This window comes from Pseudoxanthobacter sp. M-2, from assembly GCF_046156265.1.
Lineage (GTDB): Bacteria > Pseudomonadota > Alphaproteobacteria > Rhizobiales > Segnochrobactraceae > CAMDHY01.
The window spans coordinates 112998-168175 of the sequence record NZ_JAWDIR010000044.1; the positions used below are offsets into that span (position 1 = coordinate 112998).

At 71.3% G+C, this 55178-nt stretch carries 57 protein-coding genes and 1 pseudogene (2 of these 58 cut by a window edge); 30 read left to right on the top strand and 28 right to left on the bottom strand.

What is annotated here, in order from left to right:
• Both RUR49_RS20315 and RUR49_RS20320 read right to left on the bottom strand, forming a co-directional pair.
• Positions 1–856 carry the 5' portion of an aldo/keto reductase gene (locus tag RUR49_RS20315; protein WP_409148256.1) on the bottom strand. It extends 2 nt beyond the left edge of the window, so 856 of the gene's 858 nt are visible here — the first part of the coding sequence; it begins with the start codon at positions 854–856; only part of the stop codon is in view: it crosses the left edge, with 1 base visible at position 1.
• 40 nt (positions 857–896) lie between these two features.
• The gene (locus RUR49_RS20320) at positions 897–1490 is read right to left on the bottom strand and encodes an SAM-dependent methyltransferase (RefSeq protein WP_409148257.1); all 594 of its coding nucleotides are present in this window, start codon (positions 1488–1490) and stop codon (positions 897–899) included.
• Positions 1491–1901: 411 nt separating this feature from the next.
• On the opposite strand from RUR49_RS20320, the gene RUR49_RS20325 reads away from it, so the two are divergent.
• Positions 1902–2429 carry a single-stranded DNA-binding protein gene (locus RUR49_RS20325; RefSeq protein WP_409148258.1) on the top strand — a complete coding sequence of 176 codons (528 nt, stop codon included), beginning with the start codon at positions 1902–1904 and terminating at the stop codon, positions 2427–2429.
• Between the two features lie 66 nt (positions 2430–2495).
• Positions 2496–2894: a DUF2306 domain-containing protein gene (locus RUR49_RS20330; RefSeq protein WP_409148259.1), complete on the top strand. Its 399-nt coding sequence runs from the start codon at positions 2496–2498 to the stop codon at positions 2892–2894.
• A gap of 41 nt (positions 2895–2935) precedes the next feature.
• On the opposite strand, the gene RUR49_RS20335 is transcribed toward RUR49_RS20330, so the two are convergent.
• Both RUR49_RS20335 and RUR49_RS20340 read right to left on the bottom strand, forming a co-directional pair.
• Positions 2936–4369, bottom strand: coding sequence for a hypothetical protein (locus RUR49_RS20335; RefSeq protein ID WP_409148260.1), 1434 nt, complete (start codon positions 4367–4369; stop codon positions 2936–2938).
• Positions 4370–4479: 110 nt separating this feature from the next.
• The gene (locus RUR49_RS20340) at positions 4480–5115 is read right to left on the bottom strand and encodes a MarC family protein (protein ID WP_409148261.1); all 636 of its coding nucleotides are present in this window, start codon (positions 5113–5115) and stop codon (positions 4480–4482) included.
• Positions 5116–5433: 318 nt separating this feature from the next.
• Between RUR49_RS20340 and gyrA the strand changes: the two genes are divergently transcribed.
• Positions 5434–8100: a DNA gyrase subunit A gene (gyrA, locus tag RUR49_RS20345; protein WP_409148453.1), complete on the top strand. Its 2667-nt coding sequence runs from the start codon at positions 5434–5436 to the stop codon at positions 8098–8100.
• Between the two features lie 199 nt (positions 8101–8299).
• Here gyrA and RUR49_RS20350 read toward each other — a convergent pair whose 3' ends face one another.
• Positions 8300–8599, bottom strand: coding sequence for a hypothetical protein (locus tag RUR49_RS20350; protein WP_409148262.1), 300 nt, complete (start codon positions 8597–8599; stop codon positions 8300–8302).
• Positions 8600–8823: 224 nt separating this feature from the next.
• Between RUR49_RS20350 and coaD the strand changes: the two genes are divergently transcribed.
• The 5 genes from coaD to tgt all read left to right on the top strand — a co-directional run bounded on the left by coaD (position 8824) and on the right by tgt (position 12938).
• A complete protein-coding gene (coaD, locus tag RUR49_RS20355) occupies positions 8824–9333 on the top strand; it encodes a pantetheine-phosphate adenylyltransferase (protein WP_409148263.1) in 510 nt (169 codons plus the stop codon).
• Positions 9334–9378: 45 nt separating this feature from the next.
• Positions 9379–9894 (top strand): peptidylprolyl isomerase, encoded by a 516-nt coding sequence (locus RUR49_RS20360; protein ID WP_409148264.1) that lies wholly within the window; start codon positions 9379–9381, stop codon positions 9892–9894.
• A gap of 62 nt (positions 9895–9956) precedes the next feature.
• Positions 9957–10424, top strand: coding sequence for a peptidylprolyl isomerase (locus RUR49_RS20365; protein WP_409148265.1), 468 nt, complete (start codon positions 9957–9959; stop codon positions 10422–10424).
• A 40-nt stretch (positions 10425–10464) separates the two neighbouring features.
• Positions 10465–11808 carry a tRNA preQ1(34) S-adenosylmethionine ribosyltransferase-isomerase QueA gene (queA, locus tag RUR49_RS20370; RefSeq protein WP_409148266.1) on the top strand — a complete coding sequence of 448 codons (1344 nt, stop codon included), beginning with the start codon at positions 10465–10467 and terminating at the stop codon, positions 11806–11808.
• A complete protein-coding gene (tgt, locus tag RUR49_RS20375; RefSeq protein ID WP_409148267.1) occupies positions 11805–12938 on the top strand; it encodes a tRNA guanosine(34) transglycosylase Tgt in 1134 nt (377 codons plus the stop codon). Before queA ends, tgt begins: the two co-directional genes overlap by 4 nt.
• Positions 12939–12972: 34 nt before the next feature.
• Here the strand turns inward: tgt and RUR49_RS20380 are convergent, their stop codons facing one another.
• The 3 genes from RUR49_RS20380 to RUR49_RS20390 are packed head-to-tail and all read right to left on the bottom strand — an operon-like array spanning position 12973 to position 15048.
• Positions 12973–13494, bottom strand: a complete 522-nt coding sequence (locus RUR49_RS20380; protein ID WP_409148268.1) for a CoA-binding protein — start codon at positions 13492–13494, stop codon at positions 12973–12975.
• 10 nt (positions 13495–13504) lie between these two features.
• Positions 13505–14362 (bottom strand): enoyl-CoA hydratase, encoded by an 858-nt coding sequence (locus RUR49_RS20385; RefSeq protein WP_409148454.1) that lies wholly within the window; start codon positions 14360–14362, stop codon positions 13505–13507.
• 8 nt (positions 14363–14370) lie between these two features.
• Entirely contained in the window at positions 14371–15048 is a 678-nt protein-coding gene (locus RUR49_RS20390; RefSeq protein ID WP_409148269.1) for a hypothetical protein, read from the bottom strand.
• Positions 15049–15240: 192 nt separating this feature from the next.
• Here RUR49_RS20390 and RUR49_RS20395 point away from each other — a divergent pair, with 192 nt between their 5' ends.
• The 5 genes from RUR49_RS20395 (at position 15241) to argC (ending at position 19091) form a co-directional block, all read left to right on the top strand.
• A complete protein-coding gene (locus RUR49_RS20395; protein WP_409148455.1) occupies positions 15241–15663 on the top strand; it encodes a PaaI family thioesterase in 423 nt (140 codons plus the stop codon).
• 202 nt (positions 15664–15865) lie between these two features.
• Complete coding sequence (gene rplM, locus RUR49_RS20400) at positions 15866–16330, top strand: 50S ribosomal protein L13 (RefSeq protein ID WP_409148270.1); 465 nt, start codon at positions 15866–15868, stop codon at positions 16328–16330.
• Between the two features lie 2 nt (positions 16331–16332).
• Positions 16333–16821 carry a 30S ribosomal protein S9 gene (rpsI, locus tag RUR49_RS20405; protein ID WP_409148271.1) on the top strand — a complete coding sequence of 163 codons (489 nt, stop codon included), beginning with the start codon at positions 16333–16335 and terminating at the stop codon, positions 16819–16821.
• Positions 16822–17019: 198 nt separating this feature from the next.
• A complete protein-coding gene (gene speB / locus RUR49_RS20410; protein ID WP_409148272.1) occupies positions 17020–17988 on the top strand; it encodes an agmatinase in 969 nt (322 codons plus the stop codon).
• A 56-nt stretch (positions 17989–18044) separates the two neighbouring features.
• Positions 18045–19091, top strand: coding sequence for an N-acetyl-gamma-glutamyl-phosphate reductase (argC, locus tag RUR49_RS20415; RefSeq protein ID WP_409148273.1), 1047 nt, complete (start codon positions 18045–18047; stop codon positions 19089–19091).
• 6 nt (positions 19092–19097) lie between these two features.
• On the opposite strand, the gene RUR49_RS20420 is transcribed toward argC, so the two are convergent.
• The 3 genes from RUR49_RS20420 to phaC all read right to left on the bottom strand — a co-directional run bounded on the left by RUR49_RS20420 (position 19098) and on the right by phaC (position 21603).
• On the bottom strand, positions 19098–19472 hold the full coding sequence (locus RUR49_RS20420; protein ID WP_409148274.1) for a type II toxin-antitoxin system HigA family antitoxin: 375 nt from the start codon (positions 19470–19472) through the stop codon (positions 19098–19100).
• Positions 19472–19768, bottom strand: coding sequence for a type II toxin-antitoxin system HigB family toxin (locus RUR49_RS20425; protein WP_409148275.1), 297 nt, complete (start codon positions 19766–19768; stop codon positions 19472–19474). The genes RUR49_RS20420 and RUR49_RS20425 overlap by 1 nt, the downstream gene beginning before the upstream one ends.
• A gap of 65 nt (positions 19769–19833) precedes the next feature.
• On the bottom strand, positions 19834–21603 hold the full coding sequence (gene phaC, locus RUR49_RS20430; protein WP_409148456.1) for a class I poly(R)-hydroxyalkanoic acid synthase: 1770 nt from the start codon (positions 21601–21603) through the stop codon (positions 19834–19836).
• 329 nt (positions 21604–21932) lie between these two features.
• On the opposite strand from phaC, the gene RUR49_RS20435 reads away from it, so the two are divergent.
• The 6 genes from RUR49_RS20435 to RUR49_RS20460 all read left to right on the top strand — a co-directional run bounded on the left by RUR49_RS20435 (position 21933) and on the right by RUR49_RS20460 (position 29551).
• Complete coding sequence (locus tag RUR49_RS20435; protein WP_409148276.1) at positions 21933–22283, top strand: hypothetical protein; 351 nt, start codon at positions 21933–21935, stop codon at positions 22281–22283.
• Positions 22284–22393: 110 nt separating this feature from the next.
• Positions 22394–23611 (top strand): LL-diaminopimelate aminotransferase, encoded by a 1218-nt coding sequence (locus RUR49_RS20440; protein ID WP_409148277.1) that lies wholly within the window; start codon positions 22394–22396, stop codon positions 23609–23611.
• A gap of 129 nt (positions 23612–23740) precedes the next feature.
• Positions 23741–25066, top strand: coding sequence for a homoserine dehydrogenase (locus tag RUR49_RS20445; protein ID WP_409148278.1), 1326 nt, complete (start codon positions 23741–23743; stop codon positions 25064–25066).
• 55 nt (positions 25067–25121) lie between these two features.
• A complete protein-coding gene (gene glpX / locus RUR49_RS20450) occupies positions 25122–26120 on the top strand; it encodes a class II fructose-bisphosphatase (RefSeq protein ID WP_409148279.1) in 999 nt (332 codons plus the stop codon).
• A gap of 31 nt (positions 26121–26151) precedes the next feature.
• A complete protein-coding gene (gene recJ, locus RUR49_RS20455; RefSeq protein ID WP_409148280.1) occupies positions 26152–27990 on the top strand; it encodes a single-stranded-DNA-specific exonuclease RecJ in 1839 nt (612 codons plus the stop codon).
• Between the two features lie 364 nt (positions 27991–28354).
• Complete coding sequence (locus tag RUR49_RS20460) at positions 28355–29551, top strand: site-specific DNA-methyltransferase (RefSeq protein WP_409148281.1); 1197 nt, start codon at positions 28355–28357, stop codon at positions 29549–29551.
• Positions 29552–29569: 18 nt separating this feature from the next.
• Here RUR49_RS20460 and RUR49_RS20465 read toward each other — a convergent pair whose 3' ends face one another.
• Positions 29570–30010, bottom strand: a complete 441-nt coding sequence (locus tag RUR49_RS20465; RefSeq protein ID WP_409148282.1) for a c-type cytochrome — start codon at positions 30008–30010, stop codon at positions 29570–29572.
• Between the two features lie 153 nt (positions 30011–30163).
• Between RUR49_RS20465 and RUR49_RS20470 the strand changes: the two genes are divergently transcribed.
• A complete protein-coding gene (locus RUR49_RS20470) occupies positions 30164–30847 on the top strand; it encodes a hypothetical protein (protein WP_409148283.1) in 684 nt (227 codons plus the stop codon).
• Between the two features lie 33 nt (positions 30848–30880).
• Here the strand turns inward: RUR49_RS20470 and mutY are convergent, their stop codons facing one another.
• Positions 30881–32002 carry an A/G-specific adenine glycosylase gene (mutY, locus tag RUR49_RS20475; RefSeq protein WP_409148284.1) on the bottom strand — a complete coding sequence of 374 codons (1122 nt, stop codon included), beginning with the start codon at positions 32000–32002 and terminating at the stop codon, positions 30881–30883.
• A gap of 18 nt (positions 32003–32020) precedes the next feature.
• Between mutY and RUR49_RS20480 the strand changes: the two genes are divergently transcribed.
• From RUR49_RS20480 to RUR49_RS20525, 10 genes are all read left to right on the top strand, one after another.
• Positions 32021–32155 carry a hypothetical protein gene (locus RUR49_RS20480; RefSeq protein ID WP_409148285.1) on the top strand — a complete coding sequence of 45 codons (135 nt, stop codon included), beginning with the start codon at positions 32021–32023 and terminating at the stop codon, positions 32153–32155.
• Between the two features lie 153 nt (positions 32156–32308).
• Positions 32309–32893: a DUF721 domain-containing protein gene (locus RUR49_RS20485; RefSeq protein ID WP_409148286.1), complete on the top strand. Its 585-nt coding sequence runs from the start codon at positions 32309–32311 to the stop codon at positions 32891–32893.
• A complete protein-coding gene (locus RUR49_RS20490; RefSeq protein ID WP_409148287.1) occupies positions 32890–33528 on the top strand; it encodes a DsbA family protein in 639 nt (212 codons plus the stop codon). The genes RUR49_RS20485 and RUR49_RS20490 overlap by 4 nt, the downstream gene beginning before the upstream one ends.
• 87 nt (positions 33529–33615) lie before the next feature.
• Positions 33616–37068 carry a chromosome segregation SMC family protein gene (locus RUR49_RS20495; protein WP_409148288.1) on the top strand — a complete coding sequence of 1151 codons (3453 nt, stop codon included), beginning with the start codon at positions 33616–33618 and terminating at the stop codon, positions 37066–37068.
• Positions 37069–37305: 237 nt separating this feature from the next.
• Complete coding sequence (locus RUR49_RS20500; RefSeq protein WP_409148289.1) at positions 37306–37689, top strand: AtpZ/AtpI family protein; 384 nt, start codon at positions 37306–37308, stop codon at positions 37687–37689.
• A 114-nt stretch (positions 37690–37803) separates the two neighbouring features.
• Positions 37804–38553 carry a F0F1 ATP synthase subunit A gene (locus RUR49_RS20505; protein WP_409148290.1) on the top strand — a complete coding sequence of 250 codons (750 nt, stop codon included), beginning with the start codon at positions 37804–37806 and terminating at the stop codon, positions 38551–38553.
• Positions 38554–38623: 70 nt separating this feature from the next.
• Positions 38624–38848 carry a F0F1 ATP synthase subunit C gene (locus RUR49_RS20510; RefSeq protein WP_409148291.1) on the top strand — a complete coding sequence of 75 codons (225 nt, stop codon included), beginning with the start codon at positions 38624–38626 and terminating at the stop codon, positions 38846–38848.
• A gap of 219 nt (positions 38849–39067) precedes the next feature.
• Positions 39068–39646, top strand: coding sequence for a F0F1 ATP synthase subunit B (locus tag RUR49_RS20515; protein WP_409148292.1), 579 nt, complete (start codon positions 39068–39070; stop codon positions 39644–39646).
• A gap of 2 nt (positions 39647–39648) precedes the next feature.
• A complete protein-coding gene (locus tag RUR49_RS20520) occupies positions 39649–40128 on the top strand; it encodes a F0F1 ATP synthase subunit B (protein WP_409148293.1) in 480 nt (159 codons plus the stop codon).
• Between the two features lie 298 nt (positions 40129–40426).
• Positions 40427–40993 (top strand): hypothetical protein, encoded by a 567-nt coding sequence (locus tag RUR49_RS20525; RefSeq protein ID WP_409148294.1) that lies wholly within the window; start codon positions 40427–40429, stop codon positions 40991–40993.
• Positions 40994–41066: 73 nt separating this feature from the next.
• Here RUR49_RS20525 and RUR49_RS20530 read toward each other — a convergent pair whose 3' ends face one another.
• The 15 genes and pseudogenes from RUR49_RS20530 to RUR49_RS20600 form a co-directional block, all read right to left on the bottom strand.
• Positions 41067–41717 (bottom strand): ribonuclease HII, encoded by a 651-nt coding sequence (locus RUR49_RS20530; RefSeq protein ID WP_409148295.1) that lies wholly within the window; start codon positions 41715–41717, stop codon positions 41067–41069.
• A 103-nt stretch (positions 41718–41820) separates the two neighbouring features.
• Positions 41821–42264 carry a GNAT family N-acetyltransferase gene (locus RUR49_RS20535; RefSeq protein ID WP_409148296.1) on the bottom strand — a complete coding sequence of 148 codons (444 nt, stop codon included), beginning with the start codon at positions 42262–42264 and terminating at the stop codon, positions 41821–41823.
• 14 nt (positions 42265–42278) lie between these two features.
• Positions 42279–43144: pseudogene (locus RUR49_RS20540) on the bottom strand (SDR family NAD(P)-dependent oxidoreductase).
• Between the two features lie 109 nt (positions 43145–43253).
• Positions 43254–44786 (bottom strand): acyl-CoA carboxylase subunit beta, encoded by a 1533-nt coding sequence (locus RUR49_RS20545; RefSeq protein ID WP_409148297.1) that lies wholly within the window; start codon positions 44784–44786, stop codon positions 43254–43256.
• 345 nt (positions 44787–45131) lie between these two features.
• Positions 45132–45815 carry a sulfotransferase family 2 domain-containing protein gene (locus RUR49_RS20550; RefSeq protein WP_409148298.1) on the bottom strand — a complete coding sequence of 228 codons (684 nt, stop codon included), beginning with the start codon at positions 45813–45815 and terminating at the stop codon, positions 45132–45134.
• 43 nt (positions 45816–45858) lie between these two features.
• Positions 45859–46572 (bottom strand): sulfotransferase family 2 domain-containing protein, encoded by a 714-nt coding sequence (locus RUR49_RS20555; protein ID WP_409148299.1) that lies wholly within the window; start codon positions 46570–46572, stop codon positions 45859–45861.
• Positions 46569–47384, bottom strand: a complete 816-nt coding sequence (locus RUR49_RS20560) for an ATP12 family chaperone protein (protein ID WP_409148300.1) — start codon at positions 47382–47384, stop codon at positions 46569–46571. Before RUR49_RS20560 ends, RUR49_RS20555 begins: the two co-directional genes overlap by 4 nt.
• Positions 47381–48073, bottom strand: coding sequence for an HAD-IA family hydrolase (locus RUR49_RS20565; protein WP_409148301.1), 693 nt, complete (start codon positions 48071–48073; stop codon positions 47381–47383). Before RUR49_RS20565 ends, RUR49_RS20560 begins: the two co-directional genes overlap by 4 nt.
• 135 nt (positions 48074–48208) lie before the next feature.
• Positions 48209–49498 (bottom strand): class I SAM-dependent RNA methyltransferase, encoded by a 1290-nt coding sequence (locus tag RUR49_RS20570; RefSeq protein ID WP_409148302.1) that lies wholly within the window; start codon positions 49496–49498, stop codon positions 48209–48211.
• On the bottom strand, positions 49495–50307 hold the full coding sequence (locus tag RUR49_RS20575) for a TlyA family RNA methyltransferase (protein ID WP_409148303.1): 813 nt from the start codon (positions 50305–50307) through the stop codon (positions 49495–49497). The genes RUR49_RS20570 and RUR49_RS20575 overlap by 4 nt, the downstream gene beginning before the upstream one ends.
• On the bottom strand, positions 50304–50441 hold the full coding sequence (locus tag RUR49_RS20580) for a hypothetical protein (RefSeq protein WP_409148304.1): 138 nt from the start codon (positions 50439–50441) through the stop codon (positions 50304–50306). The genes RUR49_RS20575 and RUR49_RS20580 overlap by 4 nt, the downstream gene beginning before the upstream one ends.
• A gap of 95 nt (positions 50442–50536) precedes the next feature.
• On the bottom strand, positions 50537–51361 hold the full coding sequence (locus tag RUR49_RS20585; RefSeq protein ID WP_409148305.1) for an XdhC family protein: 825 nt from the start codon (positions 51359–51361) through the stop codon (positions 50537–50539).
• Positions 51362–51375: 14 nt separating this feature from the next.
• Positions 51376–52581, bottom strand: a complete 1206-nt coding sequence (locus tag RUR49_RS20590; RefSeq protein WP_409148306.1) for a vWA domain-containing protein — start codon at positions 52579–52581, stop codon at positions 51376–51378.
• Complete coding sequence (locus RUR49_RS20595) at positions 52581–53450, bottom strand: AAA family ATPase (protein WP_409148307.1); 870 nt, start codon at positions 53448–53450, stop codon at positions 52581–52583. The genes RUR49_RS20590 and RUR49_RS20595 overlap by 1 nt, the downstream gene beginning before the upstream one ends.
• Positions 53451–53826: 376 nt before the next feature.
• A protein-coding gene (locus RUR49_RS20600; protein ID WP_409148308.1) for an aerobic carbon-monoxide dehydrogenase large subunit crosses the window boundary here: on the bottom strand, positions 53827–55178 show its 3' portion. The gene runs 1069 nt beyond the window's last position; only the last 1352 of its 2421 coding nucleotides appear in the window; the start codon falls outside the window, past its right edge — the gene reads right to left on this strand; it ends in the stop codon at positions 53827–53829.

The following is a 55178-nucleotide window of genomic DNA, read 5'->3' on the forward strand; positions in this document are numbered from 1 at the left end:
AGGCCGCCCAGTCCGGAGCGCGGCCAGCCGGGCTGACGAGGCGGCCGTCGGGCCGCGCAAGGGCAGCGATGCGGGCCATCTCGTCCTCGCTCAGGGTGAACGTCGCGGCGGCGAGGTTCTCGGCGATCCGCTCCGGGTTGCCGGAGCCGGGAATGGCCGCGACGCCCTCGTGCTGGATGATGTAGCGCAGCGCCACCTGCGACGGCGTCCGCCCGTGTGCCGCGGCGATTTCGGCGAGGACCGGCGCGTCGAGCACCCGTCCGCGAGCGAGTGGGCAGTAGGAGACGAAGACGAGGCCGAGCTTCCGGCAGAGCGCCTGCATGCGCGACTGGTCGAGGAAGGGATGGAACTCCACCTGCAGCGCCGACAGCGGCTCCGGGCAGAACCGCACCGCCTCCTCCAGCAGCGTGGCGTTGAAGTTGGCGACGCCGATGTAGCGGGCAAAGCCGCGCCGCTTCATCTCGGCGAGCGCCCCCATCGTCGCCTGGAGGTCCATCGTCGGCAGCGGCCAGTGCACCATCAGCAGGTCGACATAGTCGGTGCCCAGCGTCTCGAGGCTCTCCATCGTCGATCGCTCGAAGTCGGCGGGCGCGAGGTTCTCGTGGGAGACCTTGGTGGTCAGGAAGATTTCGTCGCGCGGCACGCCGCCCGCCTTCAGGCCGGCGCCGACTTGCGGCTCCGTGCCGTACTTCCGCGCCGTGTCGATGTGGCGATAGCCGCAGGCGAGCGCGGCGGCGACCGTCTCGGCCGTGACGCGCCCGCCGCCGCCGGTGCCGTAGCCGATCACGGGAATGCGGGCACCGGTGGCGGCGACGGCGATCGGAACGTCTGCGGTGCGTAGGGCGGTGGTCGTCATCGGTGGTCGCCTCCCGGCGTGGTTGTTGTTGTCGGTCGCGTCAGGACGCGGTTCGCTCCAGCACGTCGAGACGATAGTCCGCGGTGCGCGTGCGGTGAACCTCCCGCACGGCAGTGCCGAGCCCCGCCTCGAACACCGCCACCGCGACGTCGCCGGCGCTGCGGCCGGCGTCGGCCCCCGTCCAGTGGACGAGCAGCAGCGTGCCGCCGGGTGCGAGCGAGGTCTCCACCCGCCGCGCCAGGGCCGCGAGGTCGTCGTCGGAGAGGTAGTAGAGGATCTCTGACAGCACGATCAGGGCGAAGCGGCCGTCGGGCCACTGCTGCGGCACCTGCATCGCTGCAATGGCGACGTGGGGAAGGTCGCGGCAGCGTGCCACCGCCGCCTCGACCGCCGTCGGGCTGACATCGAGCCCGAGGACGCGGTCGCACCGCCCGGCCAGCGCCCGTGTGAACACGCCGATCGCGCAACCGACGTCGAGCGCGGATGCATAGCGGGCGGCCGGCAGCGCGGCGAGGCTCGCGGCGTACTTGCCCGCCTCGTACTCGCTGCTCGCGACCCGCCACGGGTCCGGGTGGGCTGAGTAACGCGTCTCGAAGTAGTCGGGGCCGCGGAGGGTGGTGCGGCGGTCGTGCATGCTGGCTTCCACGGGAGTCGGTCCGGCCCGGAGGGCGACGGGGCGGGATGCATACGACTCCCGACTCCTGCCGCGCGCAAGAGGCCGGATGAGGGCGGTCACGAGCCCCTTGTCACGGGGGGATCGACATGATAGAACAAAAAGCGAACATTGATGCGTGAGGCGTCTGCTGCTGCTGCTGCAGGCGTATCGGCGGGGGACAACTCGCGGTCGCCGGGCGGGAGCGGTGGACTCCAGTGCGACGGCGCGCCTACGGTGCCGCTCCCATCCCCGGGCCGGCGGCGCGGCGCGTCCTCGCGCCAGACGCGCGGAGAGCGGCGCGGGGCGCGACTGCTCGACGGGGCGGTGGCGTCTGGCCTGCAGCATCGGACCGACGGCATCGGGATATGAAGGCTTGAGAGGAGACGGGACATGGCCGGCAGCGTCAACAAGGTGATCCTGATCGGCAACCTCGGGGCCGACCCTGAGATCCGTCGAACCCAGGACGGTCGCCCGATCGCCAACCTGCGCATCGCCACCTCCGAGAGCTGGCGCGACAAGAATTCCGGCGAGCGCCGCGAGAAGACGGAATGGCACACTGTCGTCGTCTTCAACGAAGGCCTCTGCAAGATCGCCGAGCAGTATCTGCGCAAGGGCTCGAAGGTCTATCTCGAGGGTGCCCTGCAGACGCGCAAGTGGCAGGACAAGGAAGGCAATGACCGCTACTCGACGGAAGTCGTGCTGCAGGGCTTCAACTCGAATCTGACCATGCTCGACGGACGCGGCGAGGGCGGCGGCCAGATGGAGCGCAGCGGTGGCGGCAGCGACTTCGGGCGCGGCTCGCCGATGGAGCGCGGCGGCGGTGGCGGCGCCGACCTCGGTGATCGTGGCGGACCCGCCGGTGGCCGCGGGCGTGAGACGTCGTTCGCCGGCGAGCTCGACGACGACATCCCGTTCTGACCACGAGCGGCTCCGAGCCCGTCCGGTCTGCGCCAATCCCGTTCTGAGCTGTCGGCGGAGGGTGGGGTGAGTTTCGCGCCGCTCTTCGCCACCGCGCCGGTCATCCAGCTGCACGCCTTCGCGGCGATCGCCGCCCTCCTGCTCGGCATAGGCCAACTGGTCGCCCTGAAGGGCACCCGTGCGCACCGCTTCGCCGGCTGGATCTGGGCGGGGCTGATGCTCGTCGTCGCCGTCTCGTCGCTGTGGATCCACGAGTTGCGCGTCTGGGGCCCGTGGAGCCCCATTCACTTGTTGTCGCTTCTTGTGATCGTCAGCGTGCCGGCGGCGGTCTTCGCCGCGCGGCGCCACCAGGTCGCCCGTCACCGGCGCGCGATGATCCAGCTGTTCTTCTTCGCCCTCGTTCTCGCCGGCGCCTTCACGCTGCTGCCCGGCCGCGTCATGCACGCGGTGGTGTTCGGCAGCTGAACGCGGCTTTGCCCGGCCATCGGCCGGGCAAAGCCTCAGCGTCAGAACAGGAAGTCCTCCGCCGACAGGTCGTCCCACGTCAGTCCGACGAAGGTGATGGTGTCGCCGCCGCGCAGGTCGGCGACGGCATTGCCGTCCGCGTCGGTGCGCTGGCGGATGTCGCCGAACTCGTCGGCGCCCGAGAGGCCGCGCAGATCGACGACGTCGGCCGCGGTGAAGTCGAGGATGCGGTCGCGGCCGAAATCGTCGAGGAAGCGGAAGGTGTCGGCACCCTTGCCGCCGGTGAGCGAATCGGCGCGCTCGCCGCCGTCGAGGAGATCGCCGCCCTTGCCGCCGTTGAGGACATCGAGACCGGCATCGCCGAACAGGCTGTCGGCGCCGTCGAGGCCCGTCAGGCGGTCGTTGCCGCCGCCGCCCTCCAGCCGGTTCGCCTCGACGTCGCCGCGGATGCGATCGGCAAGCGCGCCGCCGCGGACGTTCTCGATGCCGGCGAGGCTGTCGGTGTCGCCGAAGCCGTCCGTTGCCGTGCCGGCGGTGAGATCGACGTCGATGCCCTGGATCGCGCCGCCCTCGCGGTCGTAGCGGACGAGATCGACGCCGCCGCGCCCGTCGATGACGTCGTCGCCGGCGAGACCTTCGAAGACGTCGTCGACGTCGCGCCCGAGGAGTTCGTCGGCGAGGCCCGTGCCGCGCACCGCCTCGATCGACTTCAGCCGGTCGGTATCACCGAAGCTGTCGGTGGCACGGCGCGAGAGCAGATCGACGGTGACGCCCGCCCCGCCGTCCTCTTCGGAATAGTCGACCGTGTCGAAGCCGCCGCGACCGTCGAAGAGGTCGTTGCCGCCGAAGCCCGTGAAGGTTTCCTTGCGGTCGGAGCCGAGGATGCGGTCGGCGACGAAGGAGCCGCGGACGGCCTCGATCCCGCTGATCGCGTCGGTGTCGCCGTGGGTGTCCGTCGCTTCGCCCGCGGCGAGGTCCACCACTACCCCGCCGGCCCCGCCGTCGCCGGTGTAGTCGAGGACGTCGAAACCGCCGCGCCCGGCGATGTCGTCGTCTCCCGCACCGCCGACGAGGAAGTCGTTGCCCCGCCCGCCCACGATCCGGTCGTCGCCGCCGCCGCCCTGGATGCCGTAGGTGTTGGTGTCGAGGAGCGCATTGATGGGGCCGTCGTCGCCGTCGGCCGCGTCCTGCGCCGCCGCCCAGAGCGCCGCCGCGCCGAGCGAGAAGAACTCGCCCGTCGCCAGCACGTCGTCGCCCGCTGCCCAGGTGATCGTCTCGACGACCCCTCCGGTGAAGGTGCCGTCCTCGTCGCGCGAGAAGCCCGAACCGCCGAGCGTGATGCGCACGCCCGTCGCCTCGTCGAAGAAGACGATCTCGTCGGCCGCGAAGCTCTCGACGACGCCGTTCGCCAGCGTCTCGATCAGGACGCCTCGCGGATCGAGGCCATCATCCGTCTGGAAAAGGATCGTCGCCATCGCCTTGGGTCCCCCGGCCGCCATCTGGCGGCGCTTTCAGTCATGCCGTCAGTTTCGCCCCGCCCCCTGGCCGCCGCAGTGACGCGCATCACGGGGATGGTGGCGGCCCCTCACATCACCGGCGCTGCCATCAGCGTCTTGGTTCCGTCCGCCACGATCTGCACCGACAAGGCCGCCAGGACGAGGCCGAACAGCCGGGTGATGACGGCACGCCCGGTGGCGCCGAGGCGCTTGTCGATCGGGCCGGCGGCGAGAAACACCGCGAGCGTCATCGCCATGATGGCGAGCACGATCCCGATCAGGATCGCGAAGTGGCCGACCGACGGTGCCTGCGAGCCGATGACGACCGTGGCGGAGATGGCCCCCGGCCCCGAGATCAGCGGGATCGCCAGCGGAAACACAGCCATGCCGTGGATCTCGTCGACGTGGAGCGCGCGCTCGGCCGAGGCCGCCTTGCGGTCCTGGCGGCGCTCGAACACCATCTCGAAGGCGATCCAGAACATCAGCAGGCCGCCTGCGACGCGGAAGGCCGACAGCGAGATGCCGAGGAAGGCGAGCAGGTGCGAGCCGGCGAGCGCGAAGGCGAGCAGGATCAGCGTCGCGACCACACAGCTGCGGATCGCCACCAGCCGCCGCTCTTCGGGCTGCAGGCCGGCGGTGACGGCGATGAAGATCGGCGCGAGTCCCGGCGGGTCGATGATGACGAAGAGCGTCGTGAAGGCGCTGATGAGGTATTCCGTGTCCATCGCCAGCCGCCGCTCCGCCGAAGCTTCGCGACGATAGGGCGGGTAATGCGGGCCGTCGAGGGGCGCCCGAGAGGGTAGCCGCGCCACATCGGGGCCACCATCAGCCGGCGCGAGATCGCCGCGCCCGAACTAAGACACTGAAAATGATGAGAAAAGGAAAGCTTTCGCGGCGCAATGTGCGCGTGGCGGCGCCGACCTGAATCGGCTATAAGCGCGCAACGCTTCAACTGCCCGGATTTCTTCGACTTGGCCGACAAAGACCAGCCTGCCGCCGGCTCCGATCCGACCGACGTTCGCCCGGTGTCGATCACCGACGAGATGCGTCGATCCTATCTCGACTATGCGATGAGCGTCATCGTCTCGCGCGCCCTGCCGGACGCCCGCGACGGCCTGAAGCCGGTGCACCGCCGCATCCTGTTCTCGATGTCGGAGAACGGCTTCGAGTGGAACAAGCCCTACCGCAAGTCGGCCCGCGTCGTCGGCGACGTCATCGGTAAGTATCACCCGCACGGCGACCAGTCAGTCTACGATGCGCTCGTCCGCATGGCGCAGGAATTCTCCATGCGCCTCAGGCTGATCGACGGCCAGGGCAACTTCGGCTCGGTGGACGGCGATCCGCCGGCGGCGATGCGCTACACCGAGGTCCGCCTCGAGAAGGTGACGAACGGCCTCCTCGACGACCTCGACAAGCAGACGGTCGACTACCAGGAGAACTACGACGGCTCCGAGCGCGAGCCCGTGGTGCTGCCGGCGAAGTTCCCGAACCTGCTCGCCAACGGCGCCGGCGGCATCGCCGTCGGCATGGCGACCAACATCCCGCCGCACAATCTCGGCGAGGTCATCGACGCCTGCATCGCCATGATCGACGATCCGGCGCTGTCGTTCGAAAGGCTGATGGAGATCGTGCCGGGCCCGGACTTCCCGACCGGTGGCATCATCCTCGGCCGCTCCGGCATCCGCCAGGCCTTCCTCACCGGCCGCGGCTCGATCGTCATGCGCGGCCATGTCGAGATCGAGACGATCCGCAAGGAACGCGAAGCGATCATCATCAACAGCATCCCGTTCCAGGTGAACAAGGCGTCGATGGTCGAGAAGATCGCCGAGCTCGTGCGCGACAAGCGCGTCGAGGGCATCTCCGACATGCGCGACGAGTCCGATCGCGACGGCCTGCGCGTCGTGATCGAGCTGCGCCGTGATGCCACCGCCGACGTGGTGCTGAACCAGCTCTACCGGTTCTCGCCGCTGCAGACGACGTTCGGCGTCAACATGGTGGCGCTGAACGGCGGCCGGCCGGAGCTGATGACGCTCTCCGACCTGCTCACCGCCTTCATCGCCTTCCGCGAGGAGGTGGTCGGCCGGCGCACCAAGTACCTGCTCGGCCGCGCCCGTGACCGCGCCCACATCCTGGTCGGACTCGCCATCGCCGTCGCCAACATCGACGAGGTCATCCGGCTGATCCGCCAGGCGCCGGATCCCGCCACCGCCAAGGCGCAGCTGATGGCGCGCGACTGGCCGGCCAAGGACATGGCGCCGCTGCTCGCCCTCATCGACGATCCGCGCCACCGCCTCGCCGAGGGCGGCACCTACCGCTTGTCCGACGAGCAGGCGAAGGCGATCCTCGATCTCCGCCTGCAGCGCCTGACCGCGCTCGGCCGCGACGAGATCGCCAACGAGCTCGAGAAGCTCGCCGCCGAAATCAAGGACTACCTCGAGATCCTGGGCTCGCGGGCGCGCGTGCTGGACATCGTCAAGGGCGAGCTCGCCGCAATCCGTGACGAGTTCGCGACGCCCCGCAAGACCGAGATCATGGAGGGTGGCGCCGACCTCGAGGACGAGGACCTCATCCAGCGCGAGGACATGGTCGTCACCGTCAGCCACGCCGGCTACGTCAAGCGCGTGCCGCTCGCCGCCTACCGGGCGCAGCGGCGCGGCGGCAAGGGCCGCTCCGGCATGGCGACGCGCGAGGAGGATTTCGTCACCCGCCTGTTCGTGGCGAACACGCACACGCCGGTGCTGTTCTTCTCCTCGCACGGCCAGGCCTACAAGATGAAGGTGTGGCGCCTGCCGATCGCCGCCCCGCAGGGCCGCGGCAAGGCCCTCGTCAACCTCCTGCCGCTCGATCCCGGCGAGCGGATCACCTCGATCCTGCCGCTGCCGGAGGACGAGGCGACGTGGGCGGAGCTCGACGTGATGTTCGCCACCACCCGCGGCACGGTCAGGCGCAACAAGCTGTCGGACTTCGCCCAGGTGAACCGCAACGGCAAGATCGCCATGAAGCTCGACGAGGGCGACGGCATCGTCGACGTGCAGGTCTGCACCGAGCGTGACGACGTGCTGCTGACGACGGCGCTCGGCCAGTGCATCCGCTTCCCCGTCGACGACGTCCGCGTCTTCGCCGGCCGCACCTCCACCGGCGTGCGCGGCATCGCGCTGGCATCCGACGACACCGTCATCTCGATGTCGATCCTGCACCACTTCGACGCCGCCCCGGCGGAGCGTCAGGCCTATCTCAAGATGCGCCGCGCGGTCGCCGGCGAGGCCGACGACGGCGCGGTCGAGGCGGACGCGGAGGAGGGGGCCGTCGTCAGCGGCGGCGTCGAGCTCGGCGCCGACCGCTATGCCGAGATGAGCGCGGCCGAGCAGATCGTGCTCACCGTCTCGGAGAACGGCTACGGCAAGCGCACCTCGTCGTTCGAGTACCGCATCACCGGCCGCGGTGGCAAAGGCATCGTCGCGATGGCGGTGAACGGCCGCAACGGCCGCCTCGTCGCCTCCTTCCCGGTCGACGAGAGCGACCAGATCATGCTCGTCACTAATGGCGGCCAGCTGATCCGCTGCCCGGTCGACGGCATCCGCCTCGCCGGCCGTGCCACCCAGGGCGTCATCGTCTTCGACACCGCCGAGGGCGAGCGCGTCGTCTCCGTCCAGCGCATCAGCGAGGACGAGGACGCCGCCGACGCCGAGGGCGTTCCCGAGGCCGAGTGAACGCCAGAGCGCTCGCCGGAACGAACGAGGCCGGCTCCGGATAGTCCGGGCCGGCCGAGTTCTTTGGCGCAGTCGCCGGCGCGAAAGTGCGCGGCCCGCGTCGCAGTGCTTGTTCTTCTTGAAAGACCTGGTTCTCGAAGATCTTGATCTTGGAACGGTCCACGCCGGGATCTATTCCCCGGCCCCCGGTCTTGGCCAGCTAAAGGCCGTAGCCGAAGCTCGGCTCCCGCGGCGTCCGGGTGAGAGTCGTGGTCCGCGTCGTTTCGTCGGTATGGGAGATCGTGACCATCTCCTCCGACACCGGCGCCATGGTGGTCGCGACGGTCATGCGGTCCGTCTTCACGGCGATCTTCTCGGAGCCCGAGTGGGCAATGCCGACCGCCACCAGCAGCGCGGCGATCACAAGCGCGCCGAACACGGCGAGGTCGGCCGCCTTGAAGCCCTTGCGCACCGCTGCGACTGCGACCGTCCGAGCCTTCGTCTGCACGTGCTTTGCCATCGAACCCTCCCTGGGGTTCACGCCGGCCCCCTGGCGGGTGGCCGGTGGATGGGGCTCGGCCCGATGCCGAACCTGATGAAGGAATCCTTAACGGGTAGGACGCCGGCGGCTTGTGATGGAAGTCACAGGAGCGCCGTTTCGTTCCGCCGGCGGTCCGCTTCGACACCGCCGCGTGCCGCATCGCTCGCTCGACAAGGCGCGGCGGCTGCCCTATCGAGGCGCTGATGCCACACGCCCCCCGCACCGCCCTCTTTGCCGGCTCGTTCGATCCGCCGACCAACGGCCATCTCGACGTGCTGCGCCAGGCGCTCGGGATCGCCGACAAGGTCGTGGCGGCGATCGGCGTCCACCCCGGCAAGGCGCCGGCCTTCTCCTTCGACGAGCGCGTCCAGATGATCGGCGAGGCGGCCGCCGCCGCGTTCGGCCCGGCAGAGGGTGCAAGGGTCTCGGTCGTCTCCTTCGACGGCCTCGTCGTCGACGCTGCGCGCGCCCACGGCGCCGCCGTGATCGTCCGGGGCCTGCGCGACGGCACCGACCTAGACTACGAGATGCAGATGGCCGGCATGAACGGCGTCATGGCGCCCGACGTGCAGACGGTGTTCCTGCCGGCGGCACCGCCGGTCCGTCACATCACCGCCACGCTCGTCCGCCAGATCGCCGCCATGGGCGGCGACGTCTCGCCCTTCGTGCCGCCCGCCGTGCTCACGCGCATCGGGCGCCTCGCCCGCCGCTGAAGAAGAACGTCCGCGGCCGTCGTGCCGCTTCCTGGGAGAACCTCGATGCTGAGATTTGCCGCGGCCCTCGTCTTCGCCGCCGCGATGCTGACCGGCGGGAGCCTGTCCGCTCGTGCCGAGACGCTGGTGCTGGAGCTGAAGGACGGGCCGGTGACGATCGAGCTCCGGCCCGATCTCGCGCCGAACCACGTCGAGCGCCTGAAGACGCTGGCGAACGAAGGCTTCTACAACGGCGTCGTCTTCCACCGCGTCATCGACGGCTTCATGGCCCAGACCGGCGACCCGACCGGCACCGGCATGGGCGGCTCCAAGCTCCCCGACCTCAAGGCCGAGTTCACCACCAAGGCGCAGTTCAAGCGCGGCACCATCGGCATGGCCCGCTCGGCCGACCCGGACTCCGCGAACTCGCAGTTCTTCATCACCTTCGCCGACGCCCCCTGGCTCGACGGCCAGTACACCATCGTCGGCGAGGTCACGGGCGGCATGGACGCCGTCGACAAGATCAAGCGCGGCGAGCCGCCGACCAATCCCGACAAGATCATCAGCGCCAAGGTCCAGTGACCGGCGCGGCCGAGACCATCAGCGCCCGGGTCGGATGACCGGCGCGGCAAGGAGAAACACGTATGGCTGCCGACCTCGAGAACACCCTCGTCATGGAGACGACGCACGGCCGCGTCGTCATCAAGCTGCGCCCGGACCTGGCGCCCAACCACGTCGCCCGCATCAAGGAGCTGGCGCGCGAGGGCTTCTATGACGGCATCGTCTTCCACCGCGTCATCGACGGCTTCATGGCGCAGACCGGCGACCCGACCGGCACCGGCATGGGCGGCTCCGGCAAGAAGTTGAAGGCGGAGTTCTCCCGCGAGGCGCATGTCCGCGGCACCTGCTCGATGGCCCGCGCCCAGAGCCCGGATTCGGCCGACAGCCAGTTCTTCATCTGCTTCGCGCCGTCCCGCTTCCTCGACGGCCAGTACACCGTCTGGGGCGAGGTCACCGAGGGCATGGAATTCGTCGACAAGATCAAGCGCGGCGAGCCCGTCCGCGAGCCCGACAAGATCGTGTCGATGAAGGTGGCGGCCGACGCCGCCTGAGCCTGAACTGGGCCGCGGCCGGCGCGGCGGGGGACGCGCCGTGCGCACCGACGACTTCGACTTCGAGCTTCCCGACGACCGCATCGCGCTCCGCCCCGTGCGGCCGCGCGATGCGGCGCGTCTGCTCGTCGTCCGCCCGGGCGAGACGCCGCCGCTCGCCGACCACATCGTCCGCGATCTGCCCTCGCTCCTCAGGCCCGGCGACCTCCTCGTCCTCAACGACACCCGCGTCATCGAGGCCCGTCTCGACGGCCTGCGCCGTCGCGACGGCGCCGGCATCGTGCAGGTCGAGGCGACCCTCATCGAGCGCCTCGCCCCCGACCGCTGGCTGGCGCTGGCGAAGCCCGGCAAGCGGCTGAAGGTCGGCGACCGGATCACGTTTGCGGCGGTGGGGGAGGGGACGGCCGGGGAGGCTGTTTCACCCGCCGAGAAGGTGGCAGCCATCCCACCCGGGGCGCCCCCCCTCCGACCGGCTTCGCCGGCCACCTCCCCCGCGAGGGGGGAGGGTTCGCGTTTGGACTTGGGGCAATCCCTCGGCCAAGAGCACGACGAAAACCCTCCCCCCTCGCGGGGGAGGGAAGGGAGGGGGGGCGCCACAGACGCCTCCCTCGCAGCCGGAGCGGCGATGCCCGCCGCACCGCCGTCCTCCCCCGTCTGTGCCCTCACGACCCTCCACGCCACCATCGCCGAGAAGCGCGAGGCGGGCGAGATCGTGCTCGCCTTCGAGCTCTCCGGGCCGGACCTCGACCTCGCCATCGCCGGCATCGGGCGGATGCCGCTGCCGCCCTACATCGCCGCCCGCCGGCCCGAGGACGCTGCCGACCGGCACGACTACCAGACCGTCTATGCCCGCGAGCCCGGCGCCGTCGCGGCCCCCACCGCCGGCCTGCACCTGACGCCCGAGCTCTTCGCCGCGCTGGAAGCCCGCGGCATCGGCCATGCCTTCGTGACGCTGCACGTCGGCGCCGGCACCTTCCTGCCGGTGAAGACCGACACCCTCGAGGGCCACCGCATGCACGTCGAGCACGGCACGATCGCCCCGGACGTGGCGGCGCGCATCAATGCGGTCCGCGCCAGTGGCGGCCGCATCGTCGCCGTCGGCACGACGGCGCTGCGCATCCTCGAAAGCGCCGCCGACGACAGCGGCACACTGCACCCCTTCGCCGGCGGCACCGACATCTTCATCTCGCCTGGCTACCGCTTCCGCATCGTCGACGCGCTGATGACGAACTTCCACCTGCCGCGCTCGACGTTGTTCATGCTCGTCTCCGCGTTCAGTGGCCTCGCCACCATGCAGGCCGCCTACGCCCACGCCGTCGCCACCGGCTACCGCTTCTATTCCTACGGCGATGCGTCGCTGCTGTTCCCGGAGACGCCGCGGTGACCCCCTTCGGCTTCGAGCTCCTCGCCACCGACGGCGCCGCCCGCCGCGGCCGCCTGCACACCGCCCACGGCACCGTGGAGACGCCGGCCTTCATGCCGGTCGGCACGCAGGCGACGGTGAAGGCGATGTTCCCCGAGGACGTCGCGGCGACCGGCGCGGAAGTCGTGCTCGGCAACACCTATCACCTGATGCTGCGCCCGACCGCCGAGCGGGTGGCGCGGCTCGGCGGCCTGCACACCTTCATGCGCTGGCCGAAGACGATCCTGACCGATTCCGGCGGCTTCCAGGTGATGTCGCTCGCGAGCCTCCGGAAGCTCACCGAGGAGGGCGTCGCCTTTCAGAGCCACATCGACGGTTCGCGCCACATGATGTCGCCGGAACGCTCGGTGGAGATCCAGGGCCTGCTCGGCTCCGACATCCAGATGCAGCTCGACGAGTGCGTCCGCCTGCCGGCCGAGCGGGCCGAGATCGAGCGGGGCATGGAGCTGTCGCTGCGCTGGGCCGAGCGGTCGCGCACGGCGTTCGAGGGTATGGGTGGGCCGGGCAAGGGCCAGGCGCTCTATGGCATCGTCCAGGGCGGCGACGACACGCGCCTGCGCATCCGCTCCGCCGAGGCGTTGTCTGCCATGCCGTTCGAGGGCTATTCGATCGGTGGGCTCGCCGTCGGCGAGCCGCAGGCGGTGATGCTCGCCATGCTCGAGGTCGCCTGCGGCGTCCTGCCGGCCGACAAGCCGCGCTACCTGATGGGCGTCGGCACCCCGCACGACATCGTCGAGGCGGTGGCGCGCGGCGTCGACCAGTTCGACTGCGTGATGCCGACGCGCGCCGGCCGTCACGGCCTCGCCTACACCCGCTCCGGCACGATCAACCTGAAGAACGCCCGCTTCGCCGAGGACCCGACGCCGCTCGATCCCGACAGCGACTGCCCGGCGGCGCGCGACTATTCGAAGGCCTACCTGCACCACCTCGTGAAGGCGGGCGAAGCGCTCGGCGCCATGCTGATCACCTGGAACAACGTCGCCACCTACCAGGCGCTGATGCGCACGCTCAGGGAGGCGATCGCCGCCGGACGTTTCGCCGAGGTGCGCGCCGAGCTCGGCACCATCTGGGCGAAGCCGCCGCGCGCCTGAGGGGCGCCGCGCACGTTCGGGGCAGGGCGGCCGTCTACTTGTCGCGCAGACCGAGGCGCTGGAAGCCCTCGCGCCGGACCGGCCGCTTCGACGACAGCGTCCGGGAGTTGACGCCAGACCAAGAAATCTCGCCCGACAGCCGCCCATACTCGATCTTCGGGCAGCGGTTCATGACGACGCGGATGCCGGCCGCCTCGGCCTTCTCGGCGGCGGCGTCGTTGCGCACGCCGAGCTGCATCCAGATCACCTTCGGCCGCGGGTCGAGCGCGATCGCCTCGTCGACCACCTGGGCGGCGGCCTCGGAATTGCGGAACACGTCGATCATGTCGACCGGTTCCGGCAGCGCCGAAAGCGAGGCGTAGACGGGCTGGCCGAGCAGGTCCTTGCCGGCGAGGCCGGGATTGATCGGCAGCACCCGGTAGCCCTTCGCCAGCAGGTACTTCAGCACGAAGTAGGACGGACGCACCTCATTGGCGCTGGCCCCCACCATGGCGATGGTGCGCACGTCGTCGAGGACGGCGCGGATATACTCGTCCGGATAAGTGTCGTGATTCATGCGCTCGGGCTCACCGGCCTTCCCATGTCGGCTCGCGCTTCTCGATGAAGGCGCCGATGCCTTCCTCGGCGTCGCGCGCCATCATGTTCTCGACCATCACCTCGGCCGCGTAGGTGTACGCCTCGTCGAGGTCGTACTCGAGCTGGCGGTAGAACGCCTCCTTGCCGATCTTCAGCGTCAAGGGCGAACGGGCGGCGATGCGGGCGGCGAGGGCGTGGGCCGCGGCGCGCGCCTCGCCGGCCGGCACCACCTCGTTGACGAGCCCGATCTCGCGGGCCCGCTCGGCGTCCACCATGTCGCCGGTCAAGAGCATGTGCATGGCGTGCTTGCGGCCGACGTTGCGCGACAGCGCCACCATCGGCGTCGAGCAGAACAGCCCGATCGACACCCCCGGCGTCGCGAAGCGGGCGTCCGCGCCGGCGACCGCGAGGTCGCAACTCGCCACCAGCTGACAGCCGGCGGCCGTGGCGATACCCTCCACCTCGGCGATCACCGGCTTCGGCAGCCGCACGATCTGCGTCATCAGGTCGGCGCAGGTGCGCATCGTGTAGTCGAAGAAGCGCCGGCCACGGTCGGGGTCGGCGCGGTGGGCGGTGAGCTCCTTGAGGTCGTGCCCGGCCGAGAAGGCGGGACCGTCGGCGGCGAGCACCACGACGTGCACGGCGGGGTCCGCCGCCGCCGCGCGCAACGCGTCGGACAGCGACAGCAGCATCGCCTCCGACAGCGGGTTGCGCCGCCGCCCGTCATTGAGGACGAGGCGCCGCACGCCGTCGGCCGTCTCCTCGATCACCAGCGGCGCGGCCGCCGCGGGCTGCGCCGTCGCCGCTTCGGGCGAGGGCGCAGCCGCTGACCGGTGGGCGGTGTCGATGCTCACGGTCAGTTCGGAGCCGCTTCGCCCGCCGGGGCATCGCCGCCATCCGCCGGGCCGCCATCGGCCGGGCTGGCGTCTTCGGGCGCGCCGCCGGCGACGAGCGCGAGCTCGTCGAGGAAGGGCTCGATCGTCTCGACGTTGCCCGGCAGAGGCTTCAACGTGCGGGCGGCGGCGAAGTACTCACGCACCTGGGCGGCCGCGGCTGCCTTCTGGTCGGGCGGCACCTGCGGGCTCGCCTCGACCTCCGCGAGGATCTCCGCCAGGCGCTCCTCGCTCAGCTCCTCCTCGTCATAGGAGAAGGCGATCATCACGCTGTCGGCAGCCGCGATCCAGTCTTCCAGCGAGGCGAAGCCGTGCTTCGCCACCACCGCGTCGATTTCCGCCTTGGCGTCGGCCTCCTTCGCCCACGACGCGAAGGCCGCGGTGGGCGTTCCCGCGTCCGGGTCGACGCCTCGGTCCGCGGCGAGCTTGTCGCCGAGGGCCTTGAACTCCGGCCAGCTGGCGATGAAGCGCTGCACCATGTCCGCCGTGAGCGGGACCTGCATCTGGGCGATCGCCGCCTCCGTCCCGGAAGACTGCGCGACGGCGATCGCCGGGACGGAAACCCCGAGTGCGAGCGCCATGGCGAACGTGCGCGCGGTGGCGAGGAGGCGGGGTGCGACGCGGGATACGAAAGAGGTCATCTGCGGGCTTTCATGCTCGGACGGGGTCCGTTGCGGTCTGGGCCGACCATACACGATGTCCGTTCGCGGCGAGACCGTGGCGGCGGCGGCGACGTCAGGGCGGGTTGGGCGCAGCGTGTGCGTGCACGTCGGCCGCCCTCTGTGCTACTGGCGGGTGTGGCCGTGGAGGATGCCTTGCCTCACCCGACTCCGATGATGACGCCCGAGGAACTGACTGCGTTCCTCGACCTCGAGTTCCCGCAACTGCTCGAGGGCGGCCGCAGCTTCCACGTCGAGGCGGTCTATCCCGGCGGGGCGGCGATGCGGCTTGCGGCCGGCCCTCGCCACCTGCGACCCGGCGGCACGGTGGCGGGCCCCAGCCTGATGGCCCTCGCCGACCTCGTCGCCTATGTGGCGATCCTCTCCCACATCGGCCCGGTGGCGCTCGCCGTCACCACCAACCTCTCCATCAACTTCCTGCGCAAGCCGCAGCCGGGCGACCTCGTCGGGGAGGGGCGAATCCTCAAGCTCGGCCAGCGCCTTGCCGTCGTCGATTGCGCGATCCGTGCGGCGGGATCGGACGAGATCGCTGCCCATGCGGTGGTGACGTACTCGCTGCCGCCGCGTGCGGGATGAGGTATTATATTACCACATATCCAATCCTTTGAAGACTATGGTGTTTTTCGTATCGTTGGCGCTGCTGAGGCCTTGACCGGCACGCGCTGCCGGTCTATCACCGCGGCGAATTCGGTGGCCTGGCGGCCGCCGTTCTTCGTTCCGCGCCCGCCGCGGAGCGGACGGCAACCGGGCCCCGGCCCGCATCAAGTGACGGAACACGATGAAGACCTATTCGGCCAAGACCGCCGAGGTCGAGAAGCGCTGGATCGTGATCGACGCCGAGGATCTCGTCGTCGGTCGCCTCGCCTCGCTGATCGCCATGCGCCTGCGCGGCAAGCACAAGCCCACCTACACCCCCCACATCGACTGCGGTGACAACATCGTCGTCATCAATGCCGACAAGGTGGCGCTGACCGGCCACAAGTACGCCGACAAGCGCTACTACTGGCACACCGGCTTCCCGGGCGGCATCAAGGAGCGCACGGCGCGCGCCATCCTCGAGGGTCGCTTCCCGGAGCGCGTGCTCGAGGCCGCGGTCCGCCGCATGGTCCCTCGTGGCCCGCTCGGTCGCCAGCAGATGAAGAACCTCCGTCTCTACAAGGGCAGCGAGCACCCGCACGCCGCCCAGCAGCCGGAAGCGCTCGACGTCGCCGCCCTCAACCGCAAGAACGTCAGGAAGGGTTGACCATGGTCGGCGACCTTCAGTCCCTCGAGGATCTCGGCACCGCCATGGGCTCCGCCCCGGCCGCGGCGCCCTCCGCTCCGGTGCATGTCCAGAAGCTCGACAAGCTCGGCCGCGCCTATGCCACCGGCAAGCGCAAGAACGCCATCGCCCGCGTCTGGCTGACGCGCGGCACCGGCCGCGTCATCGTCAACGGCAAGGACTATGTCGAGTACTTCGCTCGGCCCGTGCTGCAGATGATGATCCGCCAGCCGATCCAGGTCGCCAACCGCGACGGCCAGTACGACATCCGCGCCACCGTCTCCGGCGGCGGCCTGTCGGGCCAGGCTGGCGCGCTGCGCCACGGCCTGTCGCAGGCGCTCACCCACTACGAGCCGGAGCTGCGCGGCGTCCTCAAGAAGGGCGGCTTCCTGACCCGCGACTCGCGCGTCGTCGAGCGCAAGAAGTACGGCAAGGCGAAGGCCCGCCGCAGCTTCCAGTTCTCGAAGCGCTGATCCGCGCCCCAGCGACACCGCATCTTGCAGCGGGGCGGGCCGGAAGGCCCGCCCCGTTTGCGTTTGAAGGGCCCCGGTGGCCCCGGAAGCCCCGCTCTGTTCGCGTTTTGAGACCTGGCTTCGGCACGCCGCCCGTCGTTGGCCTGTCGTGCCGGGCCCGCTAGAGTGCCGCCGCCGTCCATCCCGGAGAGGGACCCGATGTCCGCCGTCAACGATGATCGTCCCCCCGAGAACGCCTTCGCCGGCGGCAGCCTCTATGGCGGCTCGTTCGAGCCGGCCTATGCCGGCATCCTCTCGTTCATGCGGCGGCGGCTGTCGCGCGACCTCGCCAGTGTCGATGCCGTCGTCTGGGGCATCCCGTTCGATTCCGCCGTCACCAACCGCCCCGGCGCCCGTTTCGGGCCGCAGGCGATACGCCGTGCCTCGGCGATCCTGTGCGGTGACCCGCAGTACCCGTTCAACGCCGATCCCTTCGAGCACCTCGCCGTCATCGACTGGGGCGATTGCGCGTTCGACCAGGGCTACCCGATGGAGGCCGCCGCCGCGATGCGCGCGCAGGCGGAGACGATCCTCGCCTCCGGCGCCTTCCTGCTGACGCTGGGCGGCGACCACTTCGTCACCTGGCCGATGCTCGCCGCCCACGCCGCCCGCCACGGCCCGCTGGCGATGGTGCAGTTCGACGCCCACCAGGACACCTGGGACGATGACGGCGGCCGCATCGACCACGGCAGCTTCGTCGCCCGCGCGGCGAAGGACGGCATCATCGACGTCACCCGCTCGATCCAGCTCGGCATCCGCACCCACGCACCGGACGACTGCGGCATCGAGATCCTCACCGGCGAGGACGTCGGCACCCTGGGCGTCGCCGGCGTCGTCGAGCGCATCAAGGCGCGCGTCGGCGATGCGAAGACCTACGTGACGTTCGACATCGACTGCCTCGATCCGGCCTTCGCGCCCGGCACCGGCACGCCGGTCTCCGGCGGCCTCACGTCGCGCGAGGCGCTGATGATCCTGCGGCGCCTCGGCGGGCTCGACATCGTCGGCGCCGACGTCGTCGAGGTGGCGCCGGCCTACGACCACGCCGACATCACCGCCGTCGCCGGCTCGACGGTGGCCCAGTACTATCTCGGGCTGCTCGCGGAGCGGCGCGGCCGACGAACGGGCTGAGGCCGACGAAGCCCCGCCCGTTCTTCCCCACGATCCTTTCCCGACAGGTGCCTCCGATGACCATCCGCATCGCCGTTCTCGGCGCGTCCGGCTACACCGGCTCCGAGCTCGTCCGGCTGCTCGTCCGCCACCCCTCAGCCGAGCTGGTGGCGCTCACCGCCGATTCGAAGGCCGGCCGGCCGATGGCCGAGGTCTATCCGCAGTTCGCCCACCTCAGGCTGCCGACGCTGACGCGCATCGAGGACCTCGATCCCGCCGCCGTCGACGTCGTCTTCTGCGCCCTGCCGCATGCCACCACCCAGGTGGTGCTGAAGGACCTGATCGGCCGCCGCGGCGACCTCAAGGTGGTCGACCTTTCGGCCGACTTCCGCCTCGCCGACCCCGAGGCCTACGCCAAGTGGTACGGCCACGCCCACCAGGCGCTCGACCTGCAAGGCGAGGCCGTCTACGGGCTCGCGGAGATTCACCGGGATCGCATCAAGAACGCCCGCCTCGTCGCCAATCCCGGCTGCTACACGACGACGTCGCTGCTGCCGACGATCCCGCTCCTGAAGGCCGGCGCCATCGACCCCGACGAGATCGTCGTCGACGCCAAGACCGGCATGTCCGGGGCCGGGCGGGCGGCGAAGGAGGGCATGTTGTTCTCGGAAGTGGCGGAGGGGATGCACGCCTACGGCGTCGCCAACCACCGCCACACCGCCGAGCTCGACCAGGAGATGTCGCTCGCCGCCGGCCGGCCCGTGCAGCCGACCTTCACGCCGCATCTGGCGCCGATGATCCGCGGCATCTACGCGACGATCTATGTGCGCGGCACCGGCGCGGCAGGGGGCGCGGACCTCCACCGTATCCTCAGCGAGGCCTATGCGGCGGAGCCTTTCGTCACCGTGCTGCCGCTCGGTCAGGTCCCGCAGTCGCGCCACGTGAAGGGCTCGAACAACGTCCAGATCGGCGTCGTGCCGGATCGCGTGACGGGCCGCGCCATCGTGCTCTCCACCCTCGACAACCTCGTCAAGGGCGCCTCCGGCCAGGCGATCCAGAACATGAATCTCGTCTGCGGCCTGCCCGAGACGACGGGGCTAGAGCAGGTGGCACTGTTCCCCTGAGAGGGATCAGGCGGCCGTCGAGACGTCGCTGATCAGAGCGTCCGCCGGGATGTTCCAGTCCCGGCGGAGCCGCTGGATCATCGCCAGCGTCAGCGGCCGCCGGCGCGCCAGCACTTCGGACGCCCGCGACCGTGAGCCGAGCACGGCGGCGAGGTCGCCCTGCGACAGCCCACGTTCAGCCATGACGTACCGGATGGTGTCGATAGGATCGAGTGGCTCGATCGGCCACGCCTTCGCCTCGTACGTCTCGATCAGCGCGGCGAGAACGTCGAAGCGGTCGGCGTCCGGAGTTCCCGGCGCCGGCGGCTTCTCGAAATAGACAGCGATCTCGGCGAGCGCCCAGTCATAGTCGGTTTCGCTGCGGATCGGGCGGACGTCCATCAGATCGTCTCCGGGTCGATGCGGTCGTACTCGGCGTGGGTACCGACGAACTTGATCAGCGCGCGGCGATACCCGTAGGCGACGTGAACCACGAGGCGGTACTTGTTCCCGCCGATATCGAAGATCAGCCGGTTGTCGGCGACGAAGTCGACCGTCGTTCCGAACATGGCCTTGACGTCGGTCGGACTTTGCCAGTCGGCCCGGCTGACCATGGCAAACCAGCCCCGCAACGGCACTTCCGCTCGCGGGTGTCGCTGCCAGAACTCACGCAGCCTGCGCTTCGCGATGATCTGCATCGCATACTATTGCTCGTTCCCAGTTTGGGAGCAAGCCCCACGGGCGCTGGGTGAAGGAGAGCGCCTCACCCCCGCATCTTCACATACCGCCCCGGCGCGTCCTCGATCGGCTTGTGCTTGCGGCTGCCCACCTTCCGCGCCTTGACGCGGGTGTCGTCGTGGCTGCGCAGCCAGCGGTCCCAGTCGGGCCACCAGGAGCCCGGCGTCATCTCGGCGCGCTCGAGCCAGCCCTCGAACTCGCCCGTGGGCGGCCCATCGCTCCAGTACTGGTACTTGCCGGAGGAGGGCGGGTTGCAGACGCCGGCGATGTGGCCCGATCCCGACACGACGTAGCGCACCGACCCGCCGAAGAAGCCCGAGCCGACGAACACCGACTTCGCCGGCGCGATGTGATCCTCGCGTGTGGCGAGGTTGTAGATCGGGATCTTGACGTCGCCGAGCGACAGCGGCGTGCCGTCGATCTCGATCTCGCCCTTGGTGAAGGCGTTCTCGTGGTAGAAGCGCCGCAAATAGAATGAATGGTTTGCCGCCGGCATCCGCGTGCAGTCGGAGTTCCAGTAGAGCAGATCGAACGGGAACGGCTCCTTGCCCATCATGTAGTTCGAGACGACATAGGGCCAGATCAGGTCGTTCGAGCGCAGCATGTTGAAGGCGCTCGCCATCTTCGAGCCGTCGAGGAAGCCCTTCTCGCGCATGCGGCGCTCGAGCACGTCGAGCTGCTCCTCGTCGACGAACACCTTGAGGTCGCCGGCGTGGGTGAAGTCCACCTGGGTGGTCAGGAAGGTGGCGGTGGCGATGCGGTTGTCGCCGCGCTTGGCGAGGTGTGCGAGCGTCAGCGCGAGAAGCGTGCCGCCGACGCAGTAGCCGACGGCGTCCACCGCATCGGTCTTCGCCACCTCGCAGACGACGTCGAGCGTCTCGATGACGCCCTCGCGCATGTAGTCGACGAACGACTTCTCGGCGAGCGTCTCGTCCGGGTTGACCCACGAGACCAGGAACACCGTGTGTCCCTGCTCGACCAGCCAGCGCACCAGCGACTTCTCGGGGTTGAGATCGAGGATGTAGAACTTGTTGATCCACGGCGGCACGAACAGGATCGGCCGCTTGCGCACCGTCACCGTCGCCGGGGCATACTGGATGACCTGGCGGATGGCGTTCTCGGCGATCACCTTGCCGGGCGACAGCGCGAGGTTGCGGCCGACCTCGAACTTCGTCGCGTCGGTCTGGCGCAGCTTCAGGTCGCCCTTTCCCTCGCGCAGGTCCTCCGCCAACATCTTCATGCCGCGCACGAGGTTCTCGCCGTGCGAGGTGAGCGTGGCGCGCAGGAGCTCCGGGTTGGTGGCGACGAAGTTCGACGGCGACAGCGCGTTGGAGATCTGGCGCACGTAGAAGTCGGCCTTCTGGCGCGTGTGCGGGTCGAGGCCCTCGGCGCGTCCGACCATGTCTTCCGCCCAGCGGCTGGTGATCAGGTAGGCCTGCTTGACGAAGTCGAAGAAGTGGTTCGCCGACCATTCCGGGTCGCGGAAGCGCTTGTCGCGCGCGTCGGGCTCGGCGGCGGGCGTCGATTGCTCGCCCATCATCCGCCGCATCGACTGGTCCCAGAGGCTGATGTAGCCGGACCACAGCCGCGTCTGCGCCTCCATCGTCCGCTGCGGGTCGGCCAGCCAGAACTCGCTCACCTGGCCGATCGTCTTGACGACGTCGGCGAGCTCGTCGGCGAGTTCGTTCTTCTTCTCGCCCGCCTCGCGGGGCCCGAGATAGGCGGCGAGCGCCTTGCCGCCCTCCTCGACGACGCGCGCGAGGTTCTGCGCGAACAGCTCAGGGTTCTGCACCATGTACTGCAGCACCGGATGCTCCGGCGCAGCCGTGCCGTCCGCCGCGGCCCCCGCCGGCCGCTTCTCCTGCTTGCCCTGATCGCCCGCCGCATTCCGCGGCGGGGCATCCTTGCCGACCGTCATTTCCGTCCCGTCCCTCTTCGGTCCTAATAAACGGGTCCGATGGCACGGTGACAACAGCGTGGCGTCGACGCACCACAACCATCCGGGGCGTCTGTGCGCCGTCGCGGACGTCTGCTATGTCTCCGCACGGTTTTGCGGAAGCGGGAGCGCGCGTGGTGGGTGGCCGAAGTGAGCGGGATGGACGACGCCGGCCGGTCCGCCGGTCCATGCTCGCGATCATGCCCGCCATCGGCGTCGCGGCCCTGCTCGCCGCCTGCGCCAACGACCCCGGCGCGACGCTCATCCCGATGCCGGAACCGGAGCCGACTACCATCTCCGCCGCCGAGGTCCCGGCGACGACGCCCGACGGCTACCCGAACATCAGCGCCATGCCCGTGATCGTCGGGGGCGTGCCCCTCACCAGCGAGGAGCAGGCGACCGCCGAGAAATCGCTCTCGGGCGATCTCACCGCCCAGGGCGGCGCGCGTCCGGCGCCCGTGTCGACCACCGCCGCCGAACTTCAGGCGGCTGGCGCCACCCACGAGGCGCGCGCCCGCGCCGAGATCGGTGGCTCCTGAGAATCGGTTCGGTTGCGGATACCACGCCTGCGTGCGTGAGCCGGCGAACGATGCTATGAGGCAGCCGGCCACGGGACGGTCCGTGGCCTCCGTCCACGGGACCCACGACGATGGAAGATTTCCACAAGACGCGCCGGCTGCCCCCTTACGTCTTCGAGCAGGTGAACCGCCTGAAGGCTAAGGCTCGCGCCGCCGGTGCCGACATCGTCGACCTCGGCATGGGCAACCCGGACCTGCCGACCCCGAAGTTCATCGTCGACAAGCTCTGCGACGCCGTGCAGCGCCCGCGCACCCACCGCTATTCCGCCTCGAAGGGCATCGCCGGCCTGCGCCGCGCCCAGGCCGCCTATTACGAGCGCCGCTTCGGCGTGAAGCTCGACCCGGACACCCAGGTCGTCGCCACCCTCGGCTCGAAGGAGGGCTTCGCCAACATGGCGCAGGCGATCACCGCGCCGGGCGACGTCGTGCTGGTGCCGAACCCGAGCTACCCGATCCACGCCTTCGGGTTCCTGATGGCCGGTGGCGCGATCCGTTCGGTGCCGGCGGAGCCGGGGCCGGAGTTCTTCCACGCCCTCGAGCGGGCCGTCGTCCACTCGATCCCATCGCCGCTCGCCGTGGTGCTGTGCTACCCGGCGAACCCGACGGCGATCGTCGCCGACCTCGAGTTCTACCGCGACGTCGTCGCCTTCGCGAAGAAGCACGGGATCTTCGTGCTCTCCGACCTTGCCTATTCCGAGATCTATTTCGACGGCGTGCCGCCGCCCTCGGTGCTGCAGGTGCCCGGCGCGATGGACGTCGCCGTCGAGTTCACCTCGATGTCGAAGACCTTCTCGATGCCGGGCTGGCGCATCGGCTTTGCCGTCGGCAACGAGCGGCTGATCGCCGCCCTGGCGCGGGTGAAGTCCTATCTCGACTATGGCGCCTTCACGCCGATCCAGGTCGCGGCCACCGCGGCGCTCAACGCCGGCGACGAGCCGATCCAGGAGGTTCGCGAGATCTACCGCCGCCGCCGCGACGTGCTGGTCGACAGCTTTGAGAAGGCGGGTTGGGCGGTGCCGGCCCCCGGTGCCTCGATGTTCGCCTGGGTGCCGATCCCCGAGCGCTTCCGCGACCTCGGCAGCCTGGAGTTCTCCAAGCTCGTGCTGGAGAAGGCCGACGTCGCCGTCTCCCCCGGCATCGGCTTCGGCGAGCACGGCGACGGCCACGTCCGCATCGCGCTGGTCGAGAACGAGCAGCGCATCCGCCAGGCCGCTCGCGGCGTCCGCCGGTTCCTTGAAACGGCGGGGGAAACATTGCACAACGTCATCCCGATCGGGGCGAGGCGCTGACCGTCTAGGCTGGCGCCGCGCTCCGCCACCCGCCGCCGAGCACTCCCGCGTCCGCGCCCGGTCCCCCGAGGGCGCGGCGACGGTGCGCCGGATCGGCCGAGCCGACACGATCCGCGGATTCGACACCCCATGGAAAAGCCACTGAAAGTGGGCCTCGCCGGGCTCGGAACGGTCGGCGCGGCGACGGTCGCGCTGTTGCAGCGCCATGCCGAGGCACTGGTCGACCGCTGCGGCCGGCCGATCGTGCTGACGGCCGTCTCCGCCCGCGACCGAAGCCGGGACCGCGGCGTCGATCTCTCCGGTCTCGCCTGGTACGACGATCCCGCCGCACTCGCCGCCGAGGCCGATATCGACGTCTTCGTCGAGCTCATTGGTGGAGAGGGTGGGGCGGCGGCCGCCGCCGTCCGGGCGGCGCTCGCTCGCGGCCTGCCGGTCGTCACCGCCAACAAGGCGCTGCTCGCCGCCCACGGCAACGAGCTCGCCCGCCTCGCCGACGCGGCCGGCGTCAGCCTCGGCTTCGAGGCGGCGGTGGCCGGCGGCATCCCGATCGTCCGCACGCTGCGTGAGGCGCTCGCCGGCAACGCGGTGAGCCGCGTCTATGGCATCCTCAACGGCACCTGCAACTACATCCTGACGCGGATGGAGAAGGAGGGGCTCGACTTCGCCCAGTGCCTCGCCGAGGCACAGCGGCTCGGCTATGCGGAGGCTGACCCGACCTTCGACGTCGAGGGCTTCGACACCGCCCACAAGCTCGCGATCCTCACCGCGCTCGCCTTCGGCACCGAGGTCGATGCCGGCGCCATCCACATCGAGGGCATCTCGTCGATCACGCCGGCCGACATCGAGGCCGCCGACGAACTCGGCTATCGCATCAAGCTGCTCGGCGTCGCGAGCCGCACCGAGACCGGCATCGAGCAGCGCGTCCACCCGACGATGGTGCCGAAGTCGTCCGCCATCGCCCGCATCGACGGGGTGCTGAACGCGGTGGCGGTCGATGCCGACGCCGTCGGCGAGATCGTGCTCGTCGGCCCCGGTGCCGGCGGGGCGGCGACGGCATCTTCTGTCGTGGGCGACATCGCCGATGTCGCCGCCGGCCGGTCGCTGCCGGCCTTCGGCCGCAAGGCGAACCGGCTCGTGCCCTATCGTCCCGCACAGATGCGCGCCCACGCCGGTGGCTACTATGTCCGCCTGCTGGTCCGCGACCGGCCAGGCGCCTTCGCCACGGTCGCCGCCCACATGGGCGAGCACGGCATCTCGCTCGAATCGATCGTGCAGCGGCGGCGTGCCCCGAAGGCGGATGCCCCCGGCTCGGCCGTTCCGTCCGACACACAACCGATCATGATGATCACCTATGAGACGACCGAGGCGGCCATGCGCGACGCCCTCAAGGCCGTGGCGGCCTCGGAGGTCGTCGCAGGCGTGCCGCGCATGATCCGCATCGAGAAGCTGGCCTGACCCGTCCGGCCGCCGCAGAAGTTTTCGACCCAAAGACAATTCCAGAGGTGAAGCGATGGCGAAGGGCGACAAGGGGCGGACGTCAGCGGTGCTGGATCGCATGCTCACGCTCGAGGTGGTCCGGGTGACCGAGCGGGCGGCGGTGGCGGCGGCGCGTCTGCGCGGACGCGGCGACGAGAAGGCCGCCGACCAGGCCGCCGTCGACGCCATGCGCCGCGAGCTCAACCGCCTGCCGATCAAGGGCACCGTCGTCATCGGCGAGGGCGAGCGCGACGAGGCGCCGATGCTCTACATCGGCGAGGCCGTCGGCACCGGCGAGGGCCCGAAGGTCGACATCGCCCTCGACCCGCTCGAGGGCACGACGATCTGCGCCAAGAACCTGCCGAACTCGCTCGCCGTGCTGGCCCTGTCGGAGGGCGGCGGTCTCCTCAACGCCCCCGACGTCTACATGGACAAGATCGCCATCGGCCCCGGCTACCCGCCCGGCCTCGTCGATCTCGACGCGTCGCCGGCCGAGAACATCGCCGCGCTCGCCAAGGCGAAGGGCGTGCCGGTCGGCGAGATCACCGCCTGCATCATGGACCGCACGCGCCACGAGGCGCTGATCGAGGCGGTGCGCGCCACGGGCGCCGCCATCCGCCTGATCGGCGACGGCGACGTCGCCGGCGTCATCCACACCACCGATCCGGACGAGACCGGCATCGACATCTACATCGGCATCGGCGGCGCGCCCGAGGGCGTGCTGGCGGCGGCGGCGCTGCGCTGCATCGGCGGCCAGATGCAGGGCCGGCTGATCCTCGACACCGAGGAGAAGCGCGCCCGCGCCAAGCGGATGGGCGTGCTGGAGCCGAACAAGAAGTACGACCTCACGGAGATGGCCTCCGGCGACGTCTTCTTCGCCGCCACCGGCGTCACCGACGGCAACTTCCTCGACGGCGTCGCCTTCAAGCGCGATCGCATCGAGACGCACACGGTGGTGATGCGCTCATCCACCGGCACCGTCCGCTTCATCAAGTCGACCCATCTCGACTTCTCGAAGTTCGAGAACGATTGACGAATCGCGCCGCGGCCGGCTCCCGTCGGGGATGGACGCGATCGCGGCGATAAAGGATCGGGCGGGGGCCGGTGGCCCCCACCGCACGGACGACGAGCGGCCGCTGTTCGACGTCGCCGCTTCGGTGACAGGAAAGAGCTGGCGGCCGCGCCTCGATGCCGCCGGCGAGGCGACCGCGCTCGCCATCGCCCAGCGCCACGGCCTGCCGGACGTCGTCGCCCGCGTCGTCGCCGGCCGCGGCATCGGCGTCGACGCCGTCGAGGCGTTCCTCGCCCCGAGCCTGCGCACCGCCCTGCCGGACCCCTCCATCCTCACCGACATGGACCGCGCGGCCGCCCGCCTCGCCGACGCGGTCGAGCGCGGGGAACCCGTCGGCATCGTCGCCGACTACGACGTCGATGGCGCTTCTTCCGCGGCGATCCTCGACCGCTATCTCGGCCTCCTCGGCCGCCGCCCGCGCGTGCACGTGCCGGACCGTGTCGCCGAGGGCTACGGCGTCGGCCTCGTCGCCGTCGACACGCTGGCGGAGGCCGGCGCCCGCCTCATCGTCGCGGTCGATTGCGGCACGTCCAGCCACGCCGCGCTCGCCCACGCCGCCTCCCTCGGCCTCGACGTCGTCGTCCTCGACCACCACCCGGCGCCGACCGTGCTGCCGCCGACGGTGGCGCTGGTCAATCCGAACCGCCAGGACGACCTCTCCGGCCTCGGCCACCTCTGCGCCGCCGGCGTCACCTTCCTCGCCGTCGTCGCCCTCAACCGCGAACTGCGCCGCCGCGGCCGCTTCGCCGGCGGCCGCGAGCCGGACCTCCTCGCCCTGCTCGACCTCGTCGCCCTCGGTACCGTCTGCGACGTCGTCCCGCTCACCGGCCTCAACCGCGCCTACGTCTCGCGTGGGCTGGCGGTGATGCGGCTGCGCGCCAACCCTGGCCTCGCGGCGCTCGCCGACGCAGCCCGCCTCAGCGGCCCGCCGGCCGCCTGGCATCTCGGCTTCCTGCTCGGCCCGCGCATCAACGCCGGGGGGCGCATCGGCGACTCGGGCCTCGGCGCCCGTCTGCTTGCGACCGACGATCCGGTCGAGGCCGGCCGAATCGCCGCCGACCTCGACACCCTCAACCGCATCCGCCAGGACGTCGAGGCCGAGGCGCTCGCCGAGGCCGACGCCATGACGCTGACGCTCGGTGACGATCCGGTCGTCGTGGTCGCGGGCGCGCGCTGGCATCCGGGCGTCGTCGGCCTCGTCGCCGCCCGCCTGAAGGAGCGCACCGGTCGCCCGGCGATCGCGATCTCCGGCGAGAACGGCGCCGGCTCCGGCCGCTCGATCTCCGGCGTCGACCTCGGCGCCGCCGTTACAGCCGCCGTCGAGGCCGGCCACCTCGCCAAGGGCGGCGGCCACGCCATGGCTGCTGGCCTCACCGTCGCCGCCGACCGCATCGACGGCCTGCGCGCCTTCCTGTGCGAGCGCCTCGGCCCCGCCGTCGAAGCCGCTCGCGCCCGCGCCGGGCTTTCCATCGACGCACCGCTGTCGGCCGCCGCCGCCTCGCCGGAACTCGTCGAGATGATCGAGAAGGCCGGGCCGTTCGGCGCCGGCTGCCCGGAGCCGGTGTTCGCCTTTGCCGGCCACCGCATCGTCGACGCCCTCGTCGTCGGCGGCAGCCACGTCAAGGTGACGATCGCCGGTGGCGACGGCGCGCGGCTGGAGGCGATCGCCTTCCGCGCCGCCGAGGCGCCGCTCGGCCGCGCCCTGCTCGCCGCCCGCGGCAGCGTCCGCCACGTCGCCGGAACCCTCGGCATCGATGTCTGGGGCGGCGGCCGCAAGGTCGTGCTGCGCCTCGTCGACGCCGCCGAGCCCGGCCGGCCGCACGGCGGCTGAAGACGCGGCCCTCTCCGCCTTAACCTGACCTTTACGATAACGCGCCACTCTCTGCCTGCGCGTCGCTTGAAGGTTCTGCGTCGCGATGCGCACTAGCTTCGCGGGGCGTCGGCAACGACGCCCCGCTTCGCGTTCCGGGTTACGGCCGACTGGTCCGGTCACCGGACCAGTCGGCAGCGCGCACCGGCCCGCGCGCCACGGCGCCACCCAGGGGCCCGTCCAGCCCTCACGGGAAGCTTCCGCCATGGTAAACAAGCCGTTGCACAGGCTGATATAATTGTTTCGTTAAGCCTGCCGCTTAACCTCGACTTCACGCCGGTTCGCGAGGCTCCCAGTCCGATCGCTGGAGGGGAGCCGCTCACCGATGAGCCCGATTGCCGCAACCGTTCGTGTAGTCGATCGCGGGGTCGGCGAGGACGTCGGCCGACGGCCGCGCCGGACCAGCTCCGCCCGCGTCGCGATCGGCGGCGACACCGCGCGCCTGCCGCTCGACGAGGTGCTGGTCGGCGATTCGATCGCCGTGATGGAGAGCCTGCCGGCCGGCTCCGTCGACGTCGTCTTCGCCGATCCGCCCTACAACCTGCAGCTCGAAGGCGCGCTCCACCGGCCCGACCAGTCCCGCGTTGACGCCGTCGACGACGACTGGGACCGCTTCGACTCGTTCGCCACCTACGACACGTTCACCCGCCGCTGGCTCGCCGCCGCCCGCCGGCTCCTGAAGCCCAACGGCACGCTGTGGGTGATCGGCTCCTACCACAACATCTTCCGCGTCGGCACGAGCCTGCAGGACCTCGGCTACTGGGTGCTGAACGACGTCGTCTGGGTGAAGTCGAACCCGATGCCGAACTTCCGCGGCCGCCGCTTCGCCAACGCCCACGAGACGCTGATCTGGGCGGCGCGCGACCGCGACGAGAAGGGCTACACCTTCAACTATCACGCGCTGAAGGCCTTCAACGACGATCTGCAGATGCGCTCCGACTGGAACTTGCCGATCTGCTCCGGCGGCGAGCGCCTGCGCGACGGAGAGGGGAGCAAGCTGCACCCGACCCAGAAGCCGGAGGCGTTGCTCTACCGCGTGCTGCTCGCCTCGACGAAGCCCGGCGACGTCGTCCTCGACCCGTTCTTCGGCTCCGGCACCACCGGCGCCGCCGCCCGCAAGCTCGGCCGCCGCTTCATCGGCATCGAGCGCGACGAGGGCTATGCGGCCGCTGCCCGCGCCCGCATCGCCGCCGTCGAGCCGGCCCCCGACGGGGCGCTGGAAACGCTCGCCGGCAAGCGCGGCGCGCCGCGCGTGCCGTTCGGGGCGTTGCTGGAGGCCGGCCTCGTCGCCCCGGGAACGGAAGTCACCGATTCCCGCCGCCGCCACCGCGCCCTGGTGCGTGCCGACGGCTGCCTCGAATCGGGCGCCCACGTCGGCTCGATCCACAAGGTCGGCGCTCTCGTGCAGGGCCTCGAGGCGTGCAACGGCTGGACCTTCTGGCACCTCGACCAGGGTGCCGGCCCGCAGCCGATCGACGCGCTGCGCGAGCGCATCCGCGCGGCGTTTGCCAGCGGCGCCTGAGGCCGGCCGCCGTCGCGCCTACGGCGCCGCCGGCAGCGTCCGCATCAGCGCCGTCTCGTCGAGGGGCACCTCGCCCGCCGGAAAGCCGTTCTGCTGCAGGATGAAGGCGGTGATCGGCAGCAGCGTCGACGCTGGCAGCGAGCCGGGGTTCACGGCCGGCATCGTCGTGTGCTCGACGCCGTAGAGGTCCGACAGCGGCTGTCCGCCGAATGTCTTCAGGAACGCCGGGCCCTTCAGCGCCGGGCCGTCGGCGCCGGTGAGGTCCGGGCGGTGGCACTCGGCGCAGTAGTTGTTGAAGAGCTGCTGGCCGCTCGTCGCCTGGGCGGCGGTGAACCAGCCGTCGCGCGGCGCCGCCGTGCCAGCGTCCTGCGCCGAAGCGGCCAAGCCACCGGCAAGGCCGATTGCCGTCAAGGCGAGGACGAGCGCTGCCGCGGCGATGGCGCCGCTCGGTGCCGACATATCGATGGCAGCCTCCCCCGATCGCGCGCCGGCGCTGCTGCGCTTCTGCTGCGGGCGGTCGCTAGGCCGCGTCGCCACCGCGCCGCCGCGATTCCGGCGCAGTGACCGCCATGCTATCCCTCGGATTCGAGGTTCACAAAGGGGCGCGTGCAGATGGGTGAAGTGAATATCTGCGGCGTCGTGCCGGCAGGCCGGCCGGGCCTCTTGCACGCCGCCGGCCGCCGGCTGGCAATAGCCGCGGTCGGGCTCCTGGTCGCCGTCGTCGCGGGCCTGTCGGCGGTCGCCCCGGCGGCTGCCACGACCACCCATCGCTTTCCCGGTCTGAAATTCACCTTCGAAGCGCCGCCGGGGTGGGGGGTCTACACGGTGGCCGGCCAGCGGGTGCCGGACCCGCGCGCGAACTTCCACACCGAGATCGCGCTGATGGACCTGAAGTACGGCGACTACATGCCGGTCATCGAGTTCACGCGGCCCGCACCGGACGCCTCGATGTCGCCGAGCATCAGCATCTTCGCGACGCAGCGTGGCGAGGGCGACACCTTCGACCGCGCCCGCTGGGTTCTCGACAACGTCATCGGCTTGAAGAGGTCGAATACGATCGGCTTCGAGATGACGATGCAGCCGCGGAAGTTCACCACCGGCAAGATCGACTTCCTGTTCGCCGATCTGATTTACGGAATGAATATGCCGGACGGCAAGCAGTACGGCATGTACGACCAGACCTTCGTCATCGATGCGAAGACGATGCTGCTCATCGTCGACGTCAAGACGGGGGCGGACGACGCCCTGTCCCGACGCCAGGCGACCGACCTGATGAAGTGGTTCACCTTCGACTGACGGCTGCTACGCCACTATTGGGGTAGCGCGGCGTCAGCGCTTCCGCGGCCGGCCGGTCGATACCGGTGCCTCGAGCGCCCCGGCGACGACCTTGCGGAAGAGCGAGGGCAGCGCCTCGCCGTCGATGTCGGCCGCCGCCGACCACCACATTCCGGCCGGTGCGGCCGTCGCCGTCGGCACGCTGGCGCGCCACACGTCGAGCTCCAGGTGGAAGTGCGTGAAAGTGTGCGCCACCGGCGCCGGCAACCGTCGCCACTCGGCGGCGAGCGGGGCGTGCGAGGCCGGATTCTCCGGGGGCTCCGCCCGCCATTCGCTGCCGGGGACCTCGGTCATGCCGCCGAGCAGGCCGCGCGGCGGGCGACGTCGCACCAGCACGGCACCGTCGGTGCGTACCGCGACGAAGGCGGCGCCGCGCCGCACCGGCCGCGCCGTCTTGGCGGCCTTCAGCGGATAGAGCTCCTGCGTGCCCGCGGCCCGCGCCCGGCAGGCCTCGCTCCACGGGCAGAGGCTGCAGGCCGGCCGCTTCGGCGTGCAGATCGTCGCGCCGAGGTCCATCGTCGCCTCGGCGAACTCGCCCGGCCGGTCCGCCGGCACCAGTGCTGCGACGCGCTCGCGCACCAGTGCCTTCGCCGCCGGCAGCGGCGTCTCGATCGCGTAGAGCCGCGTGAACACCCGCTCGACATTGCCGTCGACGACGGCTGCCGGCTGGTCGAAGGCGATCGCCGCGATCGCCGCCGACGTATAGGCGCCGATGCCGGGAAGCGCCGAGAGGCCAGCTTCCTCGCCGGGAAAGCGGCCGCCGTGGTCGGCCGCCACCACTTCGGCGCAGCGCTTCAGGTTGCGGGCGCGGGCGTAGTAGCCGAGGCCCGCCCACGCCTTCATCACGTCGCCCTCGTCGGCCGCCGCGAGGTCGCCGACCGTCGGCCAGCGTGCGGTGAAGGCCTCGAAGTAGCCCTTCACGGCGGCCACCGTGGTCTGCTGCAGCATCACCTCCGACAGCCACACCCGGTAGGGATCCGGCCGCGCGCCCTGCCGCCGCTCGGCCGGTCCTGCCCGCCACGGCAGCCGCCGCGCATGCCGGTCGTACCAGGCGAGCAGGTCGGCAGCGCGAGGGGCCGGGAGGGGTGATGTCTGAGGGGTCGTGGGAGCCTGCATGAGCATGGCGCCAAGATAGTGGACCTTCCCGCCGCTTCGATAGCGCACCGGCGGGCCATCCACACCGGCTTTGGAATCGAGGATGAAACCGTGCAGGGGCTGCATGTGCTGCACGGGGCACGCGACCGCGACTGGCTGCTGTTCCCGGAGTGAGCACTGCTTCCGGTTGGCCTCGGGTCTGTGTTTGCACCGCAGCGCTTGCGTCCCCCGCCGCACCTGCGCGACACTGCACCAGCCGGACCGCGGGGGCTCGGCGCTCTCTTGCGACGCCGCGGATGGCGCCGTGACGTGAAAGGACACCGGCGGATGCGGCGCGAGCCCCGCCCGATCGCCGACCTCGTCGGCCGCGCCATCGACCCGGCCTGCCGCCGGCGCGGCTTCGCGTCCTCGGAGCTGGTGACGCTCTGGCCGGAACTCGTCGGCGCCGAGGTGGCGGAAGGCTCGCGGCCCGAGAAGCTCGTCTGGCCGCGTCGGCGCGGTGAGGCGGGGGAGGGCGAACCGGCGACCCTCATGGTTTCCGCCGACGGTCCGACCGCCCTCATCCTCACCCACGCCGGCCCGCAACTCGTCGAGCGCCTCAACGCCTTCCTCGGCTGGCGGGCGATCGCCCGCATTCGCGTCGAGCAGAATTTCCGCCCGCCGCCGCCCCCGCCGGTCCGCCGGCGCACGCGTCCGCTCGCCCCCGACGAGGCTGCCGCATTGGCCGCGAGGGCCGGCGGCATCGCCAATGGCGGGCTCCGGCAGGCGGTCGAGCGGCTCGGGCGCGCGGTCTTGTCCTCTGGACCCGCTCCGGCCGGTCCCCATGTTCGCCCCAATCCTGCGGTTCCATCCTCGTCCACGGCGAGGGTGAAGCCCCCCTTTTCCCCTGCGCATCGAGGAGTTCCCACTTGAGACTGACCCGCAGAGAGGTCATCGGCGGTGCCGTCGCACTGTCGGCCGTCGCCGGCTTCGGACTGGCGCCGCTGCCCGCATGGGCGCAGACCGTCGATATGGCGGCCCTCACCGAGGCCGGGCCACTGGGCGACGAGGCGATCGGTTCGGCCGACGCGCCGGTGACGATCATCGAGTACGCATCGCTCACCTGCGGCCACTGCGCCGCCTTCCACATGCAGACCTATCCGGCGCTGAAGGAGAAATACATCGACACCGGGAAGGTGCGCTTCATCATGCGCGAGTTCCCGCTCGATCCGCTCGCCGCCGCCGCCTTCATGCTGTCGCGTTGCGCCGGTGACGGCAAATATTTCGGCATGGTCGACCTGTTCTTCGAGAAGCAGGCCGACTGGACGCGCACCGACGATCCGGTGGCTGCCCTCCTGAACCTGTCGAAGCAGGCCGGTTTCACACAGGAGAGCTTCGAGGCCTGCTTGACGAATCAGGAGCTCCTCGACGGAGTGAACGGCGTCAAGGACCGTGGCGCGCAGTTCGGTGTCGATTCGACCCCGACCTTCTTCGTCAACGGTCAGGTGGTCCGCGGGGCCAAGACGATTGGCGAGTTCGACGCGATCCTGGAGCCCATGCTGCCCTAGCGAGCCGCGCCTTCCGAAGTCCGGCGGCGCGCGCGCAGGCGTGCGCGCCGCCGGTCCGTCGGCCCCGACCCTCCCGGGGGGCCGACCTTGAAGTTCGTCAAGCTCCGCATCGCCGGCTTCAAGACCTTCGTCGAGCCGACGGACGTGCCGATCGAGACCGGCATGACCGGCGTGGTCGGCCCCAATGGCTGCGGCAAGTCCAACCTCGTCGAGGCGCTGCGCTGGGTGATGGGCGAGAGCTCGTCGAAGAGCCTGCGCGCCTCCGGCATGGACGACGTCATCTTCTCCGGGTCGACGCGCCGCCCGGCGCGCGACCGCGCGGAAGTCACCCTCGTCCTCGACAACGCCGACCGCACCGCTCCCGCCGGCTTCAACGACGCCGACACGCTGGAGGTGACGCGCCGCATCGAACGCGAGGCGGGCTCGGTCTACCGCGTCAACGGCCGCGACGTCCGTGCCCGCGACGTGCAGCTGCTGTTCGCCGATGCCTCCACCGGCGCCCGCTCGCCGGCGCTGGTGCGGCAGGGCCAGATCGGCGAGCTGATCGCGGCGAAGCCCGCCCAGCGCCGCGGCATCCTCGAGGAGGCGGCCGGCATCACCGGCCTGCACTCGCGCCGCCACGAGGCGGAGCTGCGGCTGCGCGCCGCCGAGCAGAACCTCGCCCGCGTCGAGGACGTCATCACCGAGATCGAGGGTCGCCTCGACGGCCTGCGCCGCCAGGCCCGCCAGGCCTCGCGCTACCGCAACCTCTCCGGCGAGATCCGCAAGGTCGAGGCGGGGCTGCATTACCTCAAGTGGATCGCAGCCCGCGCCGCCGTCACCGATGCCGACGAGGCGCTCGCCGCCGCGGCAGCCGCGGTCGAGACGCGCGCCGCGGTGCAGTCGGACGCCGCCCGTGACCAGGCGGTTGCGGCCGCGGCGATGCCGCCGGTGCGCGAGCGCGAGGCGTCCGCCACCGCCGCCCTGCAGCGCCTGCGCCTCGCCGCCGAGGCGCTCGCGGCGGAAGAGAAGCGCACGGTCCAGCGGATCGCCGAGCTCGAGCGCCGTGCCGCCGAGGTGGAGGTCGACGCGGTGCGCGCCGCCGCCGTCGGCGACGAGGCGCGCGCCCGTCTCACCGCCCTCGACGAGGAGGACGCCGCGCTCGCCGCCGAAGACGCGGCCGTCGAGGCGCGCTCGGTCGCGCTGGCGGCCGAGCAGACGGCCGCTGAAGCCGCGCTCGCGGAGGCCGAATCGGCGCTGGCGGAGGCGACCCGGCGCGCCGCCGATGCGAGTGCCCGTCGTGCGGCGCTGGAGCGCGGCGAGCGTGAGGCCGCCGCCCGTCTCGCCGGCCTCGACCGCGAGCTCGAAACCCTGTCCCGCGAACGCGCCGCGGTCGAGGCGACCCGCGCCGGTGCCGGCTGCGAGCCGCTGCGCGCCGCGCTGGCTGCTGCCGAGACCGCCCAGACCGAGGCCGAGGCGGCGCTCGCCGCCGCCGAAGCCGCCGCAACCGGCGCCCGCGAGCGCGAGGCCGCAGCCCGCGCTCCGGCTCAGGCGGCGGACACCGCTCTCGCCCGGCTCGAGGCCGAGGCGAAGGCGCTCGCCCGCGTGCTCGCCGCCGCCACCCCCGGCGGCCACGCGCCGGTGCTCGACGCCGTCTCCGCCGACCGCGGCTACGAGCGCGCCCTCGCCGCTGCTTTGGGCGACGACCTCGAGGCCTCGCTCGACCCGCGCGCGGCGTCGCGCTGGGAGGGTGCGGAGGCTGCGGGCGATCCGCCGCTACCCTCGGGCGTCGCGCCGCTCTCTGCCCATGTCCGCGTGCCGCTGGCGCTCGCCCGCCGCCTCGCCCAGATCGGCCTCGTCGAGCCCGCCGAGACAGCAGCGCTGCGGCCGCTGCTGAAGCCCGGCCAGCGCCTCGTCAGCCGGGCCGGCGACCTGTGGCGCTGGGACGGCTTCGTCGCCGCCGCAGATGCCCCGACCGCCGCCGCCCAGCGCCTCGCCGAGCGCAATCGCCTCGCCGAGGTCGAGGCCGCCGCTGCCACCGCGCGCACTGCCGCCGAGGCGGCTCGGGCCACCCACGCGGACGCCCAGGCCGCCGTAGGCCCCACCGGCGCTGCCGAGCGGGCGGCGCGCGAGGCCGTCCGCGCCCGCCAGGCCGACGTCGCCCGCGCCCGCGACGGCCTCGCCAAGGCCGAGCGCCGCCTAGCCGAGGTCGACGCCAAGGCACGCTCGCTCGCCGACCTCGCGGACCGTCGCGCCGCCGATCGAGAGGCAGCCGCGACGGCGCACGCCGCCGCCCGTCAGGCCCTCGCCGACGCTCCGGTCGCTGGCTCCGAGGACACCGTCATCGCCGAGCGCCGCGCCGTCGTGGCGGAGCGCCGTGCCGCCGCCGGCGAGGCGCGCGCCGCCGCCGCCACCCATGCCCGCGAGGCCGAGCTGCGCGGCCGCCGCCGCCGCCAGATCGTCGCCGAGCGCGAGACCGCCGGCGAGCGCGTCGCCGCGGCGACCGCCCACCGCACCCAGCTCGCCGACCGCCGGGCGGCGATCGTCACCGAGCAGGCGGCGCTTGCCGACGCCCCCGTCGAGATCGGCCGCCGCCGCCGCGCGCTGGTCGAGGAGATCGCCACAGCCGAGGCCACGGCGTCGGCCGCCACGGAGGCCCGCACCGCCGGGGAGGCAGCGCTCGCCGTCGCCGACCGGGCCGCACGCGATGCGCTGGAGGCCCTGTCGGCGGCGCGCGAACTGCGCGGCCGCGCCGAGGAGCGGCGCGAAGCCGCCCTCCAGCGCCGCGCCGAGATCGAGGCGGCGATCGGCGAGGCCCTCGACGCCCCGCCGGAAGAGGCGGCGACGGTCGCCGGCTTCGCACCCGCGGCGCCGCTACCGGAACCGGCCGGCCTCGAAGCCCGCCTCGAGCGGCTGAAGCTCGAGCGCGAACGGCTCGGCGGCGTCAACCTGCGGGCGGAGGAGGAGGTCGTGGAGGCCGAAACCCGCCGCGACACCCTGGTCTCCGAGCGCGACGAGCTCGTCGAGGCGATTCGCCGCCTCCGCCAGGCGATCCAGACGCTGAACGGCGAGGCGCGCCAGCGCCTGCTCGCCGCCTTCACCGTCGTCGACGGCCACTTCCGCTCGCTGTTCCGCCACCTCTTCGACGGTGGTGAGGGCGAATTGGCACTGGTCGATTCGGACGACCCGCTGGAGGCCGGTCTCGAGATCATCGCGCGCCCGCCCGGCAAGAAGCCGCAGACGCTGACGCTGCTGTCGGGTGGCGAACAGGCGCTGACGACGATGGCGCTGATCTTCGCGGTCTTCCTCACCAACCCGGCGCCGATCTGCGTGCTCGATGAGGTCGACGCCCCGCTCGACGACGCCAATGTCGAGCGTTTCTGCGATCTCGTCGCCGAAATGACGAAGCGCACCGACACCCGCTTCCTCATCGTCACCCACAATCCGATCACGATGGCGCGGATGAACCGGCTGTTCGGCGTGACGATGGCCGAGCGCGGCGTCTCCCAGGTGGTGTCGGTGAGCCTGGAGACGGCGGAGGAGTTTCGTCAGGCCGGCTGAGCGCCGCAGGCCCGGCGGGCCGATTGTCGCAACCCCGCGCCACGACCGAAACTTATTATCTTTCAAAGCTTTGTGGCCTTCCGGGGATTCCTTGACAGCGGCTCCGGCGCCTGACTATTGTGCGCCCGGTTTCAGGGGTGGTCGGCCCCGCGAGGCCCGTTTCTGCGCGACACGCCAAGACGTGCTGCGATGCCTCCCGGAGCCATCCGGGTGGCCGCTTTCAGGAGGCTGGACGCGATGTCCGATCGCGGCTCTGGCGGACGAGGCCCCTCGGGGCCGGGCGGTGAGCACGGAAATGGGCGTCCGGAAGACGATCGCGCCCTGGCGGACCGTCTGCAGCGCCTCGGCCGATCGCTCGATCGGCCCGGCGCGAAGGACGAGCCGGCTTCTTCCGCCTCGACGGCCTCGTCGGGGTGGGGGCAGGCGGTGCGGGTCAGTTCCGAGTTCATCGCCGGCGTCATCGTCGGTGGCGGTATCGGCTGGATCGTCGACTGGTTCTTCGGTATCTCGCCGATCGGGCTGGTGATTTTCCTGCTGCTGGGTTTCGCGGCCGGCGTCCTCAACGTACTGAGGGTCACCGGCCGGGCGACCACACCGGGGCGAGATCCGACGAAGCGCTGACGGCGGGAACGCCGCGGCAGACGGCGGGTCGGCAAATGCCGGCCCGGAGTTCCGGCGGCGATGCCGGCCAACGAGACGGAGCGGGCGCGAGCCCGCGCGCAGAGGGGCTAGACGGTGGCGAACGACCCGATCTCCCAGTTCGTTATCAAACCCATCGTCGACATCGACGTCGCTGGCGTTGATCTCTCTTTCACCAATTCCGCCCTGTTCATGGCGCTGACGGTCGGCTCCGTCGTCCTCTTCCTCGTGCTGTCCACCACCGGTCGCGGCCTCGTGCCCAATCGCTGGCAGTCGATGGCCGAGATGTCCTACGAGTTTGTCGCAAACACCTTGCGAAGCTCGTCAGGAACCGAGGGCATGCGGTTCTTCCCGCTCGTCTTTTCGCTGTTCATGTTCATCCTGTTCGCCAACCTGTGGGGCATGTTCCCCTACTTCTTCACGGTGACGAGCCACATCATCGTGACGTTCGCGCTGGCGATGCTGGTGATCCTGACGGTGGTGATCGTCGGCCTCGTGCGGCACGGCACCCACTTCTTCGGCATCTTCATCCCGAGCGGCGTGCCGATGGCGCTGATCCCGCTCGTCTCGCTGATCGAGATCATCTCCTTCCTGTCGCGGCCGATCAGCCTCTCCGTCCGTCTGTTCGCCAACATGCTCGCCGGCCACATCACGCTGAAGGTGTTCGCCGCCTTCATCGTCACCCTCGGCGGGCTCGGCATCGGCGGCTGGCTTGGCGCCGTGCTGCCGCTCGGCATGACGGTGGCGCTGACAGCGCTCGAGTTCCTCGTCGCCTTCCTGCAGGCCTACGTCTTCACCGTGCTGACCTGCATGTACCTCAACGACGCGATCCACCCCGGCCACTGAGGCCAGGGCGGCGTCGCCCGTCCCGTTCGACACGTTCTCATCATCCCGCCTTTCACCAAGGAGCACACACATGGAAGCGGATGCGGCAAAGGCCATCGGCGCCGGTATCGCCTGTCTCGGCATGGGCGGCGCGGCCGTCGGCCTCGGTAACATCTTCGGCAACTACCTCGCCGGCGCCCTGCGCAACCCGTCGGCCGCCGACGGCCAGTTCGGCCGCCTGATCTTCGGCTTCGCCGTGACCGAGGCGCTCGGCATCTTCTCGCTGCTCGTCGCCCTGATCCTGCTGTTCACCTGATCGCGTCGCGCCCGGCGGCGCCGGCCTTCGCGCCGGCACCGCCCGAGGACGACGCGACCGGTCGGCATCGCGCCCGAGACCGGGCGATGATGCGGATCGGTCGCCCGGTGCGCGCCGCGCTCCCGCTGTCCGCCCCCTCGGGGCGCGGTGGGGTCGCGGCCTGCGCTGTGCAGAGTGGCTTTGGCACGTCGGGACCCGGTGCCCGGACGGGAGAGGTCGATGGCGACCGAAAGCGAAGTGATGCAGGAGTTGGCGACCGACGTGGGAGGCGCCGCCGTGGAACACGCAGGTGATCACGCCGTCGTCTTCCCGCCGTTCGATACGACGACGTTCGCCTCGCAGCTGTTCTGGCTCGCGATCACCTTCGGGCTGCTCTACTACCTGATGGCCCGGGTGGTCGTGCCGCGCATCGGCGGCATCCTCGAGGACCGCAGCGACCGCATCGTCGGCGACCTCGCAGAGGCTTCACGCCTCAAGGAGGAGAGCGAGCGCGTCATCGAGACCTACGAGGCGGAGCTCGCCGAGGCCCGCCGCAAGGCGCAGGCCATCGCCGAGGAGCGCCGCGCCGCTGTGAACGCCGATCTGGCCGAGAAGCGCAAGGCGGCGGAGAGCGGTCTCGCCGGCAAGCTCGCCGAAGCGGAAGGGCGCATCCGCTCGATCCGTGACAAGGCACTGTCGGAAGTCGACGGCATCGCCACCGAAGCCGCCGAGGCGGTCGTGGCAAGGCTCGCGCCGGTGACGGTCGACACCGCCGAGGCGGCCGCTGCCGTCGCCCGCGTGAAGCGCCAGGAGGCCTGATCATGGACGCGACATTCTGGGCGCTGGTCGGCCTCATCCTGTTCTTCGTGCTGATCGCCTACCTGAAGGTTCCGGCCAAGATCACGGCCGCCCTCGACAACCGCGCCGACCGCATCCGTCGCGAGCTGGAGGAGGCGCGTCGCCTGCGCGAGGAAGCGCAGGCCGTGCTCGCCGAGTACCAGCGCAAGCGCAAGGAAGCCGAGGCCGAGGCCGAGACGATCCTGTCGACCGCCAAGGTCGAGGCCGAGCGCATGACCACCGACGCCCGCGCGGCGCTGGACGAGATGATCGCCCGGCGCACCGCCACCGCCGAGACGAAGATCGCCCAGGCCGAGGCCCAGGCCGTCGCCGAGGTGCGCGCCCGCGCCGCCGAGGTGGCGGTGGCCGCCGCCCGGGTCATCCTCGAGGACAAGGTGAAGGGCGACGTCGCCGGTCGCCTCCTCGACGAGGGCATCGCCACGGTGAAGGCCCGCCTCAACTGAGGCCCCCGCGCCGCCCGCGCGGCGCGCCGGACAGATTTTGCGAAGGCCGCTCCGGCAACGGGGCGGCCTTCGTCGTTTCCGGCACCCTTCGGCGCGCGACGGGCCCACCGCCGACATCCCTCCACGCGCATTTTTCTGCGACTCCGCGGAATAAGCCGGCCCCCCTCGCGTTCTTCCCCTGTGCGCCCCGAGACGGCGCCGGCCCGCCCTTCGGCGACCGGTCTGAGCCTCGCGGCGACGGTCGATGTCGTGGGGTGACCGGCGCCGAGGCGCCGGGTCCGGAAATCAGGAGACGCAGATGTCGAAGTTCATGTCCGCCGCGGTTTTCGCCGCCTTAGCCGTGCCGATGGCGCTCGCCGCCGCCACGCCCACCAGCGCCGAGGAGCGGATCTGCCGCTCGTCGCTCGGCAAGGTGACGGTCGACAATCTGAAGGTGCCCTCGAAGGCCACCTGCAAGCTCGACGGCACCCGCGTGAAGGGGTCGATCGTCGTCGAGACCGGCGCCACCCTGGTCGCCGCGCGGGTGGTGGTGATCGGCAACGTCCAGGCCGAGGGCGCCAAGGCGGTGACGGTGCGCCGCGCCTCGCGCGTCGGCGGCTCGGTGCAGGTGAAGCAGGGCGGCGCCGCGATGGTCGAATCGAGCACGGTCGACGGCTCGATCCAGCTCGAGCAGAACAAGGGCGCGATGAAGGTCGTCGGCAACACCGTCGGCGCCGACGTGCAGGCCTTTCAGAACACCGGCGGCGTCACCGTCGAGGCGAACGTCGTCGACGGCAACCTGCAGTGCAAGGAGAACGCACCGGCCCCGGTCGGCGGCGGCAACACCGTGCAGGGCAACAAGGAAGACCAGTGCCGCAAGCTGTAACGCGCAACCCGGCCTGGACAACCGGCCGGCGGACGACGGAACGGGCTGCGGGTGACCGCGGCCCGCTTTCGCATCAGCCGAGCGCGAGCCGCGCCCGCACCGGCTCGAACGAGCGGCGGTGATGGATGCAGACGCCGAGCTCCGCGAGGGCGGCGGCGTGTTCGGCGGTGCCGTAGCCCTTGTGGCGCTCGAAGCCGTAGCCGGGCACGGAGCCGGCGAGCGCCGTCATCAGCCGGTCGCGCGTCACCTTGGCGACGATCGAGGCAGCCGCGATCGAAGGCGAGCGGGCGTCGCCGCGGACCAGCGCGCGGCCCTCGCAGGAGAGCCCCGGCGGCACGTCGCGCCCGTCGACCAGCGCGCCCGCCGGCCGGTCGGACAAGCCCGCGACGGCGCGTGCCATCGCCCACAGCGTCGCGCCGCGGATATTCATGGCGTCGATGCGGCCGGGCGAGGCGAGCACCACCGAGACGTCCGCCACGTCGAGGATCGCGGAAAACAGCCGCTCGCGCGCCTCCGCCGTCAGAACCTTGGAATCGCCGAGCCCCTCCGGCGGCCGCTTGCCGTGGAAGACCACGGCCGCCACCACCACCGGCCCGGCCCAGGGCCCGCGTCCGGCCTCGTCGACCCCGCAGACCGGTCCGCCGAACGCCTTGCGCGCCGCCCGGTCGAGGGCGGGGTCGGGCACGTCCGGCACGAGGTCGGGGAAGAGCGGCAACGCGTTCATGGGCGGGCAGGGTGGCGGGGCCGGGGATGATTCGCAACGCGGCCTTCCGCGCCGTCCCCGCTGTTCAGGGGGGCGTCAGTCGCCGCGGGCTGAAGCAATGCCTCTACGGCCGCTGATATTTGATGAACGGCGTCAGCTTGCCGACGTGGTCGTAGAGGCGGCGGCCCTTCTCGTTGAAGTGCTGCGTCATCCAGTAGGTCGCTTCGGCGCCGGCCGCGTCGGCGGCGGCATAGGTCGCCTCGATCAGCGCCTTGCCGACCCCGCCGCCGCGCACGTCGGAGGCGACGAACAGGTCCTCCAGATAGCAGTAGGGCCCGATCGCCCAGGTGGAACGATGGAACAGGTAGTGCGCGAAGCCGACGAGCCGCCCGTCCGCATCGACCGCCACCAGCCCGTGCGGGTCCACCGCCGGATCGATGAGCCGCCGCCACGTCTCCTCGGTGATGTGCGGGGGAAGGTCCTCCTCGTAGAAGACGAGATAGCCCGCCCACAACGGGTCCCACCCGGTGCGGTCGGAAGCGGCGATCGGGCGGATTGTGAGGGACATGGGGTCTCCCGGGGTCAACGATCCGTCTTCGCCGCGAATGCCTTGAACGCCTCGGCATAGTCCGGGTGCCAGCGCGACAGGGGCGGGCGGTTCTCGACGATGTCGCCGGCGGCCCAGAGGATGCGGCGTTCGTCGAGGGCGCGCGGCACGTCGTTGTCGGGGCAGAGGATGTAGAAGTCGCCGGCGGCGAGGCGCTCCAGCATGAAGTCGGCGGTCTCGTCGGCCGTCCAGGCGCCCGCCGGCTTCTCGGTGCGGCCGCCGGCCGTCAGCCCCGTCCAGACGAAGCCGGGGATGAGGAGGTGGGCTGAGAGCCGTGACCCGTCCGTGTTGCGCAGGGTGTGCTGCAGCGCCTCGCTGAAGGCCTTCACCCCCGCCTTCGAGACGTTGTAGGCCGGGTCGCCCGGCGGCGTGGTGATGCCCTGCTTCGAGCCGGTGTTGATGACGAGCCCCGGCCGGCCGCGGGCGATCATGCCGGGCACGAACACCTGGGAGCCGTGCACGACGCCCCAGAGGTTGACCGCGAGCACCCGCTCCCAGTTCTCCAGCGGCCCGAGGATGTCGCTGCCCGGCTGGATGCCGGCGTTATGCCGGCGTTGTTCATGAGCACGTCGGTGCCGCCGAAGCGGGCGGTGACCGCCGCCTCCAGCGCCGCCAGCGCGGCGCGGTCGGAGACGTCGGTCTCCATCGTCATCACCGCCGCGGCATCGCCGGCGGCCTCCGTCAGCACGGTGGCCGCCTCCGCCAGCTTTGCTGCGCCGAGGTCGGCGATGCAGACCTTCATCCCCAGGCGGGCGAAGCGGGCGGCGCTCGCGAGCCCGATGCCCGCCGCGCCACCCGTGACGACGGCGACGGCGCCTGGAACGAGGGCGGGGTGGGACATGAGGGCCTCCTTCAAGACGCCGCGGGGCAGCTCCAGCCGGCGTGCCCCTTCGCGGCGCTCGCGGGTCACCCCGAGGGGCCGCGAAGCCAGGGCACCGGCTTCACGGCCCCTAGAGCGGGATGTTGTCGTGCTTCTTCCAGGGGTTCTCGAGGTGCTTGTTGCGCAGCATGCGCAGGCCCCGGCAGACGCGGCGGCGCGTCGAGTGGGGCATGATCACCTCGTCGATGTAGCCGCGCTCGGCCGCCACGAACGGGTTGGCGAACCGCGTCTCGTATTCCTTGGTGCGCGCCGCGATCTTGGCGGGATCGCCGAGCTCGGACCGGTAGAGGATCTCGACCGCGCCCTTCGCCCCCATCACGGCGATCTCGGCCGTCGGCCAGGCATAGTTGAGGTCGCCGCGCAGGTGCTTCGAGGCCATCACGTCGTAGGCGCCGCCGTAGGCCTTGCGGGTGATGATCGTCACCTTCGGCACGGTGGCCTCGGCATAGGCGAACAGCAGCTTCGCGCCGTGCTTGATCAGGCCGCCATATTCCTGCGCCGTGCCCGGCAGGAAGCCCGGCACGTCGACGAAGGTGATCAGCGGGATGCCGAAGCAATCACAGAAGCGGACGAACCGCGCCGCCTTGCGGGAGGCGTCACTGTCGAGCACGCCGGCGAGAACCATCGGCTGGTTGGCGACGATGCCGACGGTGCGTCCCTCCATCCGGCCGAAGCCGACGACGATGTTGCGGGCGTAGGCCTCCTGGATCTCGAAGAAGTCGCCCTCGTCGACCGTCTTCAGGATCAGCTCCTTGATGTCGTAGGGCTTGTTCGGGTTGTCGGGGATCAGCGTGTCGAGCGACAGGTCGACCCGGTCCGGCTCGTCGTAGACCGAGAGCTCCGGCACGTCGGCCTGGTTGTTGGCGGGCAGGAAGTCGATCAGGCGCCGCATCTCGAGGAGCGCGGTCACGTCGTCGTCGTAGCCGCCATCGGCGATCGACGACTTCGTCGTGTGGACCGAGGCGCCGCCGAGCTCTTCCGCCGTCACCGTCTCGTTGGTGACGGTCTTCACCACGTCCGGCCCTGTGACGAACATGTAGCTCGTGTCGCGCACCATGAAGATGAAGTCGGTCATCGCCGGCGAATAGACGTCGCCGCCGGCGCACGGCCCCATGATGACGGAGATCTGCGGGATGACGCCCGACGCCAGCACGTTCCGCTGGAACACCTCGCCGTAGCCGCCGAGCGCCGCGACGCCCTCCTGGATGCGGGCGCCGCCGGCGTCGAACAGGCCGATGATCGGCGCGCGGTTCCTGAGCGCCATGTCCTGGACCTTCAGGATCTTCTGGGCGTGCGTCTCCGACAGCGAGCCGCCGAACACCGTGAAGTCCTTGGCGAACAGGTAGACCGTGCGGCCGTTGACGGTGCCCCAGCCGGTGACGACGCCGTCGCCGGGATACTTCGTCTCGCCCATGCCGAAGTCGGTGGCGCGGTGCTCGACGAACATGTCGAACTCCTCGAAGGAGCCCTCGTCGAGCAGCACCTCGATGCGCTCGCGCGCCGTCAGCTTGCCGCGCGCGTGCTGCGCGTCGATGCGCTTGGTGCCGCCGCCGAGCCGGGCCACCGCCCGCCGCTGCTCGAGCTCCTCGAGGATATCGCGCATGCCCCCTCCGTCCCGCCCTGCCGTTCGTGTTGCCGGCTCATAGCATGGCCGCGGGAGCGTCGCACCTGATCGAAAGGCGAGGGGGCGGGGAGGCCTGGCAGGCCGGCCGGTCCCAAGCCCCGAGAGGTGGGGCGGTGCAAACCCTTGATGAGTCATTCCCGGCCTTGTGCCGGGAACCCATCCCTCTCGGCGGACGCATCGCCCTCGATCCGCCGACCGGCCACCCGGAGCGGGCGAATGGGTTCCCGGCACAAGGCCGGGAATGACTACGGAGAGGGGGTGCGGGGGAGAGGTGAGCGGGGCCTGTGAGCGCCCCGATCGTGGCACCGGACGCGCGTCGCCCCCTCAGAAATCGTACCCGAACGCCTCGATCTCCCGCGCGTAGCGCTTCTCGATCACCGCCCGCGTCTCCGCGTCGTAAAGCTCGCGGTAGGGGCGGTGGTCGCGGCGGTAGTTCGACTTCGCCGAGGGCAGCGCCGGCAGGTCGACGCCGAGGCGTGCGGACAGCTTGCCGTAGTCCTCCGACAGCGTCTCGGTGTGCAGCATCACGTCGGCGACGATCTTGTCGTCGATCGTGTAGATCGACCAGTTGTTGATCTTCTTGCGGTCGTCGTTCAGCACATAGTCGCGGAAGCTCGGCCGCGTGTTGGGGTCGCGGTTGCGCCAGAAATAGTGCGAGACCTCGCGGTCCCAGGGGTTCCGCTCGATCGAGATCTTGACGTAGTCGCGCCAGACGGCTGCCGGCACCATGCGCTTCACCTGCTCGCCGCGCATGTGGTTGAAGAACTTCACCCCCGCCTCGGCCCGGCTGCGGCCGATCGCCATCAGCGCGTAGGCGGTGAGCGGCCAGCGCTTCATCGGCAGGTTCTGGTTCTGCGGCGGCGGGCCGACGCGCAGCTTCTCGTCGTGGCCGACCGGGGTGATGACGTCGTCCGGCCCGCAGACGCCGCCGAGGCCGAGCTCGATGCTGGTCGAGCCGGTCTTCCAGGTCTTCAGGAAGATGAAGCGGTGGCGGTGGCAGAGGATCATCGGGAAGGGCGCGTCCAGAGGCGGGAATCGGTCGGCGGAAGCATCAGAAAGTGTAGCCGAAATGATCGATCTCGCGCGCGTAGTAGCGCGCCACGGCCTCGCGTGTCGCCTCGTCGTAGAAGCGGCGATAGGCGGGACCGTCACCGCCGGGCGCGGCCGGCCTGTGCGAGCTCTTGGCGTGCGGCAGCACGGGTGGCGTCTCGACGCCGAGGTCGGCCACGAAGGCGGCAAAGTCGGCGGCGAGGCTCTCGTAGCGCAGGAAGCGGTCGACGACGATCTTGCCGTCGATCGAATAGAGCTGGACGTTCTTCACCCGCTCTACCGCCGGCCGCTTCAGCACGAAGTCGGCAAATGAGGGCCGGTCGGCCTCGGGTCGCTGCCGCATCTCCCAGAAGTAGAGCGACACCTCGCGGTCCCACGGGTTCCGCTCCACCGCCACCTTGGCATAGCCCTCCCAGACCGCGCGCGGCAGCGCCGCCTTCGCCTTGTGGGCGGGCATGTGGTTGTAGAACTCGAGGCCGGCGCGGGCCGGCGTCGCGCCCATCATCCGCCGGACCGGCGCCACCAGCGACCGCCGGAGGAAGGGGATCGCGTAGTTCTGCGGCCCGCGGCCACGCCGGAGCTTCTCGTCGGCCGGAATCAGCGGCGTGATGATGTCGTCCGGCCCGCAGATCTCCGACAGCGCCAGCTCGATGCTGGAGCTCGCCGTCTTCTTCGTCTTCAGGAAGATGAAGCGATGACGGTGCGAGACGATCATGCCGGCGCCGCGTCTCCCCGGCCAGTGAGCTCGGCCACCACCAGGGCGGCGGTGCGGGCGTCGGCCTCGCGCGCCAGCCGACGGGCGACCGCCTCCTCGTCGGCACCCCACAGCGACCAGTTCCAGTCCTCGTCTGCGTTGGCGGAGGTCCACGCGGTCTCGAAGTCGAGCGCGCCGTGGACGACGGCGAGCGCCAGCAGCGCCGAGCCGGTCAGCGTCGTCAGCACGTGGGTGGCAGCGACCAGCAGCGGCGGATCGGCGGGCACCGCCGCGGCGATCGCCGCCATCGCTTGCGTCTCCTGCTCCACGGGCATCACGCCTTCGGCCAGCACCATGCGGGCGCCGAGGTCGCGCTCGGCCCAGTCGACCACCGGGTTCCAGAGCGCGTTGGTGCGCGCCACCAGCCCCTCCGGCCCATCCGGGCGGTAGCAGAGCAGGTCGCTGCCGGCGAAGGCGACGACATCGGCGCGGACCGCCTCGATCTCGCCGGCGACGCCGTCGATGGCGGCGTTGGCGAGCCGCGTCAGCGGCATCTTGGCTGGGTCGATGCGCTCGCCCTGCGCCGCCCATTCGGCGGCGAGCACCGCCGCCAGCCCCGGCGTCGGCACCGCCAGCAGGTGGCGCGCCGGCGTGCGAACCGGCTTGCCGTCGAGCCTGAGCTCGTGGCCCTCCGGGCCTTCGGCGGTGGCGACGTCGGTGTAGAAGCGCTTCGGCAGCTCGACCTTGGCGGCCGGCGTGCGCGTCGGATCGGACGGGCGCTCGGTCGGGGCCAGCGCGCCGAGGTCGAAGGGGGTGTCTGGCTCGTCGCTCATGTCGTCACCAGTCGCCGCGCCGCGTCCTCGGCGAACACGTCCGTGATCGCGGCGGGCAGGGCCTCGAAGTCGTCGACGAGACGGTGGGCGCCGGCCGCCTGCAACTGCGCGACCGGGTGGTAGCCCCAGGAGACGCCGATCGCCAGCGTGCCGGCGGCACGCGCCATCTCGATGTCGAAGGTGGTGTCGCCGACGACGACGGTCCGCTCCGCGGCAACACCGGCCTCGGCGAGCGCGAGGCGCACCATCGTCGGGTCGGGCTTCGAGGGCGCGTCGTCTGCGGTCTTCAGCGTCACGAAGCGGTCGGCGATGGCATGGCGGGCGAGGATGCCGTCGAGCCCGCGCCGCGACTTGCCGGTGACGACGCCGAGCAGCACGTCCGGCCGCGCCGACAATGCGTCGATGGCGGCGAGCGCGCCGGGATAGGGCGGCTCGCGGTCGACCGGCTCGCTGCGCAGGCGGTGGAAGGCGGCGCGGTAAGCGTCGACCAGCGCCGCCACGGGCGCGCCAGGCGTCGCGGCGGTCAGCGCCGTCATCGCCACCGGCAGCGACAGCCCGACGATCGACAGCGTCGCCGCGCGCGTCGGCGGCACGAGGCCGGTGTCGCGGAAGGCGTGGTCCATGGCGGTGACGATCATCGCCTGGCTGTCGACCAGCGTGCCGTCGCAATCGAACAGGACGAGGTACATCGGTGGTGTTCCGCGGGAGCCGGACCGCCCCCAAATGCTGGCGGCGTGATGGACCATCCGGCGGGGAGACGTCAACTTGAGCCGTCGACGCGGGACGTCGCCGTCACTGGTCCGCTGGACAGACCAGTCGCGCGGTCAGCGCCGCCGCGACAGCACCGCCACCGCCTCGACCTCGGTCGACCAGACGAACTGGTCGACCGGCACGACGCGGTCGATCGCGTATCCACCGGCGACCAGGATGGCGAGATCGCGGGCGAGCGTCGAGGGATTGCACGACACGTAGGCGATGCGCGGCACGACGGACTTCGCCAGCAGCTCGACCTGCGGTTTGGCGCCGGCGTGCGGCGGGTCGAGCACGACCGCGTCGAAGCGGGCGAACTCCTTCGCCGACAGCGGCCGGCGGACGAGGTCGCGCCGCTCCGTCGTCACGGGCTTGAGGCCCTTGGCGAAGCGCCGGGCGGCCTCCAGGGCGGTGAGTGCCGCGGCATCGCCTTCGATCGCATGAACGGTGGCGGTGCGGGCGAGACGCAGCGAGAAGGTACCGATGCCGGCATAGAGGTCGCAGACGCGCCGCGCCTTGCCGACCGCTGCGAGAACGATCTCGGCGAGAGCCGCCTCGGCGCCGGCGACGGCCTGCACGAAGCCGCCGGGTGGTGCCACCACGGCGGTGCCGCCGACATCGAGCGACGGCGGCCGGATCATCGCGATCAGCTCGTCGTTGACCGACAGCCGGGCGAGGCAGAGCTCGGCGGCGACCGCCGGCAGCCGCATCCGCTCCGCCTCGTCGATGCGCCGCGCGCCGACGAGCGCGACGTCGAGGCCGTTGTCGGTCGCGGTCACGATCATCCGCGTCGCGTCCTTCGGGTGGACGAGGCGCGCGGCGAGGCGGTTGAGGCGCGGCAGGGCGGCGACGAGCGCCGGCTCGATCACCGGGCATTCCTCGATCGCTACCAGCCGGTGGCTGCCGCGGCCGTTGTAGCCGAGCGCCGTGCCGGTCTCTGTCCGCCGGGCCGTGAAGGTGGCGCGCCGGCGCGTGCCGGGCGGCAAAGGCACGATCGGGTCGACGGTCGCGTCGAGCCGCTCGGCGGCGATGGCGTCCTCGACGAGGCGGTGCTTGAAGGCGGTGTAGGGGGCCGGCGCCAGGTGCTGCAGCGCGCAGCCGCCGCAGACGCTGAAGTGCCGGCATGGCGGCGTGACGCGCTCGGGCGACGCGATGTCGACGGAGACGAGCGTCCCGCGGCTGCCGTGGCGCTCGACGGTGACGCGTTCGCCCGGCAGCGCGAAGGCGACGTAGAGTGGCCCCTCGGGTGTCTCGGCGATGCCGTCGCCGAGGTGGCCGAGGCGGTCGATGACGACCGTCTCGCGCACGGGGGCGGCATGCTCGTTGACGGCGACGTCCTCGACGGGAGCGAAATCGCCGCTCATGGCCGGCTGCCGGTCGACTGCCGGGTCGCGCCGATCAGGAACTCGCGGTTGCCGTCGCCGCCGGCGAGCGGCGAGGCGATGACGCCGGCGACGCGCCAGCCGTCGCGGCCCTCGATCCAGTCGGCGATGGCCCGCGCCGCGCCCTCGGCGGCGGCGACGTCGCGGACGATGCCGCCCTTGCCGATGCCGTCGCGGCCGACCTCGAACTGCGGCTTCGCCAGGAACACGCCCCAGGCGCCGGGGGCGGCGAGCGCCAGTGCCGGCGGCAGCACGAGTCTCAGCGAGATGAAGCTGACGTCGGCGACCACCGCTTCGGGCGGCCCCGGCAGGTGCTCGTCCGAGAGCTCGCGGGCGTTCAGGCCCTCGATGACGGTGACGCGCTGATCCTCGAAGATGCGCGGGTGCATCTGCCCGCGGCCGACATCGATCGCCACGACGGCCTTCGCGCCGCGATCGAGCAGCACGTCGGTGAAGCCGCCGGTGGAGGCGCCGATATCGAGGGCCATCCGGCCGGCCGGGTCGAAGCCGAAATGGTCGAGCCCGGCGATCAGCTTCTCGGCCGCGCGCGAGACAAAACGTCCGGCATCTTCAGCGAGGGCCAGCACGGCGTCCGGCGGCACCGTCGCCGAAGGCTTCGAGGCTACTTTGCCATCGATGGTAACGCGGCCGCGCCGCACGAGGTCCCGTGCCCGCGACCGGCTGTCGACGAGCCCGCGCGCGACCAGCGCGATGTCGAGCCGCTGCGCACCACCGGCGGATACCGCGGCGACGTCGTCCTCGTCGTCCTCGACGCTGCCCGCTTCGTTCACCCGAAGCACCCGGCGAGGCCGGTGAGCAGCGCCTCGAGATAGATCCCCTTCCCGTAGACCGCCCATAGCCCCCCGGCCGCCGCGACGAGCGCAGCGCCGGCGAAGGCGACGGAAAGGGTGGCGGGATGGGTCATGGGGGCTCGAATCGGTCAGGGCGGCGCGAAAAGCAAACCGCCTTTGCGACCGGATCGAATGTAATGCCTCGGGCCTTGCGAAAGAAGGCCCTTCGTCAGCCCGTCGCCGTCTGCGCCATCGACACCGATGCGCCTTGGCGTCTCTCCCGCACCAGTTCTGCCAGGATCGACAGCGCGATCTCCTCGGGCTCGATGGCGCCGATGTCGAGGCCGGCGGGGCCGTGCAGGCGGGCGAGGCGGTCGGGCGGCACGCGGTCGGCGAGCTGCGCTGTCAGCGTCGCCACCTTCCGCCGGCTGCCGACCATGCCGACATAGCCGGCCTCGGAGAGGAGGGCTGCGGCGAGCGCCTCGCGGTCGCGCTTGCCCTGGGTCGCCACCACCACCGCATCGCGGCCGTCGAGGGCGAGCGGGGCGAGGTCGAAGCCGTCCAGCACAGCGTCGGCGGCAGGCAGGCGGTCGTGGTCCTCGGCCAGCGCCGCGGCGACGACGTGGTGGCCGAGGGCGCGGCCGATCGTGACGATCGCGGCGGCGATCGGCGAGGCCCCGGCGACGACGAGGCGCGGCGCGCGGCGGACCGGCTCGAGGAACAGCTCCACGGTGCCGCCGCTCGGGCAGCTCGAGGCGTGCAGCTCGATGCCGTCGACGTCGACCGTCGCCACCACCTGGTCCTTCGGACGCACGCGGATCAGCCGCGGTGCGCCGTGGGCCAGCGCGTCGAGCGCCGCCCGCCGCGTCGCGCCGGTGACGCAGCCGCCACCGACGAAGCCGGTGAGGGTGCCATCGCGGGAAACAATCGCCTTCGCGCCGGCCTTGGCGGAGGTGGCGTCGGCCGTTCGCACGACGGTGACCAGGCAGTAGTCCTCGCCTCCGGCGGCGAGGCGACCGGCGAGGTCGAGAACGTCCGAGCGGGCGGTGCCCATGGTGCTCCTCCCTTTCAGAGGCGCCGCAGCGCCGGTTCCAGCGCGGCGAGATCGGCGAGGGTCGTCGCTGGTGCGAACAAGTCGATGTGCGGACGGGCGGCGACGACGGCGCGCGCCACCGGCTCGTAACCCTGCCAGCCGGCGAGCGGGTTCAGCCAGACGATGCGGCGGACGCGCTTCTGCAGACGCGCGAAGCCCTTGGCGACGGCCTCCGGCGCGCCGGTGTCGTAGCCATCCGAGAGCACCAGCACGACGGTGCGGCTCGTCAGAGCGCGTCGGCCGTGCATGCGGTGGAGGTCGGCGAGGCAGGCGCCGAAGCGCGTGCCGCCGCCGAAGCCGTCGGCGGTGAGCGCGAGACGCGTCATCGCCCGGATCGGATCGTGATCCATGATCACATCGCCGACACGGTGCAGGCGGGTGTGGAAGAGGAAGGCGTCGCCGTCGCGCGTGCCGACTACCAGCCCACGCAGAAACTGAAGGAAGACGCGGACATAGGGCTTCATCGAGCCGGAGACGTCGAGCAGCGCGACGAGCTTCAGGGGCGGCCGCCGGCGCCGGCGGCGCGGCAGCACGAACGGCTCGCCGCCGGTGGCCAAGCTTCGGCGGATGGCACGGCGGAGGTCCGGGCGGGTGCCCTGCGGGGCGACGAACTGGCGGCGATTCAAGCGGTCGCGGAGCACCGTGCCGAGACGGCGCGCCTCGGCTTCGGCGGCGGCGAGTTCGGCCGCGTCGGTGATGTGGCGGAGATCGGTGCGATTGAGCGGGCTCGACGGGGCCGCGACGAGGCGGCTCGCCGGCGGTCCCGCCGTGCCGCCGGTGCCGTCGTCGGGGATGGTGGCCGGGGCGGCGCGGTCGACGCCCCGTGATCTCTGATCACGGTCGTCGAGGTGGCGCTCCCACAACGCCGGCGGCGTGCGGTCGGGGGCCGTGCTGGCGCCGCCGGCGGTCGGCCTGCGGCGCTCGCGGCCGCGGCGATGCCACCAGGCCTCGAAGAGGGCGTCGAAGCGGTGCCACTGGTCTTCGGACCCGACCAGCAGCGTCTTCCAGGCGAGCCGGACCGCGCCGGCGTCGGTGGCGCCGACGCGCACGGCGATGTCGGCGGCCGCGGCCGCTTCCGCCGGGCCGAGGGCGAAGCCGTTGAGGCGGAGATGGCCGACGAAGCCGGCGATGCGGCCGGTGAAGCCGCCGTCGGGCGCCGCCGCTGCCGCCGCGGCGCCCATCACGCCGCCTTGCCCGCGAGCCGCGCCACTACCTCGATGGTGACGGAGCGCAGGTCCGGCTCGGTCTTCAAGAGGCAGCCGAGCGTCGCCAGCACCGTCTCCGGATCGGCGGCGACGTCGCGGACGCCGAGGCCGGCGAGTGCGGCCACCCAGTCGAGCGTCTCGGCGATGCCGGGGGTTTTCTCCAGGCTTTCCGCCCGCAGCGCGCGGACGAAGCGTGCCGCCTGGCCGGCGAGCTCGGCTTCCACGTGCGGCAGCCGCGCGAGCACGATGGCGCGCTCGCGCTCGGCATCGGGATAGTCGACATAGGCGTAGAGGCAGCGGCGGCGGAGCGCGTCGGAGAGCTCGCGGGTGCCGTTCGAGGTCAGCACGACGAAGGGCCGGGCGGTAGCGCGGATGGTCCCGAGTTCCGGCACGGTGATCTGGAAGTCCGATAGCACCTCGAGCAGATAGGCTTCAAACGCCTCGTCGGCGCGGTCGATCTCGTCGATCAGCAGCACCGGCGGCTCGGCTTGCGTGATCGCCTCGAGCAGCGGCCGCTTCAGCAGGTAGCGCTCGGAGAAGATGAGCTCCTCGACGGCATCGGGGTTCTCACCCTCGCGGGCGCGGATGGCCAGCAACTGGCGCTGGTAGTTCCACTCGTAGAGCGCCTGGCCGGCGTCGAGGCCCTCGTAGCACTGCAGGCGGATGAGGCGGGCGGCGCGGGCCTCGGCCAGCGCCTTCGCCACCTCCGTCTTGCCGACCCCGGCCTCGCCTTCGAGCAGCACGGGGCGGCCCAGCATGTCGCCGAGCGTGAGGGCCATCGCGAGGGCGTCGTCGGCGAGATAGCCGACGGCCGCGAGGGCGGACTGGAGGGTAGCGGGGGTCATGGGACCTGGCGCTGACGCGCCACCCTCCCCTCGAGGGGGAGGGTCGGCGGCGGAGCCGCCGGGGTGGGGTGGCGGCGCCGGGAGGCGCCGGAAGAAACTCCACTCGAGGCGCGAGCCTTTGCGCGGGCTCGCCGCCCGCGGTCACCCCACCCCGCCGCGCCTGCGGCGCGTCGACCCTCCCCCTCGAGGGGAGGGTGGCGGAGGCGTTTTCCTCGCGGCGAACTTGTGCGATCCGGAAGGGAGGAAAGCGGGAGGGGGACCGCCGAGGCGTTGCCGCGGCGTGGCTCCCCCCTCGCGCGGGTGCACCGCCCGCGCGCCCCCCTCCCGACCCGTTCCCCCGCCGGGATCGTCAACGCCGAAACGTGGCCGCGCAGGCTCACGCCGTTATCCCCAGCCGCTCCGCCGTCTGCCAGACGCGCCAGTGGTCGTGCGGCATCGGCGTGTGGGTGAGGCCGAGGTGGGCGAAGGCGTCGTTGACGGCGTTGGAGAAGGCCGACACGCCGCCGACATTGGGCGACTCGCCCACCCCCTTGGCGCCGATCGGGTGGTGCGGCGAGGGGGTGACGGTGAAGTCGGTCTCCCAGGCCGGCGTCTCGACCGCGGTCGGCAGGAAGAAGTCCATCAAGGTGGCGCCCTTGACGTTGCCGATCTCGTCGTAGGTGATCTCCTGGCCCATCGCGATCGCCAGCGCCTCGGTCAGGCCGCCGTGCACCTGGCCCTCGATGATCATCGGGTTGATGCGGGTGCCGCAGTCGTCGAGCGCATAGAAGCGCCTGACCGTCGAGACGCCGGTGTCGACGTCGATGTCGAGCACGCAGACATAGGCGCCGAACGGGTAGGTCATGTTCGGCGGGTCGTAGTAGCTGACCGCCTCGAGCCCCGGCTCGAGACCCGGGATCGCCTGGTTGTAGGACGCGAAGGCGATCTCCGTCATCGTCTTCGCCCGCTCCGGCGCGCCCTTGACGACGAAGCGGTCGACCTCCCACTCGAGATCGTCCTCGTGCACTTCCAGAAGCCAGGCGGCGATCATCTGCGCCTTGGCGCGGATCTTCCGGCCGGCCATGGCAGTCGCCGCACCGGCGACCGGCGTCGAGCGCGAGCCGTAGGTGCCGAGGCCGTAGGGGGCGGTGTCGGTGTCGCCCTCCTCGACCGTGATCATCGACGCGGGGATGCCGATCTCGGTCGCGAGGATCTGCGCGAACGTCGTGGCGTGGCCCTGGCCCTGGCTAATGGTGCCGAGGCGGGCGATGGCGCTGCCGGTCGGGTGGATGCGGATCTCGCAGCTGTCGAACATGCCGAGGCCAAGGATGTCGCAGTTCTTCACCGGCCCGGCGCCGACGATCTCGGTGAAGAAGGCGACGCCGATGCCCATCAGCGAGCGCGTCTCGCCGCGGGCGAAGGCGGCGCGGTTCTCCGCCTGCTCGGCGCGCAAGCCGGCATAGTCGACGGTCTCCATCGCCTTCGCCATGGCGGTCTGGTAGTCGCCGGAATCGTATTCCCAGCCGAGCGCCGAGGTGTAGGGAAACTGCTCCTTGCCGATGAAGTTCTTCAGGCGCAGCTCGGCCGGATCCATGTCGAGCTTGCGGGCGAGCACGTCGATCATCCGCTCGATGAAATAGGACGCCTCGGTGACACGGAACGAGCAGCGATAGGCGACGCCGCCCGGCGCCTTGTTGGTGTAGACGCCGTCGACGGACACATGCGCGACGGGGATGTCGTAGGAGCCGG

Bases quoted from the DNA above. Each gene is read 5' to 3' on its own strand.
- RUR49_RS20445 (WP_409148278.1), top strand. From the start codon at position 23,741: ATGGAAAAGCCACTGAAAGTGGGCCTCGCCGGGCTCGGAACGGTCGGC.
- RUR49_RS20365 (WP_409148265.1), top strand. From the start codon at position 9,957: ATGGCTGCCGACCTCGAGAACACCCTCGTCATGGAGACGACGCACGGC.
- RUR49_RS20335 (WP_409148260.1), bottom strand. From the start codon at position 4,369: ATGGCGACGATCCTTTTCCAGACGGATGATGGCCTCGATCCGCGAGGC.
- RUR49_RS20340 (WP_409148261.1), bottom strand. From the start codon at position 5,115: ATGGACACGGAATACCTCATCAGCGCCTTCACGACGCTCTTCGTCATC.
- RUR49_RS20425 (WP_409148275.1), bottom strand. From the start codon at position 19,768: ATGCAGATCATCGCGAAGCGCAGGCTGCGTGAGTTCTGGCAGCGACAC.
- speB (WP_409148272.1), top strand. From the start codon at position 17,020: ATGTCCGCCGTCAACGATGATCGTCCCCCCGAGAACGCCTTCGCCGGC.
- RUR49_RS20560 (WP_409148300.1), bottom strand. From the start codon at position 47,384: ATGAGCGACGAGCCAGACACCCCCTTCGACCTCGGCGCGCTGGCCCCG.
- RUR49_RS20380 (WP_409148268.1), bottom strand. From the start codon at position 13,494: ATGAATCACGACACTTATCCGGACGAGTATATCCGCGCCGTCCTCGAC.
- RUR49_RS20590 (WP_409148306.1), bottom strand. From the start codon at position 52,581: ATGGGCGCCGCGGCGGCAGCGGCGGCGCCCGACGGCGGCTTCACCGGC.
- mutY (WP_409148284.1), bottom strand. From the start codon at position 32,002: ATGCAGGCTCCCACGACCCCTCAGACATCACCCCTCCCGGCCCCTCGC.
- RUR49_RS20565 (WP_409148301.1), bottom strand. From the start codon at position 48,073: ATGTACCTCGTCCTGTTCGATTGCGACGGCACGCTGGTCGACAGCCAG.
- argC (WP_409148273.1), top strand. From the start codon at position 18,045: ATGACCATCCGCATCGCCGTTCTCGGCGCGTCCGGCTACACCGGCTCC.
- RUR49_RS20470 (WP_409148283.1), top strand. From the start codon at position 30,164: ATGGGTGAAGTGAATATCTGCGGCGTCGTGCCGGCAGGCCGGCCGGGC.
- RUR49_RS20515 (WP_409148292.1), top strand. From the start codon at position 39,068: ATGGCGACCGAAAGCGAAGTGATGCAGGAGTTGGCGACCGACGTGGGA.
- RUR49_RS20325 (WP_409148258.1), top strand. From the start codon at position 1,902: ATGGCCGGCAGCGTCAACAAGGTGATCCTGATCGGCAACCTCGGGGCC.
- RUR49_RS20535 (WP_409148296.1), bottom strand. From the start codon at position 42,264: ATGTCCCTCACAATCCGCCCGATCGCCGCTTCCGACCGCACCGGGTGG.
- RUR49_RS20360 (WP_409148264.1), top strand. From the start codon at position 9,379: ATGCTGAGATTTGCCGCGGCCCTCGTCTTCGCCGCCGCGATGCTGACC.
- RUR49_RS20555 (WP_409148299.1), bottom strand. From the start codon at position 46,572: ATGATCGTCTCGCACCGTCATCGCTTCATCTTCCTGAAGACGAAGAAG.
- RUR49_RS20390 (WP_409148269.1), bottom strand. From the start codon at position 15,048: ATGACCTCTTTCGTATCCCGCGTCGCACCCCGCCTCCTCGCCACCGCG.
- RUR49_RS20570 (WP_409148302.1), bottom strand. From the start codon at position 49,498: ATGAGCGGCGATTTCGCTCCCGTCGAGGACGTCGCCGTCAACGAGCAT.
- coaD (WP_409148263.1), top strand. From the start codon at position 8,824: ATGCCACACGCCCCCCGCACCGCCCTCTTTGCCGGCTCGTTCGATCCG.
- glpX (WP_409148279.1), top strand. From the start codon at position 25,122: ATGGCGAAGGGCGACAAGGGGCGGACGTCAGCGGTGCTGGATCGCATG.
- RUR49_RS20320 (WP_409148257.1), bottom strand. From the start codon at position 1,490: ATGCACGACCGCCGCACCACCCTCCGCGGCCCCGACTACTTCGAGACG.
- RUR49_RS20550 (WP_409148298.1), bottom strand. From the start codon at position 45,815: ATGATCCTCTGCCACCGCCACCGCTTCATCTTCCTGAAGACCTGGAAG.
- gyrA (WP_409148453.1), top strand. From the start codon at position 5,434: ATGCGTCGATCCTATCTCGACTATGCGATGAGCGTCATCGTCTCGCGC.
- RUR49_RS20435 (WP_409148276.1), top strand. From the start codon at position 21,933: ATGCTCGCGATCATGCCCGCCATCGGCGTCGCGGCCCTGCTCGCCGCC.
- RUR49_RS20585 (WP_409148305.1), bottom strand. From the start codon at position 51,361: ATGGGCACCGCCCGCTCGGACGTTCTCGACCTCGCCGGTCGCCTCGCC.
- recJ (WP_409148280.1), top strand. From the start codon at position 26,152: ATGGACGCGATCGCGGCGATAAAGGATCGGGCGGGGGCCGGTGGCCCC.
- RUR49_RS20525 (WP_409148294.1), top strand. From the start codon at position 40,427: ATGTCGAAGTTCATGTCCGCCGCGGTTTTCGCCGCCTTAGCCGTGCCG.
- RUR49_RS20350 (WP_409148262.1), bottom strand. From the start codon at position 8,599: ATGGCAAAGCACGTGCAGACGAAGGCTCGGACGGTCGCAGTCGCAGCG.
- RUR49_RS20545 (WP_409148297.1), bottom strand. From the start codon at position 44,786: ATGCGCGATATCCTCGAGGAGCTCGAGCAGCGGCGGGCGGTGGCCCGG.
- RUR49_RS20500 (WP_409148289.1), top strand. From the start codon at position 37,306: ATGTCCGATCGCGGCTCTGGCGGACGAGGCCCCTCGGGGCCGGGCGGT.
- RUR49_RS20440 (WP_409148277.1), top strand. From the start codon at position 22,394: ATGGAAGATTTCCACAAGACGCGCCGGCTGCCCCCTTACGTCTTCGAG.
- RUR49_RS20580 (WP_409148304.1), bottom strand. From the start codon at position 50,441: ATGACCCATCCCGCCACCCTTTCCGTCGCCTTCGCCGGCGCTGCGCTC.
- RUR49_RS20520 (WP_409148293.1), top strand. From the start codon at position 39,649: ATGGACGCGACATTCTGGGCGCTGGTCGGCCTCATCCTGTTCTTCGTG.
- RUR49_RS20510 (WP_409148291.1), top strand. From the start codon at position 38,624: ATGGAAGCGGATGCGGCAAAGGCCATCGGCGCCGGTATCGCCTGTCTC.
- phaC (WP_409148456.1), bottom strand. From the start codon at position 21,603: ATGGTGCAGAACCCTGAGCTGTTCGCGCAGAACCTCGCGCGCGTCGTC.
- RUR49_RS20595 (WP_409148307.1), bottom strand. From the start codon at position 53,450: ATGACCCCCGCTACCCTCCAGTCCGCCCTCGCGGCCGTCGGCTATCTC.
- RUR49_RS20485 (WP_409148286.1), top strand. From the start codon at position 32,309: ATGCGGCGCGAGCCCCGCCCGATCGCCGACCTCGTCGGCCGCGCCATC.
- RUR49_RS20420 (WP_409148274.1), bottom strand. From the start codon at position 19,472: ATGGACGTCCGCCCGATCCGCAGCGAAACCGACTATGACTGGGCGCTC.
- rplM (WP_409148270.1), top strand. From the start codon at position 15,866: ATGAAGACCTATTCGGCCAAGACCGCCGAGGTCGAGAAGCGCTGGATC.
- RUR49_RS20395 (WP_409148455.1), top strand. From the start codon at position 15,241: ATGATGACGCCCGAGGAACTGACTGCGTTCCTCGACCTCGAGTTCCCG.
- RUR49_RS20530 (WP_409148295.1), bottom strand. From the start codon at position 41,717: ATGAACGCGTTGCCGCTCTTCCCCGACCTCGTGCCGGACGTGCCCGAC.
- rpsI (WP_409148271.1), top strand. From the start codon at position 16,333: ATGGTCGGCGACCTTCAGTCCCTCGAGGATCTCGGCACCGCCATGGGC.
- RUR49_RS20460 (WP_409148281.1), top strand. From the start codon at position 28,355: ATGAGCCCGATTGCCGCAACCGTTCGTGTAGTCGATCGCGGGGTCGGC.
- RUR49_RS20465 (WP_409148282.1), bottom strand. From the start codon at position 30,010: ATGTCGGCACCGAGCGGCGCCATCGCCGCGGCAGCGCTCGTCCTCGCC.